Here is a 55,709-nt window from a genome sequence, read left to right as displayed (position 1 = left end):
CATGATTTAGCATTTCTTCCAGCCAGTTACCCTGCAAAATGCGAATTTTGCTGGAAAGCAATAGCAGAAAATCATCGCCAGACTGGCCAAAGGCGAAATTTAGTACTTCCCCGTAAGGCTTTCCATTGAAACGCAAAATGGAAATACCTTCAGCCTTCAAAGACTCAAGAGAGGTCAGCCATGTATCCAGAACAGGTGCAAGGTAGCCGTACGCCAAGAGTACGATATTGACCTTATAACCTGAACACGTTTCGAAAATCTTCTCTATCAAAGATACGATAGAATCTAAATCAGAATCCAGCTTTAATAAGATAGTAATTGAACGCTTCTCAGAGCAACCATAATCCACATAATAGGTGCCTGGGGACCGGTTTACGACACGAGCAGAGTAACCTCTACGAGCTAGATGAGAGGAAATTATATCTCTATATTCGTCATAACAAGCCAAGACCGGTGCAGCGCCCTTTGTCAAAAGCTCTTCAATATGAAGAACTGATGAGATGCCTTTGGCCTCAACGTAGCGCAAAATGAACTCAAAAGCCATGCCAGCCAGACTGACTGCAGAAACACCATCCAGTGCAGGAAGGTCATTCAGGGAAAAAACCAATTACTATTAAGACAAGGAGCTGACAATAGCATATCAAGATTAAAACCTGACTTTAACGCCAGGGCAACTGGAGCATCGCTTTCTGCATACAAGGTATCGCCATAAAACACGCTTACACCAGATTGACAGCATGCTTGAAGCAATCCTAAAACGATACCTTCCTCAAGAATCTTTTCTCCACACTCTAAAAAAGCGAACCAATCTGAATCCAGCTCTCTGAGAGAGCTTAACAGCACAGCAGACATCTCTGCCTGAGAAGAAACTATCCACTTAACACAAGGATAATCTGAAAGCAAAAACCTTTCATCAGATATCAGAAAAACCTCTACAGACAAAAACTGGCAGGCGAAAATACTGGAAATAGAATCTAAGAGCGCCGACCTTTGTTTTGCAAAATCATCAATCTTAATAAAGAAAGCAATCCGAGCTGAAGGGGCCGCCTCGATCATGGGTTTCATTATCGAAACCTGTTGAGGGGAAAGCTGTTGGTTTTTTAGCCAATCCTCCAAGCCCGAAATCTTGTTATGATCTTTCTCTACAAGATACGACATCACAAGAGATCTAGCTTCAGCCACATCGCAACTTTCTAAAAAGGGATAGCGACTGTATATCTCCGCATATAGCTGGGGATAGTTATCAAAAGCTTGCTCAGAGCGCCTCAAGGCGCCAGAATCCGTAGGTAAACGCATTCTAACTTCAACGGTAGCCTCCTGGACATGAAGAAAGGGTACCTTAGCCGAAAGCTTTAGCAGGAAATCCCAGTCTTCCAAACCAGAAAGCCCAGTATCAAACCCCCCCACCTCAACAATCAAATGCAAGGGACAAGCAAACGTATTTAGCGGTATATAGTTTTCGACATGAAGCCTTTCTAGTGAAAATTCTTCATGCTCATAACGTAGCTCTCGAGCGACCTCGAAACGCTCATCCCCATCTATATTCTCAGCGATATGGATAGCATCGGAGTATACAAAAAAACCAGGATTTCTCTGTATCGCCCCATATAGGACATCGAGATGATTCGGCAAAAATACATCATCATCATCCAGGAAAACAATGTATTTTCCAGAAGCATATTTCAAGGCACTATTACGCGCAAAAGCAGGCCCTGAATTTTTTTCAAGAACTACATATGCCAAAGGAAACTAAAACCTTCCAATAACTCGGAAACATCAGCCCCCGCATCGTTTACAACGATGACCTCCAGAGCCTGAAACTCTGTCTCCTGAATACTTTTCAAAGCACACGATAAAAATGCCGGACGATTATAGGTAGTTACTACCACACTAAAAAAAGGAGAAATCGCTGAACCAAACCCTTTTCGCAACAGCTCGGAACCATTTTTTTCTCGTTGCATTTTCTAGCCTAAGTAGTTGAAAAGACTCAGCTGTGATACTTTCACAAAACTTTGTTGTGTCGCCTGAAGAACTGTATTCTGCAGCGCATAGCGTGACAGGGCTTCAGCATAGTCCAGATCTTGAAGATCCGACTGCACCGACTTGTTGACCAGGCTGACGTCGGCGATGAAGTCGCTGGTGGAGTCGATGACGTTGAGGCGCGCACCGACCTTGCCGCGGATACCATCGACCTGGGTATAGGCCGTATCGAGGTTGCTCAGGGCTACTGCAGCACTGTCGCGCATCTTGTACACGCCCTCGGTGCTGCCATCGCCGCTCTCCAGGGCCTTGCGCAAGTCGGATACCACGTTGAGCAGGCTGCGCTTTTCGTTGGCGGTATCGCGGGTGATCTTGAACTCGTCACCGGCCGCCGGAGCGCCGTCCATCTGCACCTTCACCCCGCCATAGCTGATGAACTTGCTGGCTTCCTGGGTGCTGTTCAGGCTGTCCGCCTTGAGCTGGCCAACCGGCGGATTGGCCGGGTCGTAGGCCGCCCATTCGGCAGCGGTAGGCGCCTTGGAGAGGTCGTAGACGACGTATTTCTTGTCATCGAGGAAATGGATACCGACGCCATCGGTCGCGGCCGGCGGATTGCTGGCGGGAAAGGTCTCGTCGTAGGCCTTTTTGTCATCCACCAGTCCGAGCGAGATCCGCCCGGTCCCGGTATTGCCAGGCACCGGCGTGGTCGCGACGCGATTGGCGTTGAAGTTGTTTTCGAAGGCGTCCTTGCCGCTGTCGCTGATGGGCACGAAGGTGGAACTGGCGATCTGCACGCTGCGCTGGCCTTCGTCGCCATTGTAGCTGTAGGTGCCGTCAGCATTGCGTACATAGGGCTGGGTGTCGCCCATGGAGCCGGAGAACAGGTATTTGCCGCTGGCATCCTTGCTGTTCATCAGGTTCATCAGCTCGTCTTCGCGCTGACCGACTTCCTTGGCCAGGGATGCGCGATCGGTTGGATCCAGGGCACCGTTGCCGGCCTGGACGGCGATCTCGCGGATGCGCGTCAGCACTGTTTCCACCGAGGTGAGCATGGCTTCCCCGGTGTTGAGGCTGTTCTTGGCGGCGGTCATGCCGGTGTTGTACTGGCTGTTGAGCGCCTCCTCCTGGCTGATCTGCAACAGCTTGATCGACGCCACCGGATCGTCCGCGGGCGTGAGGATCTTCTTGCCGGTGCTGATCTCTTCCTGGGTACGGGTCACGTTGCCGTAGTTATTCTGCAGGCCACTGATACCGTTGTTGAACGCCTGAGCGGTAGAAATGCGCATGGCCGGTTTCCTTATCTGAAGGCGCCGAGCAGGGTGTCGAACAGCGACTGGGCGATCTTGATGACCTGCGCCGAGGCACCGTAGTACTGCTGGAACTGGACGAGTTTGGCGGCTTCCTCATCGAGGTTGACGGCCGACAGGGAGTCACGATTGTCCTGGGACTGCTTGAGCACGGTTTCGCTGGCGGCCGAATCCACCCGCACCTGGGCGGTCAGGGTACCGACCCGCTCCACCAGGCCGCCGTAGGCGTTGTTGTAGGTGGTGCCGGTGTTGCCATAGCCCCCCATGGTGGGTTTGGTCTGCAAAGCCACCAGGTTCAGGGCGTTACGGTTGTCCGAAACGGCGCCCTTGTTGGTGCCCAGGGTGAAGCTGTCGCCGGATTGCGGCACGCCGCTGAGGTTGAAGTCGTAGGTGTAGCTGTTGTTGGTGGTCGGGTCGGTGTACTGCAGACGGAGCGTATTGGTCTGGCCGCTGGTGAGCACGCCGGCCGTGGGTGACAAGTAGCTGAGCGTTGCGCCGCTCGGCAGAGTGCCATCCAACTGGTTGGTAGTGCTGTTGAAGCTCAGCTTCAGGCCATCGGCCCCGAACAGCCGCCCGAAGTCGGCGGTATTGACCGGCGAGACTGAAGTGGTCAGCGCCGGCTGGGTAATGGCACCGGTACCGCGGTTATTGGTGGTAGCCCCCGCCTTGGCCGTGCCGGCGAAGCCCAGCTGGTCGGCCTGGGCCAGATCCACCTTGAGCTGGGAAGCGCCGCGACGGGTGGGCTGCAGGCTGAACACATCGCCCGCCTGGGCCTTGGCGAGCTCGGCGGCACTGAATTGCACCTTGAAGCCCTGATCGTTGCCGTTGGCATCGGTCAGGGTCAGGGTGACCGGATCGCTACCGCTCTTGTTGACCGTGAGCGCCGCGTTGTCACTGGCACGGCGCGCCGTGAAGCCGGTGCCGTTGTAATCGAGGCGGTAGTCGCTCGGCGAGAGCTTGCTGGTATCGGTGATGCTTAGGGTCGCGTTGGCCGAGCCAGTGTTGGTGGACCGACCCATGACCCGCAGACCGATGCTCTGAGTGTCGTTGATATTGCCGAACAGCGCGGAGCCGGCATTGCCGGACAGGTCCAGGCCCTGCCCCAGTTGCCGGTTGACGGTGTCCGCCAGCGTCAGCGACAACTGTCCCAGGCTGTTGTAGGCATGGTCCAGCGCCGTGTCGCGATAGGACAGCAGACCGCCCATCTCGCCGCCGCTAAGCTGGCTGGTGACGTTCTGCTCGGTCGAGCCCGAGGTCAGGACGATCTGGAAGCGTGAGGGATCGTCGGTACCCGGCTTGGCCGTCATGCTGGATACGGTATTGCCCACCACCAGCGGCTGGCCGGTGCCGACGAACAGGTTCAGCGCGCCGTCGTCCTGTTCCACCACCTGCAGACCGACCATACCCGACAGTTGCTTGATCGCCTGCTCACGGGAGTCGATGAGATCGTTAGGCGCGCCGCCGGCAGCCTTGGAACGGGCGATGGCGTCGTTGAGACTGCCGACGCTCTTGGCCAGGGCATTGACCTGATTGGTCAGCGCCGACAGCTGATCGTTGATCTGGCCGTTCTGCTTGTCGACCTGGTCGTACAGGGTGTTGAACGACTTGGCCATGCCCTGGGCCTGGGCGAGCACGGCCTCCCGCGCCGGAATCGACGAAGGATCCTGGGCAGCGGTCTGCAGGGTGGCGAAGAACTTCTGCATGGCCGGGGTGATACCCGTCGTGCTGTCGGACAGCAGGCCGTCGAGCTGGGAGATCTGGCTCTTGAAGGTCTGCAGTTCGCTGTTCTGGCTGTTGGCCGAGCGTACCTGGCTGGTGAGGAAATCACTGGCGAGGCGACGCACATCCACCGTCTGGGAGCCGGAACCGACATAACCCGAGCCGTTGTACTGGGCGATGTTGGTCTGCTGGATGGTCTCCTGCCGCGAATAGCCAGGCGTGTTGACGTTGGCGATGTTGTGGCCGGTGGTGGTCAGGGCGTTTTGCGTGGACCTCAGGCCCGACAGACCAATGGAAAGTAGATCAGCCATGGCTCACCTCAACCGCGGGACGGACTGGTGCCCAGGGAGGCGACCGTCTGATAGGTGTTCATGTTGCGAGCGATCTGGATCACCTTGCGGGCGTATTGCGGATCGGTGGCGTAGCCGGCCTGCTGCAGGCCCTGCATGAAGCGCTCGGAATTGCCGTTGGTGGACAGCGCCTTGTCGTAGCGATCATTGCTCTGCAGGAAGTTCACGTAGTCGTGGAAGCTGTCGGCGAAGGAATCGTAGGTGCGGAACTTCGCGGTCTCGGTCACCGCCTTGCCGTTGACGAATTCCTGGGTCACTGCCGCGGCACTGCCGCCATCCCAACCATGGGATTTGATGCCGAACAGGTTGTTGCTGTTGCTGCCATCGGCCTGCTTGACCATGTGCTTGCCCCAGCCGGTTTCCAGCGCCGCCTGGGCGACCAGGTACTTGGGGTCCACGCCCAGGCGCTTCGCCGCGGCTTCGGCCATGGGCATCATGGTGTCGACGAATTCCTGACGGGTGCGGAAACGGGTCTTGCCGGTGGCAGCGGCGCCGTCCACGCTGGCGACGGTCTCGGTCGCAGCGGCCGGCTTGCTGCCGGGTTGCGTGGCCTGCTGGCGCCAGGCGCTCTGGGCGGCCGCGACGTCCTGGAAGCTCTGCTTGAGGGTGGCGCCCTGCTCGGCCGCGCCGGAAATGTTGGCCGCGGTACGCTCGGCCAGACGCCCGGGCAGGGCCAGCCGGCGAGAGTTGAGTGCGCTGGAATCGTCACGCCCGGAGACGGCGGCACCTACCGGTTTGAGGCTGTTACTACCAGCCTCGTTGAGCTTGGCATTGCGACCGGCAGCCAGTTGGCTTTCGGTAGGCGCCGCCTGGCCGACTTGGGCGAAGGGATTGGGGCGCGCCGACGGCTGGGCGGTCTTGCTCAGCTGACGCTCCAGGACATTGGCCAGGCCGATACCGCCGCCATCCCGGGACAGGGAGACGGCCAACTGCTGGTCGTACATGTCCTGGTACTGCTTGGTGGTCTCACTGGAAAAAGGGCTGTCCTTGTCCGCCAGCGCCTGGTTGGCGCTGCGCATGGACTTGAGCATCTGGTTCAGGAACAACGACTCGAATTCGCCCGCGACCTTCTTGACGTTTTCCGCGCTGTCGCGATCCTTACCCTTCATCTGGGCCAACCGATTCAGGTCGGTAAAGGCCCCCGAATCCTTGACGTTGCCGTAGTTGCCACCCAGACGAGATTCCATCGCCCGTTCTCCTTAAATTACGATCAGATCGGCCTGCAAGGCGCCGGCCTGTTTCAACGCTTCGAGAATGGCCACCAGGTCGCTGGGCGCCGCGCCCACCTGATTCACCGCTCTCACGATTTCGTCCAACGTGGTGCCCGGACCGAACTTGAACATCGGCTTGGCCTCCTGCTTGGCCTTGACGGTCGACTGGGGCGTCACCACCGTCTGCCCGCCCGACAAGGGATTGGGCTGGCTTACCTGAGGGTCCTCGCTGATGGTCACGGTCAGGCTGCCCTGGGTCACCGCCGCCGGCGAGACCTTGACGTTCTGGCCGATGACGATGGTCCCGGTGCGGGAGTTGACGATGACCTTGGCCACCGCCTGCCCCGGATCGACCTCCATGTTCTCCAGGATCGAGATGTAGTCGACGCGCTGGCTGGGATCCACCGGCGCCGTGACGCGAATCGATCCGGCATCAACAGCTGATGCAACACCCGCGCCAAGTGTCTCGTTGATCTTGTCGACGATGCGTTTGGCGGTGGTGAAGTCGCTGCGATTCAGGTCCAGCGTGATGCTGTTGCCCTGGTCGAAGCCACTCGGCACCGGTCGCTCGACAGTGGCCCCATTGGGAATGCGCCCGGACGACGGAACGTTGACGGTGATCTTCGAACCGTCACGGCCTTCGGCGTCAAAACCCCCGACCACCAGGTTGCCTTGGGCGATGGCGTAGATCTGACCATCGATACCCTTGAGCGGCGAGAGCAGCAGGCTGCCGCCTCTCAGGCTCTTGGAGTTGCCGATGGAGGACACCGTGATATCGATGGTCTGACCGGGCTTGGAAAAGGCCGGCAGATCGGCATGGATGGATACCGCCGCGACGTTCTTCAGCTGCGCCGTGGTGCCCGGCGGCACCTTGATGCCGAACTGCGCCAGCATGTTGTTGAAGGTCTGCACGGTGAAGGGCGTCTGGGTGGTCTGGTCACCGGTACCGGGCAGCCCCACTACCAGGCCGTAGCCGATCAGCTGGTTGGTCCGCACGCCCTGGATGCTGGCGATGTCCTTCAGGCGATCCGCCTGGGCCAGCGGCATGACCAGGGCCAGGGCGGCAGCGGCGATGAGGCTCTTGAACATGGCGCTCATCCTCAGAAGGGCATCAGGGGGCTGCCGAAGAGCTGGCTCAGCCAGCCCGGCTGACTGGCATCGGCGAAGGCGCCAGTGCCCGAATAGGTGATACGTGCATCGGCTACGCGGGTGGAGGACACGGTGTTGTCGGTGGCGATGTCGTCAGCGCGGACCATGCCCTGGATGCGCATGAGTTCGTTGCCGGTGTTGAGGGTCAACCACTTCTCGCCACGCACTACCAGGATGCCATTGGGCAGCACTTCGGCGATGGTCACGGTCAGCGAGCCGGACAGGCTGTTGCCCTGGGCCGCGGTGGACTTGCCGGTGTTGGAGCGGTTACCGGAGAAACCGGCGTCCAGACTCAAGTCGCCATCGGCCAGCGGATTGGGAATCGAGGGCTTGGCGCCGAACAGCGAGGTCAGCCCCAGAGTCGCCTTGGTGTTCTTGGCGATATCAGAACTGGCGTTCTTGCTGGCCTGGGTCCGCTCCTGCAGGGTGATGGTGATGATGTCGCCGATACGGAAAGCCTTGCGGTCGGTATAGAGATTCTGCTCGAACCCCGACTGGAAGATGGCGCCGTTGTTTTGCGCCGCCGGCACCGGGGTACGCGGCAGCACCGGGGCGTAGTAGGGATCGTCAGGCTTGGCGGCCGGGGCTACGCATCCTGCGAGTACGAGCGCTCCCAGGAGCGGGGCGACGGCGAATAGAGGTTTCATGGAGCGCGTCCTCACAGGGGATTAGAGCTGCTGGGTAACGAAGCCGAGCATCTGATCGGCGGTGGAAATGACCTTTGAGTTCATCTCGTAGGCGCGCTGGGTGGTGATCATGTTCACCAGCTCCTCGACCGTGCTCACGTTGGAGTTTTCCAGGGTGCTCTGCAGCACGGTGCCAAGGCCGTTCAAGCCCGGGGTACCGACCTGAGGCGCGCCGCTGGACGCGGTCTCGCTGAACAGGTTTTGGCCCACGGCCTGGAGGCCGCCCGGGTTGACGAACTGGGCGATCTGCAGGTTGCCGATGACCTGGGGCGCGGCCTGGCCGGCGGTGGTGACCGACACGGTGCCGTCTTCGCCGACGGTAAAGGTCTTGGTGTCGGCAGGCAGCACGATGGCAGGCTGCAGTGCGAAGCCATTGGCGGTGACCAGCTGGCCATCGGCATTGAGGTGAAAGGTGCCGTCACGGGTGTAGTTGATGGTCCCGTCGGGCATGGTCACCTGGAAGAAGCCATCGCCGTTGACAGCCATGTCCAGCGGCTGGTCGGTGGTCTGCAGCGAACCCTCGGTGAAGTTCTTCTGGGTGCCGACGATGCGCACACCGGTACCCAGCTGCAGGCCGGAGGGGAGCTGGTTGTCCTGGGTGGACTGGGCACCGGGCTGGCGGCGGATCTGGTACAGCAGGTCCTGGAATTCGGCGCGATCGCGCTTGAAGCCCGTGGTGGACACGTTGGCCAGGTTGTTGGAGATGGTAGTGAGGTTCATGTCCTGGGCGGACAGACCGGTCTTGGCGACCCACAGTGACGACATCATGCTGGTATTCCTCGAAGTGCCGGTTTTACGTCGGCGCTAGCCGTTATCAGGAGAATTGCAAAACCTTTGCCATCGCCGCGTCGTTGTCTTCCGCGCTGCGCATCATCTTTACCTGCAGCTCGAACTGGCGGGACAGCGACAGGATCGAGGTCATTTCCTCCGCCGCATTGACGTTGCTCGACTCGACGAAGCCGGAGACCAGGGAGACGTTGGCATCCATGGGCGGCGCTGCCTGGCCCTGCTTCATGTGCAGCAGGCCGTCGAGCCCCTTTTCCATCTGCTTGGTGTCGGGATTGACCAGCTTGATGCGGTCGACCTGGGCCAGGGCATTGGCCGCCTGGCCGGATCCGCGCACGGTGATGCTGCCGTCCTGACCGATTTCCACTTTGGAAGCAGGCGGCACGGCAATGGGACCGCCATTGCCGAGCACCGGCAAACCACTGCCGGTCCGCAGCATGCCAAGGGGGTCGATCTGCAGGCTGGAGGTGCGCACATAGGCCTCCTTGCCGGAGGGATCCTGGACTGCGACGAAGCCCGGCCCCTGGATGGCCACGTCCAGGTCACGGCCCGTCTCCTGCAGCGCGCCAGGGGTGAAGTCCGTCGCCGGCCGCTCACTCATGGAGTAGACGCGCGACGGCATGGTCTCGCCGAACACCTGCATCGAGCGCGCCTGTTCGAGATCCTTGCGGAATCCCGAAGTCGAGACGTTGGCCAGGTTGTTGGCGTGGGCGCGCTGGGCCATCTCGTTCTGGCTGGCGCCGGTCATGGCGACGTACAGCAGCTTGTCCATCTGATCCTCCGACGGCGGCAGATTGCCGCCAAGCTTGCGTTCGGAGGTTCTTTAGCAAGCGCCGTTCCAGAAACTGAAAACCTTTTAAAATCAGTAGCCTGAAAATAGAAAAGCCTCCCGAGGGAGGCTTTTCCTGACGCCGAAGCGGCAAGCCGTCAGAGAAACGACATCAACGCAGGTTGATGATGGTCTGGGTAATGGCGTTCTCGGTCTCGATGGTCTTGGCGTTGGCCTGGTAGTTGCGCTGCGCCACGATCATGTCGACCAGCTCGGTGGAGATGTCCACGTTGGACGCCTCCAGAGCACCGGACTGCAAGGCACCTAGGGTGCCGGAGCGCGGTGTGCCGACTACTGGCTGACCCGATTCCGACGACTCGGTCCAGGAGGTCTTGCCCATGGGGGTCAGGCCCTGGACGTTGGCGAAGTTGGCCAGCACGACCTGACCCTGCACCTTGGACTGACCATTGGTGTAACGCGCGAAGATCTGGCCGGTATCGTCGATTTCCAGACCGGACAGCTGGCCCGTGGTGTAGCCGTCCTGGTTGACGCTGGTCACGGCGAAGGCACTGCTGTATTGGGTCGAGCCGCGCATGTCCAAGGTTATGCCGGCCGGGTTGGCGACAGCGCCATTGGAGGCCCAGGTCGCCGGGGTACCGCCGTTGGAGATGGCCGGGACCCAGTTGTCCAGCTTGAGCACGCCCTCGAAGGTGTTGGTGGTGGCGTTATTGACCTGCTTGAGATCGGTCGAGGCCACCTTGCCGCCATCGAGCGCGCCGCTGCTGGTGAACGGCAAGGTCACGGTGTAGGGCGTAGCAACCTTGGTGGTCGCGTCTTCCTTGGTGGGATCGCCCGGATTGCGGCCGTCGATCAGCACGTTCATGGTCCAGGAGTTGTTCGCGCCCTTGACGAAATACTGCGACAGGACGTGGGCGTTGCCCTGGCTGTCGTAGATGTTCACCGAGGTCGAGGAGTTGTAGCTGGTCGGATCGGACGGATTGAACGGGGTGGTGGTCGGCGTCGTCTGGGTCGAGTTCAGGTTGACCGTCTGCTTGATCGAGCTGGATGCCTTAGGGGCCTGGCTAGCCGTCTCGATGCGCAGGTCGCTACGCACGCCCGGCTGCAGCAGACCCTGGTCGTTGGTGGTGTAGCCCTGCAGCTTGTAGCCGTTGTTGTCGACGATGAAGCCTTGCTTGTCGGTCCCGAAGTAACCGGCACGGGTGTACTGGATGGCGCCATTGTTGCTGGTGACGAAAAAACCGTTACCGTTAATGCCCATGTCCAGCGCGTTCTGCGTGGAATCGATGGTGCCCTGGTTGAACAGCTGGCCGACGTTGCCCAGCAGCACGCCGCTGCCCTGGGCATTCTTGCCGGTACCCAGGACCGAGGCGGCATAGAGGTCCTGGAACTCCGCCCGCGACTGCTTGAAGCCGACGGTGCTGGCGTTGGCGATGTTGTTGCCGGTGATGTTGAGGTCACTGGACGCGGCCTTGATGCCGCTCAAACCGATATTGAAAGACATGCTGGATTCCTCTCGTGTGCCGCGCCTTACTGGCCGACCGCCTGGACTTTGGAGATGCCGATGCTGCCGACGCCGGCAAGGTTGAGTGTCATTTCGCCGCCGTTCTGCCCGAGCGTCACACTGTCGACGTTGGCTGGCAGACTGGTCTTCATGGCCGTGGTGGTGTCGTTCACGTTCGCCTGGGCCTCGAAGCGGTAGGTGCCGGCAGCCAGCTTCTTGCCGCTGGCATCGGTGCCGTCCCAAGTGAAGTTCACCAGGCCACTGGACTGCTGCCCCAGGTTCAGACGATTCACCTGACTGCCCGCATCGTTGTAGACGTTGACCCAGACGTTCGGACTGGAAGCGGTCAGGTTGAGCGCCCCCTTGAAGTCCGCGCTGGTGTCCACCTTGACCTTGTCGGTATCGACGATCACCTTGCGCCCGACCAGGGTCGAGGCCTGCAACGCCTGGGAGGACTGGCTGCCGGAGAGGATCGAGCCGACGCTGGTATTGAGGTTGGTGATGCCCTCGACGGTGCTGAACTGCGCCAGCTGCGCGATGAATTCGCCGTTGCCCTGCGGCTCCAGCGGATTCTGGTTGTTCATCTGAGCAACCATCAGCTTGAGGAACTCGTCCTTGCCGAGCTTGCCACCCTTCTTGCCATCGCTGGCGGTGGTTTCGGCGGACGTGCCGGTCTTGTTGACGGAGTACTTGTCGAGTACCGATTGAGCGGTGGAGTTGGTCGTGCTGATGGCCATGGCGCCGGTTCCTTACTGACCGAGGGTCAGTACCTTCTGCATCATCTGTTTGGCGGTATTCATCATTTCCGCATTGGTCTGGAAGGCGCGACTGGCCGAAATCATGTCGGCCATCTCCTCCACCACGTTCACGTTGGGGTAATAGACGTAGCCTTCCTTGTCCGCCATGGGATGATTGGGCTCGTAGCGCTTCTGCACCTCGCTCGGATCCTCGACGATACCCTTGACCTCCACCCCGACCCCGGCCTGGCCCTGGTCGTCGAACAGCGAAGCACCGCCCTGGGCCGCGTTGAACTGGGCAGCGAACACCGGATGCCGCGCCTTGTAGGTCTGATCGACGCTGGAGGAGACGGAGTCGGCGTTGGCCATGTTGCTGGCCACGGTATTGAGGCGCACGTTCTGGGCGCTCATGCCGCTACCGGCGATGTTGAACAGCGAACTCAGGGACATGGCTATTCTCCGCGCAGGGCCGACATCAGCCCCTTGAACTTGCTATTGAGCAGGGTGAAGCTGGCCTGGAAATTCATCGCGTTCTCGGCGTAGTTGGCCTGCTCGACCTGCGCATCCACGGTGTTCTGGTCCACCGAGGGCTGCGTGGGGATGCGATACTTCAAGGCCGAGTCGCCCATGCCCATGTCGAAGCCTTCGGCAGCGATATGGCGGCTGTTGGTGGTTTCCAGCTGATAGTGGCCGGAAGCCCCTGGCGCGCTCTTGGCCGCCTGCTCTGCCATGACGGCGCTGAAATCCAGATCCCGCGCCTTGTAGCCCGGGGTATCGGCATTGGCGATGTTGTTGCCCAATACTTCGGCGCGCTGCGAACGGAAGTTGAGCGCCTGCTCGTGCAACCCGAGTGCTTTGTCGAAACTGATGCTCATGTCGAGAGACCTTTGACGTGGCTTGCAAGCGATTTAGCAAGGCCCGTGCCAGTATCCAACATCCATCTAAATCAAGGGCTTAGCGCGACGCGGCAGTCAGAACGACGGCAAGCGGCAAGGTTTTTCCGCCACCTTTGCCGGCCCCCGAGGCAGGTGCGGCAAAACTTTGGCGCAAAAGAAAGGGCAGACCTGGGTCTGCCCTTTGGGTGTCCATCGACCGGCCTATTTGGCCTTGTAGATGATGCCCGGATTGCACTGCACCATCTGATAGAGATCCGGCAAGCCGTTGAGGGCTTCGGACGCACCCAGGAACAGATAGCCGCCCGGCTTGAGAGTGGCATGGATGCGGGTGAGGATGTCCTTCTTCACGTCAGCGGAGAAGTAGATGAGCACGTTGCGGCAGAACACCATGTCGAACTTGCCGAGGCTGGCATAGCTGTCCAATAGATTCAGGGCGCGGAATTCGATCCGACTGCGAATCGCCGGCTTGACCGCCCAGCGATTTGGCTGGAGCACGTCGAAGTAGCGCTGCAGGCGTTCCTGGGACAGACCACGACCGATGGCCAGAGAATCGTATTCACCGGATTTCGCCGCCGTGAGAATGGCACCGGACAGATCGGTCGCCACGATCTGCATGCCGCCACGCCCCTGCCCTGCCGCGCTGCGCTCGAATTCGTCCATGGTCATGGACAGCGAATAAGGCTCCTGCCCCGACGAGCAGGCCGCCGACCAGACCCGCAGGCGCTGGCCGAAGGTGTTCTTGGTCAATTCCGGCAGGAGGCGGTTCTTGAGCACCTCGAAGGGATAGGTGTCGCGAAACCAGAGGGTTTCGTTGGTCGTCATCGCATCGATGACCTTTTCCCGCAAACCGCCGCGGGGCTGCATCTGGATGCGCTGCACCAACTCCGACAACGTCTTGATCCCCTCGGTCTCCATCAGCTTGTTGAGCCGACTGGAGACGAGGTACTGCTTGTTGTCACCGAGCAGGATCCCGCTGGATTTCTCGAGGAAATCACGAAAAAGCACAAAATCCGCGTTGACTGCTGACACTGCCGCTCCGCCTTCTGGATACCGGGATAGAGACGCCTTCACCTAGTGACTGTCGACCGCGTTGATGCGCTCGGCTACCCGGGAGGCAAGATCATCGGGACGGAACTTGGCCAGGAAGTCGTCCGCACCGACCTTCTTGACCATCGCCTGGTTGAAGACGCCGGACAAGGAGGTATGCAGCAGTATATGCACTTTCTGCATCCGCGGATCATGACGGATTTCCGCCGTCAGGGTGTAGCCGTCCATTTCCGGCATCTCGATGTCGGAAATGATCATCAGCAATTCCTCTTCCGGGCGCTTGCCTTCAGCCACCATGGCCTGCAGGTAGTTCAGCGCCTGACGACCGTCGTTGAGGGAAATGACCTCTACCCCGACGGTTTCCAGGCAGCGGCTCACCTGCTTGCGCGCCACCGAGGAGTCATCGACGATCAGGACGCGCTTGGTGACGGCCTTGGCCTGTACCATTTCGCTGATGACGCCGGCCGACACCGTTTCGACGGACGGCGCCACTTCGGACAGGATCTTCTCCACGTCGATGATCTCGACGAGTTGGTTGTCGACGCGGGTGACGGCGGTGAGGTAGTGATCACGCCCCGTGCCCTTGGGCGGCGGGTTGATGCCTTCCCAGTTCATGTTGACGATGCGCTCCACCGAACGCACCAGAAAGCCCTGCACCTTGGTGTTGTACTCGGTAATGATCACGAAGCAATTGTTGATGTCCGGCAACCCGCGGCGACCGGTGGCCATGGCCAGGTCGATGATGGGAAAGGTGCCGCCACGAATGCTGGCCACGCCCCGTACCACCGGACTCGATTTCGGCATCACGGTGAGCTTGGGGCACTGCAGCACCTCCTTCACCTTGAAGACGTTGATGCCGTAGAGCTGCGAGCCGTCCAGGCGGAACAGCAGCAGTTCCAGACGGTTCTGGCCCACCAGTTGGGTACGTTGGTTGACTGCGTCCAATACACCAGCCATTTGGCGACTCCTCTCGTTGCCACAGACCGGTTGAAAAACTCGGCACAGGGCTTGCTTAGATGTGACTCATGAAGATCGAAGCGACGTGTTTCCGACCTATGAAAACCTCTTGCCGCTGGGCTGCGAATCTTGTGTTGATCCTGACATGCCTGGGCGGAAAGGCCTATGCAGAAGGCGACTACACCTCATCTGACGAACTTATCGGCGCTGTCGAAAGTTTTCTTGAGGAGCGCGTGCAGGAATATTTGCTGGAGACCAATTCCAACGCTCGCCATGAAACCCAGATCAACTCGCTGGATTCCCGCTTGCGTCTGGCCGCCTGCGACAAACCTCTGACGCTGTCGCAGCAGGGCAACCCGACGCCGGTGGGTCGGATCAACGTCAAGGTACGCTGCGAAGGCGCCAGTCCCTGGACGGTATTCGTGCCCGCGCAGGTCAAGCTGTATCGCCCGGTGGTGGTCACGCTGCAGCCCCTGTTGCGTGGCGCGGTGCTGGACAGCCAGAACGTGGCGCTGGTGGAGCGCGATGTCGGCACCCTGACCCAGGGCTACCTGACCAGCCTGGAACAGGTGATAGGTACCCAGCTGAAGCGTCAGGTGGTCAGCGAGCAGGTCCTGGCGCCGTCCTTTATCGAGCAGGCCGAACTCATTCGCAAGGGCGAGCAGGTGGTCATCAATGCCCGCAGCGCCTCCTTCAGCATCCGCATGCAGGGCGAGGCCCTCAGCGCCGGTGCCAAGGACGAGGAGATCCGGGTCCGCAATCTCAGCTCCAACCGGGTGATCCATGGTCGGGTCGTCGATCAGGGCCAGGTGGAGGTAGCCCTTTAGCGCAGGAGCCAAAAGAGGTACCTTGAACGTCCGCTCCCTGAACCTCTGCGCGTCATCCTGTCGAAGGATGTGACACGGCGCACAGGTCTACGGCTAAAGTTTCGGCTCAGTACGCCGATAAGCCGGACATGCGAACGAGACGACACGAGGATCTCCACTCATGGCTCTAGATATCAATCGCCTGAATTCGTCCTCTACTGCAGGCATAGGCAACACCAAGGCCGCCTCTACCAAGGACGTATCCACGGCTCAGACCAGCGACGTCAAGGCCACCCAAGGCACCGCCTCTGGCGAGTCGGTGAGCTTGAGCGCTGAAGCCAAGCAACTGAGTTCCCTGACCGCAGGGCTCAAGGATCTGCCGGTGGTCGACAGCGACAAGGTCAGCCGCTTGAAACAGGCCATCGCCGATGGCTCCTACAAGGTCGACAGCCAGAAGGTGGCCGACAAGCTGATGGCGTTCGAGTCCTGACGCCCGGTTCGGCACGGCCTTCCTGACGATCGTAACTAAGGTTCGAACGGAAACCGCGCCATGACCAATGCTACCTTGCTCGACATCACTCGCCACGACATCGACCTGAGCGAGCAACTGCTGGCCCTGATCGAGCAGGAATTCCAGGCCTTGAGCGAGCGCCAGCTCGATCGGCTGGAAGCGCTGCTGGGCCCCAAGCAGATCCTGCTCAAGCAGCTCGACCAGCATGCCCAGCAGCGCACTGCCCTGCTCCAGGCCCACGGCCTGCGCGCGGATCTGCAGGGCTTGCAAGCCCTGGCTGCGCGGCTGCCCGATGGGGAAGAACTACTGGCGCTTTCCAGCCAGCTCGCGCAGCTCATGGAGCAATGCAAAGCCCACAACTTCCGCAATGGCCAGATCATCCAGGCCAATCGTTTCGTGGTGGGCAAGTTGCTGAATGTGCTGCAGGGTACCTCGGCGCCCACGCTGTACAACCGTCGCGGTAACCAGACCGGCGGTGGCTATCAGCGCCCGCTGAGCTCGGCGTGAGCAGTGGATTTTTCTCACAGCGCGTTTTTCGCTGTACAGCTGGCCGTTAGCCATTATCCTTGCTGACCGCTGTTTACAGGAGTTTCCAGGTGCAAGGCTCTTCCGCTAGCGACAATGCCCCTCAACCCCCCCAGGTCTATCGCTCCAAGGGCGAGATCCTGGCGTGTCTGCGGCCGGCGCAACAGCAGCACATCCCGCTGCGGATCACCTTCAATCGCCAAGGGCAGCAATTCCAGAGCTTCGTCGTCGAGATCGACGAAGCCAAGGGCCTGATCGCGCTGGACGAATTCATTCCCCGTGAGGCCGAACGCCTGCTTGAGCAGGGTCAGTCCTTTCGGGTAGACAGCTTTCACGAAGGCATCAAGGTCACCTGGCAGATCGACCGTCCGGTCGAGTTCAGCGAACTGGACGGCACGCGCTGTTACTGGATCGGCCTGCCCGCGGAGCTCACCTATCACCAGCGGCGCAATGCCTATCGGGTCAAGTTGCTATTAACCCAGCCCGCCACCGCAGAACTGAGTCAGGGCAGCAGCCAGATCCAGTTGCGCGGCCAGTTGATCGACCTGTCAGCCACGGGCTGCAAGCTGCGCTTTCCCGGTAATGTCACCCATCTGCTGCAGCCGGGTCAGCAGGTGCAGAGCTTTACCGCCGAACTGCCCATCGGGGCCATCAATACCCCGGTGACCATTCGCCACGTGGCCTGCACGGAGCGTATGGAATTCAGCGACGTCGGTGTCTGCTTCAACAGCCTGACGGGGGCTGCGCAGCGTCAGATCGAGCGTTTCATCTATCAGTTGCAGCGAGAAAATCGCCGCTTCGAGTGACCGACCGGACGCCCACGACTACTGGGCGCCCCCCTCCACCTCTCAAGTCGCCTTGGGCTCAGCTGGGTTCTGCGGGAACTCGATCTCCTCCTGCAGAGGTGCCCCCTCCTCGGCAGGTTCTTCCTCCACCACCGGCTCGCTGTGCATCTGCTCCTGCACCACCTGGCTGTCGACGCGGGGATCCAGGGCCGCCGCCAGCGGTGAACTGGTCGATCCTTCGGGCATCTGCACATGGCTCAGCGGCGCTTCGTCGACCAGGTGCTTGCCAGTGACCGCATCCGGACGGATGCGCCAGATCAGGATCGCGCCGCAGAGCACGACGAAGGCATAGAGCATGTTGGGCCCGACCAGATTCATCAGAGCCCCCACCACCAGCGGACCGATACAGGCACCGATGCCAAAGGTCACCAGCAGCATGGCACTCAGGGATACCCGCCGCTCCCCCTCGATATGGTCATTGGACAGCGCCACCGCCAGCGGATAGAGCACGAATTGCAGCAGGCTGGCGATAAGGCCGAGGGGGAGCAGCACCACTGGCGGCACATGGGGCAGCACGGCCAGCGGCAGCGCAGCCAGGGTCAGGGCGATGGCCACCACCCGGATCAGCCAGCTGCGATCATGGCGGTCCGAGAGCCAGCCAATCGGCCACTGGGCGATCAGGCCGGCAAAGATGCAACAGGCCATGAACAGACCGATGCGTTCGGTGGGCAGGCCCTGGGCGCTGGCATAGAGCGGCGCCAGACCATAGAAGGAGCCGATCACCAGTCCCGCCACCAGGGTGGTGGTCAGCGACTGCGGAATCCGCTGGATGAAGAACGTGGGTTCCAGCGGCGCAGGCTTAAGCGGCGCCGGGTGGATCTTGCCGGTGACCGCTACTGGCACCAGGCACAGGGCGTAGCAGATGGCGACCAGCATCAGCTTGTCGACGCCCAGATCGGGCGAGACCACCAGCACCACTTGGCCCAGCGCCAGGCCGAGATAGGAGGCGGTCATGTAGCCGGAAAAGACCTTGCCGCGCTCGCCAGGGCCGGCCTGCTCGTTGAGCCAGCTTTCCAGCACCATGTACTGGCACATCATGCCCATGCCGATGAGCACCCTGAGCGCCAGCCACATCGGTAGCCAGGGCAGCAAGCCGATGCCCAGCACCGCGGCGCCGACGACGCCGGCGCAGGTCACATAGGCACGGATATGGCCGACCTTGGCGATCAGCCGATGCCCGAGCTTGCCGCCTATCACCAGTCCCGCGTAATAGGCGGCGGTCAGGGCACCGACCCAGAGTCCCTGCACCTGATCGGCGGCCAGTCGCAGCCCCAGATAGGTACTCAGCAGACCGGTTCCGATCAACATCAACAGCGTCGCGAAATAGAGCCCGCGAAACGCCGACAGCACACGCACCATTGCCTACTCCATCGTCTCTTGCGCACCCGGCAAGCGCGACGGGATCAGCTTCGTCGTTGCGCCGCCAGCTGGGCGTCCTCGCCCAGGCGTGGGTTGTAGTGGCCTGCACAGGCCTTCATCAGTACCTGCAGCACCGACAGATTACCTCTGACGCTGCTGATCTTGGTGGGTACCTCGCCCTTCGGATAGCGCCGCACGGTGGGGAGTTCCACGCAGCGATAGCCCAATTTCGGTACCCGATAGGAAAGATAGGCCAACAACTCGTAGGTGGTGAACTCGTCGCGGAACGGCGCCACCCGCGGATCCAGCAGCATGGCCCGGCTGTAGGCGCGGAAACCCTGGGTGGTGTCGGTCCAGTGGAAACCCGAGGCCAGGCTCAGCATGGGCGCATGGATGAAGCGAATGGCGAAGTCGCGGGACTTGGGCGTGTTCTCCGCCACACCGCCGGCCAGAAAGCGCGAGGCCTGGACGAAATCGTAGCCCTGCTCGATGGCGTCGATGAAGCGCGGGATGGCGTCCGGATCGTCCTTGTCGTTGCCATCGATGGTCACGATGCCGGTATAACCCTCGTCGAGCACGAAGGCATAGGCGCAGCGCAACTGGGAGCTGAGCTTGCCCGGTGCGGTCTTGACCAGCAGCCCGCGGACGCCCAGTTCCTGCAGCCGCTGCGGCTCCAGCGAGCCATCGGTGCTGCCACCGTCGACGATGATGACATCGGCGATGTCGGCGATCTTGACCGCCGCCATGCGCCGCAGGAGGTTGAGGATCCGCTCGCCTTCGTTGATGACCGGAATCACCACGCAGTGCGGACGGCTGCGACCGTTCCAGAAGGTCGTCGAATAGCTGGGCACCTGCCAGAGGGCGCGCTCGGTGGCGGGAATTGCAGTAGTCATAGGTCCTCCAGGTTCAACCGACACGGGCCGTGATGAGGGCGACGCCGGCGATGATCAGGACGATGCCCGCCGCCGTGGTCCAGGGAAAGGCTTCGCGAAAGATCACCACCGACAGCAGGGCGACGCTGGCGATGGCGCCGGCCGTCAGCACCGGATGCGCCACGTTCAGCGGCAGCTTGGCGAGGGCGGCGGCGTACAGCAGAAAGGCCAGGCCATACATGAACAACCCCAGCCAGAACGGCCAGTTGGCCAGGGCGCCCATGGGATCGCTCAGACTGGGAAAGCGGCGCGGCGGCAACATGGCCAGCTTCACCAGCACGCTCGCCGAGGCGTTGGAAGCGATGCCCAGGATCAGGATCAGCCACTTCATGCCGCGGCCTCCGGCAGCTCACGATAGGCCTTGACCGCGACCTGGACGCCACGCTCCAGCGCGGCCAGGTTGGAGCCCTGCTTGGCCGGCAGCATCTCGATGCTGACCACCTGCTCCGGCAGTCGCCGGGTCAGGGCGAAGGCGATGCCGTCGTGGTTGGTGCCGCCCTCCCCCAGGGTCACCAGATCCGGCTCGCTGGCATGGACATGGCCGATCAGTTCGGCATGCTCTTCGAGCACCCGTGCGGCATCTTCCTCGTTGATGGTCAGGGCGCCGGTGTCGAGTTGCATGCGGATCGCCGGATGCTCCACGGCGCGCACCACAGCGGCGGTGGAATCGCTGTCGATCATGAAGTTGGCGCCATAGCGCGGCGGATTCGGCTCCAGGCAGATCTGCACGCCATGGGCCGTGGCCACATCGCCCAGACGGCGGAAGAAGTCGCGTGCCTGCACCAGGGCTTCTTCGTCGCTCAGTCCGGCGCGATCGCGATTGCGCGGCGAGCCGAATACCAGGCGCGTCGCCCCCAGGCCCTCGGCCACCCGGCAGACGCCTTCCAGCTGCGCCAGCAACGCGCGCTGGATGTCGTCGCTACCGAAGACGTTGAGTCCCGTGGTACCGAACAGCAGCGCCTGCATGCCGGTGATCTCGATACCCCGGGCCTGCCACTGCTGCCGCACTGCCTGGATCTCCTGGGCGGTGGCCGTCTTGGGATCGGCGAAATACTTGCCGGGGGCGATGTCGATGGCATCCACTCGATGCTGTTGCAGGATCTCGGCGACCATGGCGTCGTCGGCCACGTCCCAGGCGATATTGGAAATGGCGATGCGCATCACTGACCCTCCGCCTTGATGACCGGAGGTTCCGACTGGGCGTAAGCCCGTACCGCGAGCAGGGTGTCGCGTGCGCTGTACTGGTAGCCGTCACGGCCGCCGAAGACCTCGGCATGCACGCTGCGGAAATCGTAGCGCGCGGGCGTACCGTCCAGGGTGTTGCCGAATTCGCGTCCAAAGCCCTGACGGGCGATGTCCGCCACGCTGATGGGCGCGGCCGTCAGGTGCACCAGCTCCAGCCCGGCCGCCTGGGCGGTCTGGATGTCATAGCCCAGGTTGACCATCGGATAGAACTGGAAGACGCCGCGGCTTTCCACCGCGTGCAGGTTGTTGTCGTTGAGCAGGTCGTAGATCACGTTCTTGCGCAGCCCCGGCCCGACCAGGCCCGGCAGGCGAACGATCAGCGCCTTGGCGAAATGCTCACGGACGAACTGCTCCAGTCGATAGCGATTGGCGCCATAGGCGTGCAGCCCCTCTTCGTCCACCGCGGTGGTTTCATCCACGCCGAGTGGCTGCTTGAAGACATCCACGGTGCTGATCAGCACGAAGGAATCACACTGGATCCGCGAGAGATGATCGATCAGGCCATCGATCTTCTGGCGATCGGCCTCAGGATCGCGGTTGGCGATCCATTTCTGCGCGGGGGCACCGGCGCAGATGACCTGGCCATAGGGCTGGTCGCCGATCTGGTCGATATTGGTGGAGCGAAACAGCGCGCCGAAGGCCTTCTGCTTGAGCAGCGTCGACCCTACGAAGCCGCTGTACCCTATCAATGCGTCGGTCTTCATGTTGCTCACCCCTTGGTCTTGAATCTCAGGCAATAGTCCACTTGGCACTCCTCGACGGGATATCGCGCGTCCAGGTAGGCCTTGAGTCGTGGAAACTTGTCGTGCATGGAAATGTTGTTCAGGTTGAACGACCAGAAGGTCGTCGAATACACCACCGCTGGCGGATCGGCGTGCTGCAGATCGCTGAGCAGGTCGGCCTCGTAGGGTGGCGTGGCATAGACCGGATAGATGTACTTGGTGCAGGCCGGCAGATCGGTCATCCCGTTGATGACCCCGTTGTTGGCCAGGTCGAACACGCACTGGGCGCCACTTTCCTGCAGACGGCGCGAGGCCCATTGCACCCCGGGCGTGGCCAGCGCCGCGTCATCCGGCAAGGCGGTCAGCGCTGGCACCCAGGCGAGCCCCTGGGCCCACACCCGCTCCACCGGCGACTTGTACAGATTGAAGGCAGCGAGCAGCACCAGCAGCGCCGCCAATGCCGGCACCAGCAGCCGCCGGCTGAAGGCCAGCAGGGCACCCGCCAGCAACACCGCGAAGAACGGTGAGGGATTAAGCCCGACCAGCCCGAGCAGTACGGCAGCCACAATGGCGACTGCTGCCGCCCGTGGATGGGCCGAGAGATCCCAGCCGCCATTGCGCGCGAGGCGCTGCCGGCGGGCGGCATAGAGCAGGCTCAGCAAGGGCACCCAGAAACCCATCTGGATATGCTGGAAGTCCGCGCGATTGACCCCGATCTTGAAGAAGATCGCGAGCAGCACCGCCAGGGCGCCAATCAGCGGCAGGTCTTCGCTCCAACGCCACGGCCAGGGCAGGCAGCGGATCAGGGCGAAACCTGCCAGGGCCGTGGGCACTACCAGGAGCAAGCTCAGCGCCAGAGGACGGGCGCTCAGGCCATAGCCCCACTGGGAAGAGGTTTCCAGCAGGAAGGTCAGGTTCTTGACGTAGTCGGTCAGGGCGAAGAAATCGGTACCAAAGCCAAGCCAGGCAATGGTCGTCGCGAAACTCAGGATCGATAGCAGATGCCGCCGTTGCAGCAACAAGGCGAGTACTACCGCCGAGCCGATGGCCAGCACCCCGGCGATGCCGCGGTCATAGGACCAGAACAGATTGAAGCCCGCCGCCAGCCCCAGCAACACCTCGCACACCAGGCGTCGCGGCGTGGTCTCCACCTTGCGATGCAGGCAGAACAGGAACAGCGACAACAGCAGGAAGAGATCGCGATAGCCCACCACCTGGGTCGCCAGGGCACCCACGGCGACCAGTAGGATCAGGCGCGCGCGGCCCTTGGGCACGGGGCACAGCAATACCGCCGTGCCCCACAGCAGCAAGGCCGCGCCGGTGTTGCACAGGCCATAGAGGATCTGGGTCACCAGGAAGGTGTGCTGGGCGCCGAACCAGGTCTGCGCTAGCCATACTGGGATGAAATCCAGCCCGCCATGGATGGTGAAGGCATGGGCGCCCGGCTGACTGTGCAGCAGCGTCGGCAGCGTGGCGAAATATTCCCCCTGGTGGAAGGGGTCGAGAATGACGCCCTTGCCGAACAGAAAGAAGTTGATGATGGAAAAGGCCAGAACGCTGATGAAACCGGCGACGCCGGACACCCCCCTGGGTGTCGCTTCAGTGGAAGGGTTCGGCATCGAGGCGCTCCAAGGCATCGAAAATGTTGTCGATCTTGCCGCCCAGCATCGAATAGCAGCCGGGCAACTGGGGGTGTTGTTCGAAGAGGATGGGACGGCCGTCGTCCCCTTCGTTCTTCATCAGGATGGTCTTCACCTCGAACAGCGAATCCCGGTATTCCACCCGTGCCGCCGCCGACATGTAGCGGGCCACGTCCCGCACCATCCAGTCCGCCCGCGAGGCACGGTCGTAGTCGTCGAGCAGCGCATAGGGATCGGTGCCATTGGCGTCTTCCCAATTGAGGTGCGGGGTGTAGCGCACATGGGACAGGGTGTGCAGACCGCGCGCCGGGAAGGGCATCATGGAAAAGAACGGACCATCCATGACCGTCACGCCGAGATTGCGCAGCTCCGGAGGCATCTCCACCAGGGCCATCTCGGTGATCTCGTGACGCAGACGCGTGGTGGTACCGGGGAAATCACCGCCGTACTGGTTGAGACCGCTGTAGGTGCAGTTGAAGAGATAGCGGCAGTGCATCTCCTCCTGCCCGCCCGCTTCGTCCACCACCTCGACGCCCAGACCACCGGTTTCACCACGGATCGCCGTTACTCGACTCTTGAAGCGCAACTCCACGCCGACGGCATCGAGTTCACGACCGACTTCCGCGGCGAGCACCGCGGAGTTGAAGGCATATTCCTCGGTGAGATACACCGACTCGATCAATCGGTCGTCGAACAGTCGACTTAATTCCTCGGGTGCGGGCTGTAAGGAAGCCTCGATACCCTGGCAGAAACGCTCGAACTGTTTGGCCGTCACCTTGGAGTTGTTGCGGGCGATGGCATACAACTTGGTGAAGTCCCGCACCACCACATCGGGATAGTCGCGCAGGAAGCGCGGCAAGTTGACCCGACTGCGAAAGGCCGTGACGAAACTGCGGGGATAGTGATAGCCGTTATGAACCCGAGCCTGATTATGATAAGAGGCGCGCTTCAACAGCCCCTCTTCCCTTTCGATCAGCGTGACTTTCGCAAAGCCTCTCACCCGCATGAGATACAGGGCCGTCATGGCCCCATAGAATCCGCCACCTATGACGATCGCATCTCTCATGATCGTCAGGCCATGCCGGATTGAGTAGCCGGCCTTGCGGCATTACCGCCCTGCACCACTTCGACATTGAGCTTGTCGCGCCGCGTCATGACCGCACTGGTGAACTCCTGGGCGACATGATAGAGCGGCCCTTCGTTGACTCTGTGGGTCAACTGCAGGACATATTCGCCAAGCACCAGCAGGACCAGCGAAATGAGAAAGAACATGCCGGACTGCTGTAATGAAATCGTCACCCAGCCGGGTGCCACGTCATCCTTGAACACGCCGATGGCGATGACGTAGATGGAATAGAGCAGATTGGACAGGGCCCCCACGATGGACAGGAAACTGACCATGCGCATGGGCTTGCGGGTGGAGGACACCAGCAGTCGAGCACCCCGATCGAAACTGCCGGACAGCCGCTTGGGCTTGGTGCTGCGCGGCGGCATGCTGTATTCGAGATTGATGCGCGAGAACCCTGCGGTGGCGGGTAAATGCCGGTAGGTCAACGCTGGCGCAGGATGGCGCAGGATGTAGTTGATGACCTTCTTGCTGAGCATTCGGAATTGGGGCGCGTCCTTGGCCAGATCCACCCCGTTGAATCTCTTGTAGAGACTGTTGAAGCCATTGGAGCAAAGGCTGTAAGACAGAGTCTGCCGAACTTTCTGCTGATTGTTGGCAAAGACCACGTCTACCCCACCGGCTGCCTGTTGCAACATGTCGGGCAGGAAGGCGATGTCATCGGTTTCCGGATCTATGACGACTGCGAAGTCGCCCAGGGCATTTTCCAATCCCACCCAGGCGGCGGTATCCGAATCCACTTCCTTGGTCAGGGCATATACCTGCAGATTGGGCAGGCCATTGATACTGGTGAGTTGCTTTAATCGAGCTACGCTGTCATCAGAGGAGGCGTTGTCGACGATGATAAGTTCGTAGTCACTTACCAAGGGACCGATGACAGTTGCGGCGCGCTCAAGCACGTTTTGCAACTCGGTTGCCTGATTACGAACGACGAAGACGACTGAAAGTAGGACGGGATAAAAGGCCATGACGCGAACCTCCAGAGGCGCTCCAGATTCATGCAATGCAGACGGTTAGCCAACGGAGAGTACAGATAAATTCGACAGGTTTTCTTCTGCTGCTCTACGCTGTGATCACAACCACAAATCGCTGCTGGAAGAGCCTGGAAGTCGGACAAGGTCGCTGTTTTTGCCCTATCCTCCGAACTGCTGTAACGGTTCGGCAAGGGTGCTTGACGGCGTCGGGCCGCGAGGAGAGGTACTGGAAAGGAATCTGGTGTCCCAGAGTGGGGTCGAACCACCAACCTTCCCCTTAGGAGGGGGATGCTCTATCCAATTGAGCTACTGGGACAGGAAAGGGCACTCATGTTAACGAGCAGCGAACCGTTTGTCATGTTCCAGCTCGGCTGAACCAGGCGGGCATGCAAGGCTGGCAGAGGAAGGAAGTTCTTCGTTAGCTTTGCAATTTGCCCAGTACGTCGGTAAATTGACGTCAATAAAAACAGACGCCTAGGGACAGGTCGTTACAGAGTCCAAGGTGCCGTGAGTGCTAGCGGAACGAGACGAGGGCTTACGCCTTCACTGATTTTTGACTCCAGATGAAGTACCTCAATGACCCAGGCCATTAGATCCTACTCAAGCCGTACCGCTGACAAATTCGTCGTGCGTCTGCCCGAGGGCATGCGAGAGCGCATCGCGGATGTGGCCCGCAACCATCATCGCAGCATGAACTCCGAGATCATCGCGCGCCTCGAGCAGAGCTTGCAGCAAGAGGGCGCCCTAGGCGACGAACCCGGGCTTCGCCTGGACAGTCCGGAGATCACCGCCAGTGAGCGGGAACTGCTGCAGCGCTTTCGGCAACTCTCGGGTCGACAGCAGAATGCCCTGATCTCGCTGATCGCCCACGACATCGACGCCGCCTCCTGACGGCGTCCGGGCTGCCCCGCACCTGGGCAGCCCGTTGCGGTCCACCCTGCCCTACATCAGGAACAGGGTGGCGAGTCCCAAGAAGATGAAGAAGCCGCCGCTGTCGGTCACGGCGGTGATCAGTACGCTCGAGCCCATGGCCGGGTCGCGACCGAAGCGCTGCAGGGTCATGGGAATCAGGACCCCCATGAAGGCCGCCAGCAGCAGATTGAGGGTCATGGCGCCCATCATCACCAAGCCCAATGACCAGCTGCTGTAGAGATAGAAGGCCACCAGCCCTATCACCCCACCCCAGATGACCCCATTGCACAGGGCGACGCCCATTTCCTTGCGCAGCAGCCGCGTGGTGCTGGTGACGCTGATCTGCCCCAGCGCCATGGCGCGGACGATCATGGTGATGGCCTGGTTGCCCGAGTTGCCGCCGATACCGGCCACGATGGGCATGAGCGCGGCAAGGGCCACCAGCTTTTCGATCGATCCCTCGAAGAGCCCGATGACGCGCGAAGCGATAAAGGCGGTGATGAGGTTGGTGGCCAGCCAGGTCCAGCGATTGCCCACCGATTTCCACACCGAGGCGAAGACGTCTTCGTCTTCGCGCAGACCGGCCATGTTGAGGACTTCGCTTTCGCTTTCCTCGCGGATCAGATCGACCATCTCGTCGATGGTGAGACGACCGATCAGCTTGCCGTTCTTGTCCACTACCGGGGCCGAGACAAGGTCATAACGTTCGAAGGCCTGGGCCGCGTCATAGGCGTCGCCATCCGGATGGAAGGCCACCGCTTCCTTGGCCATGACCTCGACCACTAGCTTGTCCGGATCGTTGACCAGCAATCGCTTGATCGGCAGCACACCCTTGAGGATGCTGTCGTTATCGACGACGAACAGCTTGTCGGTGTGGTCGGGCAGCTCCTTGAGCCGGCGCAGGTAGCGCAGCACCACTTCCAGAGCGACGTCGTCGCGGATGGTGACCATCTCGAAGTCCATCAGGGCACCGACCTGATCCTCTTCGTAGGACAGCGCGGAGCGCACCCGCTCGCGCTGCTGGGCGTCCAGGGCGTCCATGAGCTCATGGACGACATCGCGCGGCAGGTCCGCGGCCAGATCGGCGAGTTCGTCGGCGTCGAGCTGGCCGGCCACCGCGAGGATTTCCTGATCGTCCATGTCGGCGATCAACGTCTCGCGGACGGCGTCCGAGACTTCCAGTAGGATCTCGCCATCACGCTCGGTCTTGACCAGCCCCCAGACGGTCAGACGATCTTCTTGCGGCAGGGCTTCGAGAATGAAGGCGACGTCGGCCGGGTGCAGTTCGTCCAGGCGGGCACGCAGCTCTTCGAGGCCTTCTTCGGGAATATCGGCGGGGGCTACGGGGGCGCGGTCCTGGTCTTCACGCGCCTCGACAGCGAGGTCGTAGCGCTCCAGCAACTCGACGACCTGGGCGAGCCGCTCTTGCAGCGTCTCGTGGGGCTTTCTGATGTCTGCTTCTTTCACTACGGTCATAGCGCACTCCGGCCCGCCGGCGGAGCGCACCGACGAACCCTATCTCAACAACGGGACGAAAAAGGCGATTGAGTGTTGACTGGGTAAGTCCATAAGGGGGGATGACCACTGCCCCGGCGGGGCTGACGGCGGGGATGATACACCGGACCGGTTGCCGGTGCGAAGGCAAAAGGGTTTCAAAACAGCTATTTGCAAGGGCTTTGACAGGGTATCGAGACGGCGATTTTGGTTCTCGTGCAGCGACCTTTACTTCGCTAAGCTGGAGGCCTACGTCAAGGAGGACGTCCCATGAAGAAGCTGCTCGTGCTCGGCCTGTTGCTGGGCTGCGACCCGGCCCACTCGGCCACGGTCTATCGCTGCGAAGATGCCAGCGGCCACCTCACCTTTTCCGCCAGCGGCTGCGCTTCGGACAGCGACAGCAGCCTGCAACGCGCGGACAACCCACGTCCGGGTGGCGCCAGGCCCACCCTGATGGCGAAACCCAAAGCCGCACCCCGCAAGGAGGTCTCGCGTGCGCCAACGGTGGTGGCCGCCAAGACGGATGGGTGCGGTGATCGGCTCAGCGCCAGCGAGAGGCGGCAGGCGATCATCCGCGGACAGGTCAGGGTCGGCATGAGCCGAGCGGACGTGGAGAACGCCCTAGGACAACCGCGGCGGATTTCCCAGCTGGATACCCTGACCCGCTATCACTACGACGGGCGCCAGCACAAGGAACGCTCACGCCTGGTGACCTTTGACGAGCACGGTTGCGTGCGCCGACGCTGACGCACGCAACCGATCGAGGACGCCGTCAGAGCACGGCGCGGGGATAGGAGCCAAGGACCTTGAGCGCCACGGCGCCGGTGGACAGGCGCTCCAGCACGTCGCGGATCAGCGGATCGGCCTGGTGGCCGAGGAAGTCGATGAAGAAGACGTAGGTCCACTTGCCGCTGCGCGATGGCCGCGTCTCGATCCGGCTGAGGTCGATATTGTTGGTATGGAACGGCAGCAACAGCTCGTGCAGGGCACCCGGCTTGTTCTGCATGGAGACGATGATGGAGGTCTTGTCGTCGCCACTGGGCGGCACGTCCTGATTGCCGATGATGAGGAAGCGCGTGGAGTTGTCCGGGCGATCCTCGATCTTCTGCTGCACCGGGGTCAGGCCATAGAGCGAAGCCGCCATGTCGCCGGCGATGGCCGCACTGTTCCACTCCCCCTTCACCCGCCGCGCCGCCTCGGCGTTGCTGGCCACCGCCACCCGCTCGACGCTCGGGTAGTAGGAGTCCAGCCACTTGCGGCACTGGGCCAGCGACTGGGCATGGGAATAGATGCGGGTGATGCTGTCGGCCTTGGTGTTCTCGCCGATCAACAGGTGGTGGTGGATGCGCAGCTCCACCTCGCCGCAGATCGACAGGTTGTGCTCGAGGAAGCTGTCCAGGGTGTGGTTGACCGCACCCTCGGTGGAGTTCTCCACCGGCACCACGCCGAAGTTTGAGGCGCCGGCGGCGACCTCGCGAAAGACCTCGTCGATGGCCGCCATGGGCCGCGTCACCACGGCCTTGCCGAAGTGCTTGAGCGCCGCGGCCTGGGAGAAGGTGCCTTCCGGGCCGAGGTAGGCCACGTGCAGCGGCTCTTCCAGGGCCAGGCAGCAGGACATGATCTCGCGGAACAGCCGCGCCATGTCTTCGTCGCGGACCGGACCGCCATTGCGCTCCATCACCCGCTTGAGTACCTGGGCTTCGCGCTCGGGTCGGTAGAACACGGGCTTTTCGCCCTCCGCCAGCGTCCCCATCTTGACCCGTGCCACGTCCTGGGCGCAGCGGGCACGTTCGCTGATCAGCTCCTGGATGCGTTCGTCCAGACTGTCGATTCGCAGGCGCAGAGCCTTGAGCTCGTGTTCCGACATGATCAGCCGTGCTCCTTCTCGAATTCGGCCAGATAGGTCACCAGCGCCTGGACGGCTTCCAGGGTGACGGCGTTGTAGATGGAGGCGCGCATACCGCCCACCGAACGGTGGCCCTGCAGATACAGCAGGCCACGTTCCTCGGCGCCTGCCAGGAAGGCCTTGTCCAGGCGCTCGTCGGCCAGGCGGAAGGGCACGTTCATCCAGGAACGGTCATTCTTGGCGATGGGGTTGCTGTAGAAGTCGCTGGCGTCGATGAAGCCGTACAGCAGCTCCTTCTTCTGGCGATTCAGGCGCTCCATGGCGGGCAGGCCGCCCTGCTCCTTGAGCCACTTGAACACCAGCCCCGACAGGTACCAGGAGAAGGTGGCCGGGGTGTTGTACATGGAACCGTTGTCGGCCTCGACCTTGTAGTCCAGCAGCGTCGGGCAGCCGGCGCGGGCGCGACCCAGCAGGTCTTCGCGGACGATCACCACCACCAGACCACTCGGCCCGATGTTCTTCTGGGCGCCGGCGTAGATCAGCCCGAAGCGTGAGACGTCCAGCGGCCGCGAGAGGATGTCGGAAGAGGCATCCGCCACCAGAGGCACGTCGCCCACGTCCGGAATCCAGTCGAATTCCAGGCCGCCAATAGTCTCGTTGGGGGTGTAGTGAACGTAGGCGGCGTCCTTGGACAGCTGCCATTCGCTCTGCGCCGGAATGGCGAAGTAGTCGTAGCCCTTGGCGCTGGCAGCGACGTTGACGGTGCCATAGTGCTGCGCCTGCTCGATGGCCTTGCGCGACCAGATGCCGGTGTCGATGTAGTCGGCGGTGCCGCCCTCGGGCAGCAGGTTCATCGCCAGCTGGGCGAACTGCAGGCTGGCGCCACCCTGCAGGAACAGCACCCTGTAGTTGCTGGGAATGGCCAGCAACTCGCGCAGATCGGCCTCGGCCTGGCTCGAAATGGCGGTGAAGTCTTCACCGCGGTGGCTCATCTCCATTACCGACAGGCCACGGCCCTGCCAATCCAGCAGATCGGCCTGGGCCTGGCGCAGCACAGCTTCGGGCAGGGCCGCCGGGCCGGCGCAGAAGTTGTAGGCACGCTTGCTCATCGCTCGTCATCCTCGTTCGGAAGGTCGTCGCTCGGCACGTCGCTGGCACCGGGCAGCACATCGTCCTGGTCCGGCTCGTGGCTGTCGACCGGCAATTCCTTGTCGAGCAGTTCGTCGTCCAGTTCGGCTTCGTGGTCCAGCAGCTCTTCGTCCACCGAAGGCTCCTGCACCCGCTCCAGGCCCACCAGTTTCTCGCCCTTGCCGAGCTTGATCAGGGTCACGCCCTGGGTGTTACGGCCGGTACGGGAGATGCCCTCGACCGGGGTACGCACCAGGGTGCCCTGGTCGGAGATCAGCATGATCTCTTCGCCGTCCAGTACCTGGATGGCACCGATCAGGGGACCGTTGCGTTCGTTGATGACCATGGCGATCACGCCCTGACCACCGCGACCACGCTGCGGGTATTCGGCCATGGCGGTGCGCTTGCCGAAGCCATTGAGGCTGGCGGTCAGGATCTCGGCGCCCGGCTCGGGGATCAGCATGGAAATCAACCGCTGGTTCTCGGCCAAACGCATGCCGCGCACGCCGCGGGCGGTACGGCCCATGGTGCGCACATGGCGCTCCTTGAAGCGGATGACCTTGCCACCGTCGGAGAACAGCATGACTTCGCGGGCACCGTCGGTGATGGCGGCGGCGATCAGGCTGTCGCCCTCCTCCAGCTTCAGCGCGATCAGGCCGTTGCTGCGCGGACGGCTGAACTGCACCAGCGGGGTCTTCTTCACGGTGCCGTTGCGGGTGGCCATGAAGATGTAGGCACCGGTGGGCTCGTCCTGCTCGGCGTCGAGGAGCTCGCCCTCTTCGCCTTCGACCTCGACCTCGTCTTCCACCAGCACGGCGTCTTCGATGTCCAGGTTATCGTCCTGCTCGCCCAGGTCCTCTTCACCGATGGGCGCCTGCTGGCGCACGGCTTCCAGATCGACCGGCAGCATGGCAGTGATACGCTCGCCTTCGGCCAGCGGCAGCAGGTTGACCAGCGGCCGGCCACGGGCGGCGCGGGAGGCCTCGGGGATCTCGTAGGTACGCTTCCAGTAGACCTTGCCCAGGCTGGAGAACAGCAGCAGGGTGGTGTGGCTGTTGGCGACCAGCAGGTGTTCGATGTAGTCCTCTTCCTTGACCGCCGAGGCCGAACGGCCGCGACCGCCCCGGCGCTGGGCCTGGTAGGCGTGCAGCGGCTGGGACTTGGCATAGCCGCCGTGGGAGATGGTGACGACGCGGTCTTCCTCGGTGATGAGGTCGGCGATGGTCAGGTCCACCTGGGAGGCGATGATCTCGGTGCGACGCTTGTCGCCGAACTCGGCCTTGACCTTTTCCAGCTCCTCGCGGATGACTTCCATCAGCCGCTCGGGGTTAGTCAGGATGCGGATCAGCTCGCCGATCTGCAGCAGGATTTCCTGGTACTCGGCGATGAGCTTCTCGTGCTCCAGACCGGTCAGGCGGTGCAGACGCAGATCCAGGATGGCCTGGGCCTGTTCCGGCGAAAGGTGGTACTTGCCCTCGTGCAGACCATACTGCTCGGGCAGTTCGTCCGGACGGCAGGAATCGGCGCCGGCGCGCTCGACCATCTCGCGTACCGCGCTGGATTCCCAGGGCGTGGCGATCAGGCGTTCCTTGGCTTCGGCCGGGGTCGGCGAGCTCTTGATCAGCTCGATGACCGGATCGATGTTGGACAGGGCGACCGCCTGGCCTTCGAGGATGTGGCCACGCTCGCGCGCCTTGCGCAGTTCGTAGACGGTCCGCCGGGTGACGACTTCGCGACGGTGGCGAATGAAGGCTTCCAGCAGTTCCTTGAGGTTCAGGGTGCGCGGCTGGCCGTCGAGCAGGGCCACCACGTTGATGCCGAACACCGTCTGCAGCTGAGTCTGGGCGTAGAGGTTGTTGAGCACCACCTCGGGGGTTTCGCCGCGCCGCAGTTCGATGACCACGCGCATGCCGTCCTTGTCGGACTCGTCGCGCAGCTCGGTGATGCCTTCGATCTTCTTCTCTTTCACCAGCTCGGCGATCTTCTCGATCAGCCGTGCCTTGTTGAGCTGGTAGGGCAGCTCGGTGATGACGATCTGCTGGCGATTGGCGCTCTTGTCGATGTCCTCGACCTCGGCGCGGGCCCGCACATAGATGCGCCCACGACCGGTGCGATAGGCCTCGATGATGCCGGCACGACCGTTGATGATGCCCGCGGTCGGGAAGTCCGGACCGGGGATGTACTGCATCAGGTCGTCGACGGTCAGCTCGCTGTTCTCGATCAGGGCCAGGCAGCCATCGATCACTTCGCCGAGGTTGTGCGGCGGAATGTTGGTGGCCATGCCGACCGCGATGCCGCTGGAACCGTTGACCAGCAGGTTGGGGATGCGCGTGGGCATCACCGCCGGGATCTGCTCGGTGCCGTCGTAGTTGGGCACCCAGTCGACGGTTTCCTTGTCCAGGTCGGCCAAGAGTTCGTGGGCGAGCTTGGACATCCGCACTTCGGTGTAACGCATGGCCGCGGCGTTGTCGCCGTCCACCGAACCGAAGTTGCCCTGGCCGTCCACCAGCATGTAGCGCAGCGAGAAGGGCTGGGCCATCCGCACGATGGTGTCGTAGACGGCGGTGTCGCCGTGGGGGTGGTACTTACCGATGACGTCACCCACCACACGAGCGGATTTCTTGTACGGCTTGTTCCAGTCGTTGCCCAGCTCGCTCATGGCGTAGAGCACGCGCCGGTGCACCGGCTTGAGGCCGTCACGCACATCCGGCAAGGCCCGGCCGACGATGACGCTCATCGCGTAGTCGAGATACGACTGCCGCAACTCGTCTTCGATATTGACCGGGAGGATTTCTTTGGCCAGTTCACCCATGAGAAGCCTGGTTCCTTCTGATCTGAAAAGCGCTAGGGCTCGTCCGCACGTCGGCCGAGCCTGATATAGGAGAGGCGAAAGCCCGTCTGGCGGCGGCTGTCACCGGCGGCGCAAAGGGCGCCCCGACCGGTTTTCAGCACTGCATCACCGCCTGCCGAGGGCTTTCGAACAAAGCCTGTGCAAAGAGCGAAATTCTAACACATTCAGGGAGGTATCCGCCCCTGGCGATCACCTCAATGCAGGCGTCGGCGATTCATCAACTCGGCCATCTTCTTGGCGTCCGGACGCTCCACCACGCCGCGCTCGGTGACGATGGCGTCGATGAGATCGGCCGGGGTGACGTCGAACACCGGATTGAAGGCGTCCACATCCGCGGCGATGCGCTGGCCACCGGCTTCGAGCAATTCGTGACCGGCGCGCTCCTCGATGGGGATGTCGTCACCGGACGCCAGATTCATGTCGATGGTCGAACTGGGCGCCACCACCATGAAGCGCACCCCGTGGTGCATGGCGATGACCGCCAGGTTGTAGGTGCCGATCTTGTTGGCCACGTCGCCATTGGCGGTGATGCGATCGGCGCCGACGATCACCCAGGCGACGTTGCGCGTTTTCATCAGGTGCGCCGCCGCGGCATCGGCGTTGAGGCTGACCGGAATGCCTTCCCCGGCCAGCTCCCAGGCGGTGAGCCGCGAGCCCTGCAGCCAGGGACGGGTTTCGTCGGCGTGGACGCATTCCACCAGGCCGTCCAGGTGCGCCGCGCGCAACACGCCCAGGGCGGTGCCGAAGCCGCCGGTGGCCAGGGCGCCGGTATTGCAGTGGGTGAGGAAGGTCTGCTTGCTGGCGTCGTGCTTGCGGATCAGTTCGACGCCCAGCTGGGCCATGGTCAGGTTGGCTTCGCGATCGCTCAGGTGGATGGCCACCGCCTCGGCTTCCAGCGCCGCCAGGGCGCCTTCCCCGGCCGCGCGCGTCAGGCGCTCGCGCATCCGGTTGAGCGCCCAGAACAGGTTGACCGCGGTGGGCCGCGACGCCGCCAGCAGCTCGAAGTCGGCGCTGACGGTCTCCTCCCAGTCCTCACCCGCCGCGGCGCGCTGCCGGGCGCCGAGCACCACGCCGTAGGCGGCGCTGATGCCGATGGCGGGCGCGCCACGCACCAGCATGTCGCGGATGGCCTGGGCCACCTCGGCGGCGCTGTGACAGGCGACCCAGTGTTCGCGCAGCGGCAACAGGCGCTGGTCGAGCAGGTGCAGGGCACCGTCCCGCCAGTCGATCGCCTTGATCTTTTCCGCCGCCAGCAGACGCTCTCGCATGATCTCTCCTCGACCTGAATCTGTAGCCCGCCAGTATACCGGCATCGGCGCGCGGATTTAGCGGTAGCGCCACAAGGACCGCTATACTGCCGGCTCGCCCCTCTTGGAATCGTCGCAGATGCCGACCCCCGCGCCCCTGGACCTCTTGTTGCTCCCCAGCTGGATCGTGCCGGTGGAGCCGGCCGGGGTGGTCCTGCGCGATTACGCCCTGGGCGTGCGCAACGGCTGCATCGCCCTGCTCGCCCCGCGCGCCGAGGCTCTGCGCCAGCCGGCGAAGGAGACCCTGGAGCTGCCGGGCAAGGTACTGATCCCTGGCCTGATCAATGCCCACGGCCACGCCGCCATGACGCTGTTTCGCGGCATGGCCGACGACCTGCCGCTGCAGACCTGGCTGCAGGATCACATCTGGCCCGCCGAAGGCCGCTGGGTCGACGAGGACTTCGTCCGCGATGGCACCACCCTGGCCATCGCCGAGCAGATCCGGGGCGGCATTACCTGTTTCTCGGACATGTACTTCTATCCCCAGGTGGCCTGCGAGGCGATCCATCGCACCGGGGTACGCGCCCAGGTCTGCCTGCCGATCCTCGATTTCCCGATTCCCGGCGCCCGTACCGCGGACGACATGATCCGCCGCGGCCTGGAGCTGTTCGACGACATGAAGTTGCACGAGCGCATCAGCGTGGCCTTCGGTCCCCATGCGCCCTATACCGTCGCCGACGCCAAGCTCGAAGAGATTCTGGTGCTGGCCGAGCAGCTGCAGGCACCGATCCAGATGCACGTGCACGAGACCGCCTTCGAGGTGGAACAGGCGCTGGAGCAGACCGGCGAGCGGCCGCTCAGCCGGCTGCGGCGCCTGGGCCTGCTCGGTCCGCGTTTCCAGGCCGTGCACATGACCCAGGTGGACGACGAGGATCTGGAAAACCTGGTCGAAACCAACAGCCACGTCATCCACAGCCCCGAGTCCAACCTCAAGCTGGCCAGCGGCTTCTGCCCGGTGGAGCGCCTCTGGCAGGCCGGCGTCAACGTGGCCATCGGCACCGATGGTGCGGCCAGCAACAACGATCTCGACCTGCTCGGCGAAACCCGCACCGCCGCTCTGCTGGCCAAGGCCGTCGCCGGCTCGGCCACTGCCCTGGATGCCCATCGCGCGCTGCGCATGGCGACCCTGAACGGTGCCCGCGCCCTGGGCCTGGAGCGCTGCCTGGGTTCGCTGGAAGTCGGCAAGGCCGCCGACCTGACCGCCGTCGACCTCGGGGGTCTCGCCCAGCAGCCGCTCTACGACCCCGTTTCGCAACTCATCTATGCCACCGGCCGGGACCGCGTCAGCGACGTCTGGGTCGGCGGCGTGCCGCTGCTGCGCCAGAGCGAACTCGTGCGCCTGGACGAGGCCGAACTCATAGCCAATGCGCAGCAGTGGGCCACCCGTATCCAGCAGGGCGCCTGACGCGCCCCGCTCCCTTGCCTCTGGAGAACCCCATGTCCAACGTCGATAACGCCGAGATCGCCAAGTTCGAGGCCCTCGCCTACCGCTGGTGGGATCGCGAGAGCGAATTCAAGCCGCTGCACGACATCAATCCGCTGCGCGTCAACTGGATCGATCAGCACGCCGGCCTGGCCGCCAAGAAGGTGCTGGACGTCGGCTGCGGTGGCGGCATCCTCAGTGAGGCCATGGCCCAACGTGGTGCCCAGGTGACCGGAATCGACATGGCCGAGGCCCCCCTGGCCGTCGCCCGCTTGCACCAGCTGGAGTCCGGCGTGCCGGTGGAATACATCCAGGAGACCACCGAGGACCACGCGCGCAAGCACGCCGGCACCTATGACATCGTGACCTGCCTGGAAATGCTCGAACACGTGCCGGATCCCTCCTCGGTGATCAAGGCCTGCCACGACCTGGTCAAGCCGGGCGGTCAGGTGTTTTTCTCCACCATCAACCGCAATCCCAAGGCCTATCTGTTCGCCATCGTCGGCGCGGAATACGTGCTGCGCCTGCTGCCACGCGGCACCCACGATTTCCGCAAGTTCATCCGCCCCTCGGAATTGGGCGCCTGGGCCCGTGCCGCCGGCCTCAACCTGCGCGACGTCATCGGCCTCACCTACAACCCGCTGACCAAGAGATACAAGCTGGAAGGCGACGTGACGGTGAACTACATGGTGCGCACCCAGCGCGAGGACTAGGCCATGCGTCTGCAAGCGGTCCTCTTCGACATGGATGGCACCCTGCTGGACACGGCGCCGGACTTCATCGCCATCATCCAGGGCATGCGCCAGGACAGGGGCCTCGCGCCTGCCGATGAAGCCCGCCTGCGCGGCGTCATCTCCGGTGGCGCCAAGGCCATGATTCTGGCCGGCTTCGAGGTCGACCCGCTGGGCACCGAACTCGAGCCCCTGCGCCTGGAGTTTCTCGAACGCTACCAGACGCACTGCGCGGTCCATACCCGGCTGTTCGAGGGCATGGACGAGATCCTGCGCGATCTCGACGCCGCCCGGCTGCGCTGGGGCGTGGTGACCAACAAGCCGGTGCGCTTCGCCGAGCCGATCATGCAGCGCCTGGGCCTGGCCGAACGCTCGGCCTGCCTGGTCTGCCCGGATCACGTCACGCACAGCAAGCCGGACCCGGAGATGGTGGTGCTGGCCTGTCGGCAACTGGATGTCGATCCCCAGACCGCCCTGTTCATCGGTGACGACCTGCGCGACATCGAGTCGGGCCGCGCCGCCGGCAGCAAGACGGTGGCGGCACGCTACGGCTACATCCATCCGGACGACCACCCCGAGCACTGGGGTGCCGACGCCATCATCGACCACCCGCTGGAATTGCGCGCCCTGCTCGATCGCGCGCTGTGCGGCTGCTAGAGGTTCAGATGTTCGACTACCAGGCTCCCGCCGAGCTATTGAAAGACCGCGTCATCCTCGTCACCGGCGCCAACCGCGGCATCGGCGCCGCCCTGTCCAAGGGCTGTGCGGCCCTGGGTGCCAAGGTCATCCTCCAGGGTCGCGATGCCGCGGCGCTGGATGCGGCGTGCCAGGATATCCAGGCCAGCGGTGGCCAGGTCGAGGCCTTGGTACTGGATCTGGAACAGGCTGACGCGGCGGCCTATGCCGTCGTGGCGGAGCGCCTGCAGCGAAGTCATGGCCGCCTGGACGGCCTGGTGCACAACGCCGGCCTGCTGGGACCGCGGATGCCGTTGGAAGAAACCTCCGCCACGGCCCTGGCGCAGGTGCTGCAGGTGAACGTCCAGGCAGGCTTCGCCCTGACCCAGGCGTTGTTGCCGCTGCTCAGGGCCGCCGATGCGGCCTCGGTGATCTTCACCTCCAGCAGCGTCGGTCGCAAGGGACGGGCCAGCTGGGGCGCCTATTCGGTGTCCAAGTTCGCCACCGAAGGCCTGATGCAGGTGTGGGCCGAGGAGCTTGGAGAAGCCGGCATCCGGGTCAACAGCGTCAACCCGGGCGGCACCCGCACCGCCATGCGCGCGGCGGCCTATCCCGAGGAAGATCCTGCCCGGGTGCCCGCGCCGGAGGCCATCCTGCCGGTCTATCTCTACTTGCTCGGCCCCGACAGTCGAGGCACCACCGGGCAGGCGCTCAACGCCCAGTAGCGGGTTCGGTCAGACGTGGAAGCGCTGCACCAGTCGCGAGAGCTCGTCGCCCAGCTCGGCCAGCTCCCGACTGGCTGACGCCGTCGCCGCCATCGCCTGGCTGGACTGATCGGCGCCGTCGCGAATCCGGGTGACATTGACCGCCACCTCTTCGGCCACGCCCCGCTGCTGCAAGGCCGCCGCGGCGATCTGCTGATTCTTCTGCTGGATGCTGGCCACCGCCGTGGCGATACCGGCGAAGGCCCGCCGGGTATCGCCGGCACTGCCCAGGGTACCGGCCAGCAGGGTCTCGCTCTGCTGCATCCGCGCGACCGCCTCGCCACTGCCCTTCTGCAACACCACGATGAGCTGCTCGATCTCGACACTCGACTGCTGGGTACGGCGCGCCAGGGCGCGGACTTCGTCGGCGACCACAGCAAACCCTCGCCCCTGCTCACCGGCGCGGGCCGCTTCGATGGCCGCGTTGAGCGCCAGCAGGTTGGTCTGCTCGGCCACTGCCTTGATCACGTCCAGCACACTGCTGATCGCCTGGCTGTCGTGGGACACGCCTTCGAGGCGCTCGGCAGCTGCCCGGACGTCCACCCCTAGGGTCTCGATACCGGCCAGACTGCGGCCGATCACCGCCTGGCCGTCGTTGACCTGGCGCTCGGCTTGGTCGCCGGCACCGGCGGCGGCCTCGGCGTCCGCGGCGACGCCCTGGGCGGTGGCGGCCAATTCAGCCATGGCCGCCGCCACCTGATCGGTTTCCTCGCGCTGGCGGGTCACGCCCAGTTGCGCATCCCGGGCCTGCTCGGCCAGGGCCGCGGCAGACTGGCCTAGTCGGCCGATGCCATTCTGCAGTTGCAGAACCATGCCGCGCAGCGCCGCCACCATGCTGGCGCTGGAACGTTGCAGCTGGCCGATCTCGTCACCGCGATCCACGGTCAACTCGACATCCAGCTGGCCCTGGGCGATGCGTTCGGCGGCAGCGATCACCTTGCGCAGCGGGCGGACAATGGCCAGGGTGATGATCAGCGCGGCCAGGGCACCGACGATCAGCGCCAGCAGCGCGACGCCGCCGATGGTCAGCAGGCGCTTGGTCATCATCGCCTGCAACTCGGCTTCCTGTTGCCCATAAAGGGCATCGACCCGCTCCACGGCGGCCTCGGCCAGGCTGGTCATCCGCGCACCGGCGGTCTGCTCCTGGGCCAGGGCGGCGGCATAGTCGCCCAGGCGGCGGATGAATTCCTTGATATTGGTGGAGACGTCCTGGATGACCGAGGAATAGGCCGGATCGCTCAGCTGCGGCTCCACCTTGGCCAGTAGCTCGAGGGCGGCACTGGCCGAGGGCAAGGGCTGGTCGTCCACCGTGTTCTTGCCTGCCCGTGCCTGAGCTTCGTCGAGGCTCTTGAGCATCAGGCGATAGAGTTCGCCGACCTGCTGCGACAGGGTCAGGAGTTCGGCGCCCTGCTTGCCAGCGGAATCCTTGAGCGCATAGGCGCCGTCATCCAGCAGACCGGACTGGAGGATATCCAGGCTGTTGGCCGCGCCCTCCACCAGGAAGGCCGCCCCTTCCATGGCCAGACGGCGCGAGGTATTGAGGCGCTCGAAGTCGGCGAAGGCGGCACCATAGGCCTTGGTGGCCTCGCGGGCGGCATCGATATCGGCAGCGTTGGCATTGCCCACCTCCGCCTGCAACTGCCCCAACCGCTCGAGTACCACAGGCAGGGCCTGCCGCAGGTGCTCGGCCTGGGCGGCCTCGCCACTCAGGCGAAAGCCCTGCTCCAGGGCGCGCACCTGCATCACCTGCCGGTTGATCGCCGCCATGTCGCGCAGGGAACCGAAACGATGCTCGACATCCTTGAGCGCAAGGCCGCCCTGGAGGGCCACCACCAGTGTCAGCAGCAGCACCAGAGCAAAGCCCACCGCCAGCTTGGTCGCGGTTCGCCAATTGGCCAGGCGATAGCGGGCAATCCCTTTCATACGGCACCCCAACGGAATGAGTTCTACCGACGCTGTCGTCCGCAGAAGCCGATTCTTGAGGGGCTGGGGGGCTAACGAGCCGCTATCCGTCGCACTCGGTTATGCCGACGTCGCTTTGGATGGCGGCCGTTTGCCAGTCGCACGAACGATCAACGACCGGCGCGAGACTCGCGAATATAGAAGCGCGCCTTTTCCGCATTCTTCACGCAACCGGTGTAGGCCTCGACCTGCTGCTGGGTCTTGGCGGTGGACAGCAGCGCCAGCGCCTTGGAATAGCTCACGGTGCCGGAAAAGCCTTCGGCCTTGGCCAGGTCGAGTTCCTGCCAGGCGGAGCGGGTCTGGCTGGCGCAGCTGTCGCGATTGACCACCTTGCCCGAGCATCCCGCGAGCACCACGGTAGCCAACGTAGCGACCAGGACGGGAACCAGTTTCGCTTTCATCTCTTTTTCTCCTTGCGACCTGTGACCGGCCGGAACGGCCGGATAACCGCAGCGTAGACCGCTAACCGTGGCCGCTGTTCAGCCTCGATTGCGCAGAAACTCGACCACCGCAGCCTGGTCGCCGCTGAAGATCACCCGCGACGCCTTGCTCTCGCGCTGATAGGCATACATGGGATCGTAGTATTCGGCCAGCAGGCCCTCGATCCAGCCACGATGCGCGGCAACGTCGCCTGAGCGCTCCTGCTCGGCCAGGGCGTCTTCGAGAATGGTCGATAGGCGCTGGAAGCGTTCGCCACCCAGGCGCTTGGCGATGCCGGAGAGACTTTTGCGCAGCTGCTCGGCGAACAGCGCGAAGCCCTGCTCCGGCCCGTGCAGGGCAAGGAATTCCGCCGCCAGGTCGATGACGTAGTCGCGCAGGATGCGCTCAATGCGATTTTCCCGGCTGTCTTCCAGCCAAACCAGCGGGTACTGCTGCATGCCCTGGTGCAATTCCAACGGCAAGGAGCAGCGACCGACCAGCCGTGACTCGTCTTCCAGCACGAACTGCCCCTGCCCCGCCTGGCGGCGGCGCAACAGATCGACGGCCAGGCGATTCTCGAAATCGATCTGGCCCGGCTGCGGCGTGGCGCGCTTGCCGAAACTGGAACCGCGGTGGTTGGCATGCCCTTCGAGGTCGACGGCGTTGTCGAGTTGGGCCACCACCTCGGTCTTGCCGGTACCGGTCATGCCGCCCACCACCACGAAGCGGCACTCGGCCAGGGCCTGCTGCAGCGTGTCGATAAGGAAGGTGCGCATGGCCTTGTAGCCACCCACCACCCGCGGATAGGCGATGCCGGCCTCGCTGCGCAGCCATTCCTGGCTGATCTGCGAGCGCAAGCCGCCGCGGAAGCAATAGAGATAGCCCTCCGGATGGGCCCGGGCAAAATCGGCCCAGGCCTGGATGCGCGCCTCCTTGACCGCACCGGACACCAGTTGATGACCCAGTTGCAACGCCGCCTGCTGGCCCTGCTGCTTATAGCGGGTGCCCACGCGCTGGCGCTCCAGGTCGTTCATCAATGGCAGGTTGGTCGCCTGGGGAAAGGCACCCTTGCCGAACTCCACCGGGGCGCGGACATCGATCAGGGGTACATCGCTCAGGAACAGCGCTCGCAGGTCGCGGGCATCCTCACGCTGGTTCATCAAGCCACCTCGACCGCATGGGCGCGCCGAGCCACCAGTTGCCCTATGGGTTGCAGGGCCAGACCCAGCTCCGCGGCCACGCCAAGGAATTCCGCCTCGCCCTCGGGGGCCACGGCCACCAACAGGCCGCCACTGGTCTGGGGATCGCACAGCAGCTGGCGGCGGGCCTCGTCCAGCGGGGCGATGCGGCTGCCGTAGCTGTCGAAGTTGCGCTCGGTGCCGCCGGGCACGCAGCCCTGCTGCAGATAGAAATCCACCCCGTCGAGACGGGGAATGGCGGCGAAGTCGAGTTCGGCGGTCAGGCCACTGCCGTCGGCCATCTCCACCAGGTGGCCGAGCAGCCCGAAGCCAGTGACGTCGGTCATCGCCGTCACCCCGGCCAGGCGGCCGAAACGGCTGCCGGGACGATTGAGCTGGCACATGGTGTCACGCGCCAGATGGCGATCCTCCGGCCGCAACAGGGCGCGCTTCTCGGCGGTGGTGAGGATGCCGATGCCCAGCGGCTTGGTCAGATAGAGACGACTGCCCAAGGTCGCGGTGTCGTTACGCTTGAGGTGGCGCTTCTCCACGATCCCGGTCACGGCCAGGCCGAAGATCGGCTCGGGCGCGTCGATGGAATGGCCGCCGGCCAGGGGAATGCCGGCCTCGTCGCAGACCCGCCGACCGCCGGCGATGACCTCGCGCGCCACTTCCGGCGGCAGCACATTGACCGGCCAACCGAGGATGGCAATGGCCAGCAAGGGGTCACCACCCATGGCATAGATGTCGCTGATGGCATTGGTGGCGGCGATGCGACCGAAATCGAAGGGGTCATCGACGATGGGCATGAAGAAGTCGGTGGTGGAGACCACCCCACGCTCGTCATCCAGACCATAGACCGCCGCATCGTCGCGCGACGCATTGCCCACCCACAGCCGCGGATCCAGATGCTGGGCCCCGCTGCCGGCCAGGATGGTCTCCAGGGTCTTGGGGGCGATCTTGCAACCACAACCGGCACCGTGGCTGTATTGGGTGAGGCGAATGGGATCGGTCATCGTTACTCCGGTTCAGCGGTGGCGCTGGTTCGACAGCCAGCGCGAAGGGGCGTAATAGTAGCAAATGCCTGTCAGCCGGCGGGGAGCGACCGCGCCTAACAGATCGCCAGCCAAAGCAAAAGGACTGTTTTCTGGCGGTAATCCACAGTTGCTGTGGATAACCTCGTGGAAAACCTCCGGCCGACCCCGGACAAGCGAGCGGCGGTGCGGCGATGGACGAACTGGCGATTTTTTAGCCGGTCCGCCAACTATTTTTTCCCGCTGAAGGGTAGCGAACGGAAGCGCCGTGCGTTATGGCCAGGGTGCGCTAGCATTGCCGGTTTCCCCGGTCATAGCAGTGCTCATGTCTTCTTCAGCGACGTCCCACCTCACGCCCTGGCAACGCGGTCTGCTGCTCGCCAGCCTCATGCTCATCGCCCTCAACCTGCGCCCGGCCCTCTCCAGCCTGGCACCCCTGCTGCGGCAGATCGAAGCCAGCACGGGCCTTTCCAGCAGCGCCATCGGCCTGCTCACCACCCTGCCGGTACTCTGCCTGGGGCTATTCGCGCCCTTGGCCCCGCGCCTGGCGCGCCGCTGGGGCAGCGAACGTACCCTGGGCGCCATCCTGGCGCTGCTCGCCGGCGGCATCGTCCTGCGCAGTCTGCTGCCACCCCTGGGGCTGTTTCTTGGCAGCCTGATCGCCGGCGCCTGCATCGGCATCCTCGGCGTGCTGCTGCCAGCCCTGGTCAAGCGCGACTTTCCCGCCCAGGCCGGCCAGTTGATGGGGCTCTACACCATGATGCTGTGCATTGGCGCCGCCGTGGCCGCAGGCGCCACCGCACCCCTCGCCACGGCCTTCGACGGCCGCTGGCAACCTGCTCTCGCCACCTGGGCCCTGGTCGCCGTGGTGGCCCTGCTGGTCTGGCTGCCGCAATTGCGCCAGCCGCCCACCATCGCACCGCGCCGGGGTGCCGGCGGTTCGCTGTGGCGCAACCGACTGGCCTGGCAGATCACCCTGTACATGGGCTTGCAGTCGTCGCTGGCCTATATCGTCTTTGGCTGGCTGCCGACCCTGCTGATGGATCGCGGCCTGGGCATGGTGCAGGCGGGTCTGATGCTGTCGGGTTCGGTGATGACCCAGCTGGTCAGCGCCCTCACCGCCCCCTGGCTGGCGACCCGCGGCCGAGACCAGCGCCTGGCCATCGTGGTGGCCATGAGCCTGACCCTCGCCGGCTTGCTGGGCTGCCTCTATGCGCCGCTGGGTAGTCTCTGGCTGTGGGCCGTCGTGCTCGGCCTGGGCCAGGGCGGCACCTTCAGCCTGGCGCTCGCCCTGCTGGTGCTGCGCTCGCGGGATGCGGAAACCGCCGGGCGGCTGTCGGGCATGGCCCAGGGCGCGGGCTACAGCCTGGCTTCGCTCGGCCCGCTGCTGGTGGGCATCCTCCATGACGCCACCCACGACTGGGCACCCATGGGCGTGCTCTTCACCCTGATCGCCGTGCTGGCCACGCTCTTTGGTCTGGGCGCGGGGCGGACCCGCTACGTCAACGACGTCTAGCGGCGATAGAGCCCGGCAGCGCGGCTGGCCTCGGTCTGCAGTCGCGGCGCGCGGATTCCCGCCTCGCGCAGGACGCTCTGCCAGGCCATGGCCTGGTCGCCGCCCAGGGTCACGGCGACATCGCCATTGAGCGCCAGGGCCGCCGCCAGGCGGGCGATCCAGGGTTGCTCCGGCGTCCGCTCCAGGGCGGGCAGCAGCAGCTGACCGTCGCGCTGCAATTCCTTGAGCAGGGTGGCAGCGCTCGGCAACAACTCGGGCAGGGGTTGGCCGGCCTGCAGCCGCTCGGCATGCAGGTAGCCGCGGCGGTTGCCCCGGGTGATGCCATAGAGCGTCAGCACCGTCTGTGGCTCCGCCAGCTGCAATACCAGCAGACCCTGCTGGTCGTCGGGCCCGAACAGCATGGCCTCGCCCAGCAGGCTGTTGGCGATGACGCTGCTGGCGCCGCAGTCACGCCCCTCGCACCAATAGAGCAGCGTCGCGCCCTGCTGCTGCAGGCGCTGGCGTTCGCTGTCCAGCCGTGCCAGTGGCGGATGCCCAGGGGCCAGCTCGAAGGTCTGGGTCTGGAGCTGACCCTCCACCTGCAGCGAATCCTCCAGACGCAGGCGACCGCCGATGCGACTGGCCGGTCCCAGCGGATAGAGGCGTTCGGCGCTGGCCGGTCCGCTTTCGCGCACCAATTGGGCATGGTCCATGGGTGCGATCTCCGGCAGCACCTCCGCCTGCGTCGTCCCAACGGACAGCAGCAGGCCGATCAGCAGGAGGCGTGGCAGGGAGCGGGAGCGCGGGCAGAACAGACGGCTAGGCATGCCGCATTATTCGTCGTGCCCGGTGCCGGCGGCAAAGAAGGCATTGAAACAATCTGCGACGGCCTGGGCGCCCGCCGCATCGTCCAGATGCAGATGGTGCCCGCCCGGCAATTCGTGAACGCTGAAGTTGGGTTGCTCCCGCGCCAGGCGCATGGCCTCGGCGTGGGGCGCCACCAGGCCACCCGTGGCCACCACCAGGGCTGTGGGGCAGCGCACCGCGCGCAGACAGGCTTCGGCCTGCTCCGGGGTGAACCTCATTCGACTGGGCAGCCTCAGGTGGGGATCAGAACGCCAGGTGTAGCCACCGGGTACCGCCATCAAGCCACGCTCGGCGAGCAGCTCGGCGGCTTCCCGACTGACCGTCAGCGACCCCTTCAGCCGCGCCGCTACGGCGTCTTCCACCGTGGCGTAGACCGGCTTGCGCCGGTTGGGCAGCTCCAGCTCCGCCAGCAGCGCCTTGCCGAGTTTCTCGGCGATCTCCTCTGCCGGCGTTGTATAGGGCAGCAGGCCATCGATCAGCGCCAGGCGTTCGATCTGCTCCGGCAGGGCCGCGGCGGCGATGACGCCGACGATGGCGCCCATCGAATGGCCAAGCAGACCGAAGCGATCCCAGCCCAGTTGCTGCGCAGCCGCGAGCACATCCAGCCCATAGTCCTGAATCGCATACCCAACGCCTGCGGGACGATGGGCCGACAGACCATGACCCGGCAGGTCCAGAGCGACGATGCGCAGGCCGTGCAGCCGTGGCGCGAGCTGGGCGAAGGTCATGGCATTGTCCAGCCAGCCATGCAGCGCTAGCACCGGATAGCCATCTTCCGGACCGAAGACCCGGGCGCTCAAGTCGATATGGGGCAATTCCAGCCGCAATTCCTGCACCTGGGCGGTCATGTCTTGTGCTTCGCGAATGCCAGTGCGCGCTTCATGCCGGTGAGGCATCCCGCTGCAAGGGCACCACGGCTACCGTCAGCCGCGAGACACAGGTCAGGCGCCCCTCTTCATCGCTCAGGCGGATGTCCCAGACATGGCTGCTGCGCCCCAGGTGCAGGGGACGCGCCACCGCCGTCACCCGCCCGGAGCGGACGCCGCGCAGGTGGTTGGCATTGATTTCCTGACCCACGCAATAGAAGCGCGAGCGATCCACGCAGAGCATGCTGGCGATCGAGCCCACGGTTTCCGCCAGGGCCACCGAAGCGCCGCCATGCAACAGCCCCATGGGCTGGTGGGTGCGGCGGTCGACCACCATGCTGGCGGTCAGGCTGCTGTCGTCCCAGGCTTCGATCCGCATGTCCAGGTGTTCGGCCAGGGTGTTCTCGAGCGCACGCCCGAGGTCCTCAGGATCCGGAAGGGTCTGCCAGATGCTCATGTACTTTCCTTGCAAGGGCGTCAGCCGTGGAAGCGACTGACCAGATCGAAACCGCCGGCCAAGGGCAGCGGCGCCTCCAGGCACAGCAGGGACGCGGTACCCATGGCCACCGGTGCCTGCCGATGACCGTGCAGCAACCAGCCGGCCAGTTCACCGACGAAGGGATTGTGGGTCACCAGCAGCAGCTCCTCCACCTCCAGTCGCGCCAGCTCCGCCAGGGCGCGTTCCGGCTCGCCGTCGGGCGTGGCCCAGGAAACGCTGCGCAACTCGCCCGGCCAGCCCAGCTGCTGTTGCACCAGGGCCGCCGTCTGCTGCGCGCGCACATAGGGACTGGCGAGGATGAGCTGCAACTCGGCACCCTTGAGCTGCAGGGCGCTACGCAGCACCTCGGCGCGACCGGTCGCGGTCAGCTCGCGCAGCTCGTCACTGGGCGCCCGCGCCTCGGCTTCGCCATGCCGCAGCAGCCAGAGCTTCATGGCGCGGTGGCGGAACGGTCGTCGGGTTGCTCGGTGGCCGGCCAGTCGGCGAAGGGCCAGGGCTTCACTTCGCTGGCGAAGGTTCCGAAGCGGACGATCTGCGCCAGATAGCTGCCCAGGGCCGCGCCAAAGGCGGTCAGACCGGGATTGGCTTCGCCCTTGATCAGGCGCACCACCAGCTGCACCAGCACCACCACCGCCAGCACGTACTGCGCACCCAGCCAGACGAACAGGAACAGCAGCATCCAGATCAGGCGCAGGCCTAGCAGCTCGCGGGAATGTTCGGGTTGGGACATGGAAATTCCTCTTTTCAGACAGTGTAGCGGCTCAATTGAAGGGGGCATCCGCCACATCGACATCGGTCTTGGGCTCGCCGCCCATCAGGGCCTCGATCACCTGCCCCAGGCTGCGGCCCTCGAACAGGATCGCATAGAGGCCGTTGACCAGGGGCATGTAGACGCCCAACTCGTCCGCTTTTTCCTTGAGCACGCGCAGGGTATTGACGCCTTCCGCGGTCTCGCCGATCTGGGCCACCGCCTCGTTCAGGGTCAATCCTCGCCCCAGGGCATGGCCGACTCGGTAGTTGCGGCTCTTCTCCGACGAGCAGGTCACGATCAGGTCCCCTACCCCGGCCAGGCCCAGGTAGGTGATGGGATTGGCGCCGCGCTGCACGGCGAAGCGGGTCATCTCGGCCAGGGCCCGGGTGATCAGCATGCTGCGGGTGTTCTCGCCCATCGCCAGGGCCGCGGCCATGCCGGCGATGATGGCGTAGACGTTCTTCAGGGCGCCGGCCAGCTCCACGCCGAGACGGTCGGCACTGGCATAGACGCGGAAGGTGCGGCCGTGCAGCGCCGCCTGGACCCGCCGGCACACGGCTTCGTCCTCGCTCGCCACCACGGTGGCGGTGAGTTGGTGCTCGGCGATCTCGCGGGCGAGGTTGGGCCCGGAGATGATGCCGATGCGCGCCCGCGGCACGATTTCCGCGAGGATCTCGCTCATCAGCATGAAGGAATGCGCTTCGATGCCCTTGGTGGTGCTGACGAGGAAACGCCCTTCCAGCTGCTGGGCGATGGGTGCCAGGGCCTGGCGCAGCGCGCTCGACGGCAGGGCCACCAGGATCAGCTCGCAGCCCTGGATGGCGCCCTGCAGGTCACTGGTGGCCTCGACCGCGGCGTGCACCTTGATACCCTTCAGATAGCGCGGATTCTCGCGCTCGCGGCGGATGGTCTCGGCCTGTTGCGGATCGCGCATCCACAGGCGCACCGGCAGCCCGTTCTCGGCGACCAGATTGGCCAGGGCGGTACCGAAGCTGCCGCCGCCCAGGACGGCGATGGGGGATTGGACTGTCATCGAAACTCTCGGCTTCACCGCGATCGCGCGGCCTCGTCGCTCAGTATACGGTAGCCGCGCGCCGGCCTCAGGGCCGGTTCACGGTCTGCCGCGTATCGGCCGAACGGTATTGAAAACGCCCGAGGAATACTTATCTAGGGTGGGCAAACACCCCTTTCCCGGTACTGCCCGCCGCGTCGCCCCAGGGCGCGCGCGACCCCGAGCGGGCGCCCAGGATGGAGAATTGACTGCGAAAAGTGCACAATGGTCCGTTAACGAGCGGGGCGCTGGCCTGTGACTTTCCCGATGCCCCGGCAGTCTACTGCTACACGAAGCCATACCCAGAGCGACCTTCGGAGTCGCCAGAGCCTGGACCTAGGCCAGCTACAGGAGCTTGCATGACCAAACAACACGCCTTTACCTACGAAGACTTGCTGCGCTGCAGCCGTGGCGAGCTCTTCGGTCCGGGCAATGCCCAATTGCCCGCACCGAACATGCTGATGATCGATCGGATCACGCATATCAGTGAGGTAGGCGGGAAATACGGCAAGGGCGAACTGGTGGCGGAACTCGATATCCGTCCCGACCTCTGGTTCTTCGGTTGCCATTTCGAAGGTGATCCGGTGATGCCGGGCTGCCTGGGCCTGGATGCCATGTGGCAGCTGGTCGGTTTCTACCTTGGCTGGCAGGGCAATCCGGGTCGCGGTCGCGCCCTGGGCTCTGGCGAAGTGAAGTTCTTCGGTCAGGTACTGCCGACCGCCAAGAAGGTCACCTACAATATCCATATCAAACGCACCATCAACAGGTCGCTGATTCTGGCCATCGCCGATGGCACCGTTAGCGTGGACGGCCGCGAGATCTACTCCGCCGAAGGTCTGCGCGTCGGCCTGTTCACTTCCACCGATAGCTTCTAAGGGCTTTTCGCATGCGTCGCGTCGTCATTACCGGTCTGGGTATCGTTTCGTGCCTGGGCAATGATAAAGACACCGTTTCCGCCAACCTGCGCGCAGGCCGTGCCGGCATCCGTCACAATCCGGAATATGCCGAAATGGGTCTGCGCAGCCAGGTTTCCGGTTCCATCGACCTGAACCTCGAAGAACTGATCGACCGCAAGGTCAAGCGCTTCGTCGGCGATGCCGCCGCCTACGCCTATCTGGCGATGGAGCAGGCGATCAAGGACTCCGGTCTGGCCGAAGACCAGGTCTCCAACCCTCGCACCGGCCTGATCGCCGGCTCGGGTGGCGCTTCCACCTTCAACCAGATGGAAGCCCTGGACATCCTGCGCGAGAAGGGCGTCAAGCGCGTCGGTCCCTACCGCGTGACCCGGACCATGAGCAGCACGGTCTCCGCCTGCCTGGCCACCCCCTTCAAGATCAAGGGCCTGAACTACTCCGTAGCCTCGGCCTGCGCCACCAGCGCTCACTGCATCGGCCTGGCCATGGAGCAGATCCAGCTCGGCAAGCAGGACGTGGTCTTCGCCGGCGGCGGCGAGGAAGAGCACTGGACCCAGAGCATGCTGTTCGATGCCATGGGCGCGCTTTCCAGCGACTACAACGAGACGCCGGAAAAGGCCTCCCGTGCCTACGACAGCAAGCGTGACGGTTTCGTCATCGCTGGCGGCGGCGGCATGGTGGTGGTCGAGGAACTCGAACACGCCCTGGCCCGTGGCGCCAAGATCTATGCCGAGATCGTCGGCTACGGCGCGACCTCCGACGGCTACGACATGGTCGCCCCGAGCGGCGAAGGCGCCATCCGCTGCATGCAGCAGGCGCTGTCCACCGTCGACGGCGAGATCGACTACCTGAACACCCACGGCACCTCCACCCCGGTGGGCGACGTGGCCGAGATCAAGGGCGTACGCGCCGTGTTCGGTGACAAGGCGCCGGCCATCAGCTCCACCAAGAGCCTGTCCGGCCACTCCCTGGGCGCCGCCGGTGTCCATGAGGCCATCTACTGCATGCTGATGATGGAAGGCAACTTCATCGCCGGCTCGGCCAACATCGACGAACTGGATCCGGAAGTCGCTGACCTGCCGATCCTGCGCGAGACCAAGGAAGACGCCAAGCTTGACCTCGTCATGAGCAACAGCTTCGGCTTCGGCGGCACCAACGCCACCCTGGTACTCAAGCGCTGGCAGGGCTGATAGCCCTCACTTGTGTGACCCAAACGGCGCCTCTGGCGCCGTTTTTCATTTCTGCGCCGTGCCCCGCTGAACCGGTCACCGGCCCCGCGGTCGAAGGCGCCGGCACTTCGCCTGCGAACCTCCAGGAAGAATGGATTCAGCAGCGCGAATAGCTTAATCTCGCGCCGCTTCGCTGTGTCTGCGCAGCCGCCCTAGACAGCGCTGTCCGAGAATCGCGGGCAGAAACAAGAAACTGTTGTACCCATGGAGCCCCAATGCACAATCAAAACCAGAGCTACCGCGGACCCTTGATCGTCCTCACCATGCTGTTCTTCATGTGGGGCCTGATCACCTCGCTGAACGACATCCTCATCCCCCACCTCAAGGCGGTCTTCACCCTCAGCTACCTGCAGGCCTCGCTGATCCAGTTCTGCTTCTTCACCGCCTACTTCATCGTCTCCTTCCCAGCGGGTCGCCTGGTGGAAAGTCTGGGCTACAAGAAGGGCATCATCGTCGGCCTGCTCACTGCCGGCGTTGGTTGCGTGCTCTTCTACCCGGCGGCCGGAGCCCACTCCTACGGCTTCTTCCTGACCGCCCTGTTCGTACTGGCGGCCGGCATCACCGTGTTGCAGGTAGCGGCGAATCCCTATGTCACCATCCTCGGCAAGCCGGAAACCGCGGCCTCGCGCCTCAACCTGACCCAGGCCTTCAACTCCCTGGGCACCACCGTCGGCCCACTGGTGGGCGCGGTGACCATCCTGGCGCTGGTCGGTGAAGACTCCGCCGCCCATTCGGTGCAGCTGCCCTACCTGATCCTGGCCGGCATGCTGGTCGCCCTGGCGGTGATCATTGGCCTCTTCCGCCTGCCGCAGATCAAGGACACCGAACAGGACAACGCCACCGACGAGAACGCCCTGGCCGCCAACAGCGTCTGGGCCTATCGCCACCTGCTGCTCGGCGTGGTCGGCATCTTCATGTACGTGGGTGCCGAAGTGTCCATCGGCAGCTACCTGGTGAGCCTGATGGAAAGCCCGGACGTGGCCGGCCTGAACGCCGCTACCGCCGCCAAGTACCTGTCGCTGTACTGGGGTGGCGCCATGGTCGGTCGCTTCATCGGCGGCGTGATCATGACCAAGGTGCGGCCGAACCTGGTGCTGAGCTTCAACGCCATCGCCATCGGCGTGCTGCTGGCCGTGGCCGTGCTGCAAGGCGGCAAGGTCGCCATGTGGGCCCTGCTGGCCATCGGCTTCTTCAACTCCATCATGTTCCCGACCATCTTCTCCCTGGCGCTCAAGGGCCTGGGCAAGTTCACCTCCAAGGGTTCGGGTCTGCTGTGCATGGGTATCGTCGGCGGCGCCCTGGTGCCGGCCATCCAGGGCTACTTCGCCGATACCATCGGCCTGCTGCCCTCCTTCCTTATCCCCCTGGTCTGCTACCTCTACATCCTGTTCTACGGCGTGATGGGCTATCGCCCGACCCTGCGTCGCTGATGCACCCCCAAAGCGCTGGCGACCTGCCAGCGCTTCACCCCTCCTCCTGCTATTACCCGTCCCCTTTCCCCTCTGCTTCGGCAACCTGCCTGCGACCACGCAGCCTGGCGTGTCATACGCACCCACCCGACACCGCCTGGTCACCTTCCCTGCGCCTGCTCGTCCTCCGGCAAGACGACGCTCGCAAGGCCCACGTACAGCGCCCCCCTGCTTTCCACTGCATCCTGGCTGCCACCCAAGAGCGTGATGGAGCCGCAGCCCAGGCACCCTGGCCGGCGGTTGAGGCAACCCCAGCCAATTGATCGCTCGGCGTTTCCGCCAGGGCACAGCGCCTGCGTCCCTCCCTCAGCAAATCCAAGGCAAAAGAAAACGCCCGCATCTTTCGATACGGGCGTTTCGCGAGTGCCGGAGGGACCGCTCCAGGAGCGGTCCTCGCGCTAGGCTCAGGCAGTCTGGCGAGCTTCCTCGACTTCGACGGCGTTCGGGCCGCGAGCGAGTTCGGTCTTCAGGGTCTGCTCGTCCAGCTGGCCGCACCACTTGGCGACCACGATGGAGGCCACGCCGTTGCCGACCAGGTTGGTCAGGGCGCGGGCTTCGGACATGAAGCGGTCGATACCCAGGATCAGCGCCAGGCCGGCGACCGGTACGTGACCGACGGCGGACAGGGTGGCGGCCAGCACGATGAAGCCGCTACCGGTGACGCCCGCAGCGCCCTTGGAGGAGATCAGCAGCACCAGCAGCAGGGTGATCTGGTGGGTGATGTCCATCTGGGTGTTGGTGGCCTGGGCGATGAATACCGCGGCCATGGTCAGGTAGATGGAGGTGCCGTCGAGGTTGAAGGAGTAGCCGGTGGGGATCACCAGGCCAACCACCGACTTCTCGGCGCCCAGCTTCTGCATCTTGGTCAGCATGCGCGGCAGGGCGGACTCGGAGGACGAGGTACCCAGCACGATCAGCAGTTCTTCACGGATGTACTTGATGAACTTGAGGATGCTGAAGCCGTGCATGCGTGCGACGGCGCCCAGTACCACCAGCACGAACAGCAGGCAGGTGATATAGAAGCAGGCCATCAGGTAGCCCAGCTGCACCAGGGTGCCGACGCCGTATTTGCCGATGGTGAACGCCATGGCACCGAAGGCGCCGATGGGGGCGAGCTTCATGATGACGTTGATGATGTTGAAGAAGACGTGGGAGATGCGGTCGATGAAGTTGAACACCAGTTGACCGGTCTCGCCCAGGCGATGCAGGGCGTAGCCGAACAGCACGGCGAAGAACAGGACCTGCAGGATCTCACCGGTGGCGAAGGCGTTGACGACCGTCGACGGGATGATGTTCATCAGGAAGTCGATGGTGCTCTGCTTCTCGCCAGCTGCCGCGTAGGCAGCGATGCCCTTGGTGTCCAGGGTGCTGACGTCGACGTTCATGCCGGCGCCCGGCTGGACGACGTTGACCACGATCAGGCCGATCAGCAGTGCGATGGTGGAGAAGATCTCGAAGTACAGCAGCGCCATGCCGCCGGTCTTGCCCACGGCCTTCATGTTCTGCATGCCGGCGATGCCGGTCACCACGGTGCAGAAGATGATGGGCGCGATGACCATCTTGATCAGCTTGATGAAACCGTCGCCCAGCGGCTTCATGGCCGCGCCGGTCTGGGGATAGAAGTGGCCGAGCAGGATACCCAGGACGATCGCCACGATTACCTGGAAGTACAGGCTCTTGTAGATCGGCTGCTTGACGGGTCGCTTGGGCGCGGGAGCTGTAGTAGTTGTTGTGTCGACGGTTGCTGTCATGGCTCTTTCCCTTGTGGCCACTGCCTGACGTCCTGTCTGAGTGGGCACCTGACTGATGTTGGCTCTCTCATCCTGAGAGCTTTTTGTTGTGGATCTGGCGGCCGCGCGACGGTGACGCCAGTATCTGGCTAAACCTAAGCAATCGTCGTTCCACTTTTGGCTGCGCAATCAAAAGGCCAGCTTTCATGCACCTTTCAGCCAAAAGTCTAGTAGCCCGCGGCGGGCGGAACCTCGCCACCCGACGAAAAGGGGCGGAAATCCCCCACCGTCCGAGGCGGTTTTCCGCCAGCCGGAGCCGGTAGTCGGCTATCCTTTGCGCGCCCTTCCCTCGGAGCCTGTCGTGATCCGTAGCTACCCTCCACGAGTAGTCGGCTGAGATGCCTGCCTTGCCCCCCGCCGACCTGCCCGGCTGCTGCACAGCGCCCGAGCCGCTACCGCCCCTGGCGGCGGAACTCGCCTCCCTGAGCCTCCTGCACTGCCGCTTCGATCCAACCCAGCTGAGCTTCGAGCGTGACGCCCTGCGCCTGGGCGCCCTACCCCCGGACAACATCCGCCGCGCCGTGGCCAAGCGCCAGGCCGAGTACCTGGCCGGTCGTCTCTGCGCTCGCGAGGCGCTGCGCCAGCTGAGCGGTACTGCTGCGGTGCCCGGTCATCGCACCACGGACCGCGGACCCGCCTGGCCGAGCGGCTGGGTCGGCGCCATCACCCATAGCCACGGCTGGGCCGCGGCAGTGGTGGGCAGCGCCGGGGATTACCTGGGTCTGGGTCTGGACGTGGAAACCCTGCTCGAACCGGCCAAGGCGCTGCGCCTGGCCGACCAGATCCTCACCCCGGCCGAACGGGAAAGCGTGCAGGCGTTGGACGAAGATCGGCAGGCCCTTGCCATCACCCTGGCGTTTTCCGCCAAGGAGAGTCTGTTCAAGGCGCTGCACCCCCAGGTCGGGCAGATGTTCTTCTTCCAGGATGCCGAGATCCTTGGCACCGATCCCGGCGGTGCCTTCGACATCCGCCTGCTGATCGATCTCTCGCCGCGCTGGTCCGCCGGGACATCCCTGCGCGGTCACTTCCGCCTGGACGAGCAACAGCGGTTGCTGACGCTGGTCGCGCCTCGGCGCTGAGGGAAGCCTATATAGAGGAAGGGTTCTCTGGTCGATGAGAGCCGCGGAGGTTGGCAGGGGCAGAACGTCGCAGCGGCCATCGAACGTTTTCTTATGGTGGAGAAAGTGCTCATAGCGAACCGGTATATCCCTTGACGCTTTTGTCATGCCGGTTCCGCCACGTTGTACGTTAT

General features: G+C 63.6%; 55 protein-coding genes, 1 tRNA gene and 1 pseudogene (1 of these 57 only partly in view). 15 read left to right on the top strand and 42 right to left on the bottom strand.

Annotated elements, in window-relative coordinates:
* The 16 genes from C722_RS26315 to C722_RS0118860 all read right to left on the bottom strand — a co-directional run.
* Positions 1-607: the start of a hypothetical protein gene (locus C722_RS26315; protein WP_157225856.1), read on the bottom strand. The gene continues 1,502 nt to the left of window position 1, outside the view; only the first 607 of its 2,109 coding nucleotides appear in the window; it begins with the start codon at positions 605-607; its stop codon lies beyond the left edge, outside the window.
* Entirely contained in the window at positions 592-1,743 is a 1,152-nt protein-coding gene (locus C722_RS25910) for a glycosyltransferase (protein WP_081594606.1), read from the bottom strand. Before C722_RS25910 ends, C722_RS26315 begins: the two co-directional genes overlap by 16 nt.
* Complete coding sequence (locus C722_RS26310; RefSeq protein WP_157225855.1) at positions 1,731-1,961, bottom strand: glycosyltransferase; 231 nt, start codon at positions 1,959-1,961, stop codon at positions 1,731-1,733. Before C722_RS26310 ends, C722_RS25910 begins: the two co-directional genes overlap by 13 nt.
* A gap of 3 nt (positions 1,962-1,964) precedes the next feature.
* Positions 1,965-3,266 carry a flagellar hook-associated protein FlgL gene (gene flgL, locus C722_RS0118920; protein ID WP_017642018.1) on the bottom strand — a complete coding sequence of 434 codons (1,302 nt, stop codon included), beginning with the start codon at positions 3,264-3,266 and terminating at the stop codon, positions 1,965-1,967.
* Positions 3,267-3,277: 11 nt separating this feature from the next.
* A complete protein-coding gene (gene flgK / locus C722_RS0118915; RefSeq protein WP_017642017.1) occupies positions 3,278-5,317 on the bottom strand; it encodes a flagellar hook-associated protein FlgK in 2,040 nt (679 codons plus the stop codon).
* Between the two features lie 8 nt (positions 5,318-5,325).
* Positions 5,326-6,543: a flagellar assembly peptidoglycan hydrolase FlgJ gene (gene flgJ, locus C722_RS0118910; protein ID WP_017642016.1), complete on the bottom strand. Its 1,218-nt coding sequence runs from the start codon at positions 6,541-6,543 to the stop codon at positions 5,326-5,328.
* A gap of 12 nt (positions 6,544-6,555) precedes the next feature.
* Positions 6,556-7,656, bottom strand: a complete 1,101-nt coding sequence (locus tag C722_RS0118905; RefSeq protein ID WP_017642015.1) for a flagellar basal body P-ring protein FlgI — start codon at positions 7,654-7,656, stop codon at positions 6,556-6,558.
* A gap of 11 nt (positions 7,657-7,667) precedes the next feature.
* Positions 7,668-8,363 (bottom strand): flagellar basal body L-ring protein FlgH, encoded by a 696-nt coding sequence (gene flgH / locus C722_RS0118900; protein WP_017642014.1) that lies wholly within the window; start codon positions 8,361-8,363, stop codon positions 7,668-7,670.
* A gap of 21 nt (positions 8,364-8,384) precedes the next feature.
* On the bottom strand, positions 8,385-9,170 hold the full coding sequence (gene flgG / locus C722_RS0118895) for a flagellar basal-body rod protein FlgG (protein WP_017642013.1): 786 nt from the start codon (positions 9,168-9,170) through the stop codon (positions 8,385-8,387).
* Between the two features lie 46 nt (positions 9,171-9,216).
* Positions 9,217-9,960, bottom strand: a complete 744-nt coding sequence (locus tag C722_RS0118890) for a flagellar basal body rod protein FlgF (RefSeq protein WP_017642012.1) — start codon at positions 9,958-9,960, stop codon at positions 9,217-9,219.
* 169 nt (positions 9,961-10,129) lie between these two features.
* Positions 10,130-11,479 (bottom strand): flagellar hook protein FlgE, encoded by a 1,350-nt coding sequence (gene flgE / locus C722_RS0118885; protein WP_017642011.1) that lies wholly within the window; start codon positions 11,477-11,479, stop codon positions 10,130-10,132.
* A gap of 26 nt (positions 11,480-11,505) precedes the next feature.
* Positions 11,506-12,216 carry a flagellar hook assembly protein FlgD gene (locus C722_RS0118880; RefSeq protein WP_017642010.1) on the bottom strand — a complete coding sequence of 237 codons (711 nt, stop codon included), beginning with the start codon at positions 12,214-12,216 and terminating at the stop codon, positions 11,506-11,508.
* A 12-nt stretch (positions 12,217-12,228) separates the two neighbouring features.
* Positions 12,229-12,666 (bottom strand): flagellar basal body rod protein FlgC, encoded by a 438-nt coding sequence (flgC, locus tag C722_RS0118875; protein ID WP_017642009.1) that lies wholly within the window; start codon positions 12,664-12,666, stop codon positions 12,229-12,231.
* A gap of 2 nt (positions 12,667-12,668) precedes the next feature.
* Positions 12,669-13,091 (bottom strand): flagellar basal body rod protein FlgB, encoded by a 423-nt coding sequence (gene flgB / locus C722_RS0118870; RefSeq protein ID WP_017642008.1) that lies wholly within the window; start codon positions 13,089-13,091, stop codon positions 12,669-12,671.
* Between the two features lie 222 nt (positions 13,092-13,313).
* Positions 13,314-14,141, bottom strand: coding sequence for a protein-glutamate O-methyltransferase CheR (cheR, locus tag C722_RS0118865; RefSeq protein ID WP_026083954.1), 828 nt, complete (start codon positions 14,139-14,141; stop codon positions 13,314-13,316).
* A gap of 42 nt (positions 14,142-14,183) precedes the next feature.
* Positions 14,184-15,116 carry a chemotaxis protein CheV gene (locus tag C722_RS0118860; protein WP_017642006.1) on the bottom strand — a complete coding sequence of 311 codons (933 nt, stop codon included), beginning with the start codon at positions 15,114-15,116 and terminating at the stop codon, positions 14,184-14,186.
* A 98-nt stretch (positions 15,117-15,214) separates the two neighbouring features.
* Here C722_RS0118860 and flgA point away from each other — a divergent pair, with 98 nt between their 5' ends.
* From flgA to C722_RS0118840, 4 genes are all read left to right on the top strand, one after another.
* Positions 15,215-15,943, top strand: coding sequence for a flagellar basal body P-ring formation chaperone FlgA (gene flgA / locus C722_RS0118855; protein ID WP_081594605.1), 729 nt, complete (start codon positions 15,215-15,217; stop codon positions 15,941-15,943).
* Positions 15,944-16,103: 160 nt separating this feature from the next.
* The gene (gene flgM, locus C722_RS0118850) at positions 16,104-16,412 is read left to right on the top strand and encodes a flagellar biosynthesis anti-sigma factor FlgM (RefSeq protein ID WP_017642004.1); all 309 of its coding nucleotides are present in this window, start codon (positions 16,104-16,106) and stop codon (positions 16,410-16,412) included.
* Positions 16,413-16,472: 60 nt separating this feature from the next.
* Positions 16,473-16,940, top strand: a complete 468-nt coding sequence (locus C722_RS0118845) for a flagella synthesis protein FlgN (RefSeq protein ID WP_017642003.1) — start codon at positions 16,473-16,475, stop codon at positions 16,938-16,940.
* Positions 16,941-17,029: 89 nt separating this feature from the next.
* Positions 17,030-17,764 carry a flagellar brake protein gene (locus tag C722_RS0118840; RefSeq protein ID WP_017642002.1) on the top strand — a complete coding sequence of 245 codons (735 nt, stop codon included), beginning with the start codon at positions 17,030-17,032 and terminating at the stop codon, positions 17,762-17,764.
* Between the two features lie 42 nt (positions 17,765-17,806).
* On the opposite strand, the gene C722_RS0118835 is transcribed toward C722_RS0118840, so the two are convergent.
* From C722_RS0118835 to C722_RS0118795, 9 genes are all read right to left on the bottom strand, one after another.
* Entirely contained in the window at positions 17,807-19,162 is a 1,356-nt protein-coding gene (locus C722_RS0118835) for an MFS transporter (RefSeq protein WP_017642001.1), read from the bottom strand.
* Positions 19,163-19,206: 44 nt separating this feature from the next.
* Entirely contained in the window at positions 19,207-20,055 is an 849-nt protein-coding gene (locus C722_RS0118830; RefSeq protein ID WP_017642000.1) for a glycosyltransferase family 2 protein, read from the bottom strand.
* 13 nt (positions 20,056-20,068) lie between these two features.
* A complete protein-coding gene (locus tag C722_RS0118825; protein WP_007160456.1) occupies positions 20,069-20,425 on the bottom strand; it encodes an SMR family transporter in 357 nt (118 codons plus the stop codon).
* A complete protein-coding gene (locus C722_RS0118820) occupies positions 20,422-21,255 on the bottom strand; it encodes a sugar phosphate isomerase/epimerase (protein WP_017641999.1) in 834 nt (277 codons plus the stop codon). The genes C722_RS0118825 and C722_RS0118820 overlap by 4 nt, the downstream gene beginning before the upstream one ends.
* A complete protein-coding gene (locus tag C722_RS0118815; protein WP_037064400.1) occupies positions 21,255-22,043 on the bottom strand; it encodes an NAD(P)-dependent oxidoreductase in 789 nt (262 codons plus the stop codon). The genes C722_RS0118820 and C722_RS0118815 overlap by 1 nt, the downstream gene beginning before the upstream one ends.
* 5 nt (positions 22,044-22,048) lie before the next feature.
* Positions 22,049-23,680 carry a hypothetical protein gene (locus C722_RS0118810; protein ID WP_256204552.1) on the bottom strand — a complete coding sequence of 544 codons (1,632 nt, stop codon included), beginning with the start codon at positions 23,678-23,680 and terminating at the stop codon, positions 22,049-22,051.
* Positions 23,661-24,725, bottom strand: coding sequence for an FAD-dependent oxidoreductase (locus tag C722_RS0118805; RefSeq protein ID WP_017641996.1), 1,065 nt, complete (start codon positions 24,723-24,725; stop codon positions 23,661-23,663). The genes C722_RS0118810 and C722_RS0118805 overlap by 20 nt, the downstream gene beginning before the upstream one ends.
* A 47-nt stretch (positions 24,726-24,772) precedes the next feature.
* Entirely contained in the window at positions 24,773-25,795 is a 1,023-nt protein-coding gene (locus C722_RS0118800) for a glycosyltransferase (RefSeq protein ID WP_026083951.1), read from the bottom strand.
* A 245-nt stretch (positions 25,796-26,040) separates the two neighbouring features.
* Positions 26,041-26,117 (bottom strand) — tRNA-Arg (locus C722_RS0118795).
* 260 nt (positions 26,118-26,377) lie between these two features.
* On the opposite strand from C722_RS0118795, the gene C722_RS0118790 reads away from it, so the two are divergent.
* On the top strand, positions 26,378-26,692 hold the full coding sequence (locus C722_RS0118790) for an Arc family DNA-binding protein (RefSeq protein ID WP_007160462.1): 315 nt from the start codon (positions 26,378-26,380) through the stop codon (positions 26,690-26,692).
* A 51-nt stretch (positions 26,693-26,743) separates the two neighbouring features.
* Here C722_RS0118790 and mgtE read toward each other — a convergent pair whose 3' ends face one another.
* Positions 26,744-28,189, bottom strand: a complete 1,446-nt coding sequence (gene mgtE / locus C722_RS0118785) for a magnesium transporter (RefSeq protein ID WP_017641994.1) — start codon at positions 28,187-28,189, stop codon at positions 26,744-26,746.
* Between the two features lie 288 nt (positions 28,190-28,477).
* Between mgtE and C722_RS0118780 the strand changes: the two genes are divergently transcribed.
* Entirely contained in the window at positions 28,478-28,954 is a 477-nt protein-coding gene (locus C722_RS0118780; RefSeq protein ID WP_017641993.1) for a DUF4124 domain-containing protein, read from the top strand.
* Between the two features lie 25 nt (positions 28,955-28,979).
* On the opposite strand, the gene pheA is transcribed toward C722_RS0118780, so the two are convergent.
* The 4 genes from pheA to mtnA form a co-directional block, all read right to left on the bottom strand.
* Positions 28,980-30,074 (bottom strand): prephenate dehydratase, encoded by a 1,095-nt coding sequence (pheA, locus tag C722_RS0118775; protein WP_017641992.1) that lies wholly within the window; start codon positions 30,072-30,074, stop codon positions 28,980-28,982.
* A 2-nt stretch (positions 30,075-30,076) separates the two neighbouring features.
* Positions 30,077-31,162: a 3-phosphoserine/phosphohydroxythreonine transaminase gene (gene serC, locus C722_RS0118770; RefSeq protein WP_017641991.1), complete on the bottom strand. Its 1,086-nt coding sequence runs from the start codon at positions 31,160-31,162 to the stop codon at positions 30,077-30,079.
* On the bottom strand, positions 31,159-33,993 hold the full coding sequence (gene gyrA / locus C722_RS0118765; protein WP_017641990.1) for a DNA gyrase subunit A: 2,835 nt from the start codon (positions 33,991-33,993) through the stop codon (positions 31,159-31,161). Before gyrA ends, serC begins: the two co-directional genes overlap by 4 nt.
* 233 nt (positions 33,994-34,226) lie before the next feature.
* Positions 34,227-35,300, bottom strand: coding sequence for an S-methyl-5-thioribose-1-phosphate isomerase (mtnA, locus tag C722_RS0118760; protein WP_017641989.1), 1,074 nt, complete (start codon positions 35,298-35,300; stop codon positions 34,227-34,229).
* Between the two features lie 118 nt (positions 35,301-35,418).
* Here mtnA and C722_RS0118755 point away from each other — a divergent pair, with 118 nt between their 5' ends.
* Genes C722_RS0118755 through C722_RS0118740 form a run of 4 tightly spaced genes read left to right on the top strand, consistent with a single transcriptional unit; the run spans position 35,419 to position 38,893 of the window.
* Complete coding sequence (locus tag C722_RS0118755) at positions 35,419-36,744, top strand: TRZ/ATZ family hydrolase (protein ID WP_017641988.1); 1,326 nt, start codon at positions 35,419-35,421, stop codon at positions 36,742-36,744.
* A 32-nt stretch (positions 36,745-36,776) separates the two neighbouring features.
* Positions 36,777-37,475 carry a bifunctional 2-polyprenyl-6-hydroxyphenol methylase/3-demethylubiquinol 3-O-methyltransferase UbiG gene (ubiG, locus tag C722_RS0118750; RefSeq protein WP_017641987.1) on the top strand — a complete coding sequence of 233 codons (699 nt, stop codon included), beginning with the start codon at positions 36,777-36,779 and terminating at the stop codon, positions 37,473-37,475.
* A gap of 3 nt (positions 37,476-37,478) precedes the next feature.
* Positions 37,479-38,150 (top strand): N-acetylmuramic acid 6-phosphate phosphatase MupP, encoded by a 672-nt coding sequence (gene mupP / locus C722_RS0118745; RefSeq protein ID WP_017641986.1) that lies wholly within the window; start codon positions 37,479-37,481, stop codon positions 38,148-38,150.
* A gap of 8 nt (positions 38,151-38,158) precedes the next feature.
* A complete protein-coding gene (locus tag C722_RS0118740; protein WP_017641985.1) occupies positions 38,159-38,893 on the top strand; it encodes a YciK family oxidoreductase in 735 nt (244 codons plus the stop codon).
* A gap of 9 nt (positions 38,894-38,902) precedes the next feature.
* Here the strand turns inward: C722_RS0118740 and C722_RS27170 are convergent, their stop codons facing one another.
* The 5 genes and pseudogenes from C722_RS27170 to selD all read right to left on the bottom strand — a co-directional run bounded on the left by C722_RS27170 (position 38,903) and on the right by selD (position 43,508).
* Complete coding sequence (locus C722_RS27170; protein ID WP_371099826.1) at positions 38,903-39,745, bottom strand: methyl-accepting chemotaxis protein; 843 nt, start codon at positions 39,743-39,745, stop codon at positions 38,903-38,905.
* A 42-nt stretch (positions 39,746-39,787) separates the two neighbouring features.
* Positions 39,788-39,976, bottom strand: a pseudogene (locus C722_RS27165) (HAMP domain-containing protein); the annotation flags it as partial.
* A 1,028-nt stretch (positions 39,977-41,004) separates the two neighbouring features.
* Positions 41,005-41,295, bottom strand: a complete 291-nt coding sequence (locus C722_RS0118730; protein WP_017641983.1) for a hypothetical protein — start codon at positions 41,293-41,295, stop codon at positions 41,005-41,007.
* Between the two features lie 78 nt (positions 41,296-41,373).
* Complete coding sequence (gene mnmH, locus C722_RS0118725) at positions 41,374-42,474, bottom strand: tRNA 2-selenouridine(34) synthase MnmH (protein ID WP_017641982.1); 1,101 nt, start codon at positions 42,472-42,474, stop codon at positions 41,374-41,376.
* Positions 42,474-43,508: a selenide, water dikinase SelD gene (gene selD / locus C722_RS0118720; protein ID WP_017641981.1), complete on the bottom strand. Its 1,035-nt coding sequence runs from the start codon at positions 43,506-43,508 to the stop codon at positions 42,474-42,476. The genes mnmH and selD overlap by 1 nt, the downstream gene beginning before the upstream one ends.
* 343 nt (positions 43,509-43,851) lie before the next feature.
* Between selD and C722_RS0118715 the strand changes: the two genes are divergently transcribed.
* Positions 43,852-45,042: an MFS transporter gene (locus tag C722_RS0118715; RefSeq protein WP_256204551.1), complete on the top strand. Its 1,191-nt coding sequence runs from the start codon at positions 43,852-43,854 to the stop codon at positions 45,040-45,042.
* Here C722_RS0118715 and C722_RS0118710 read toward each other — a convergent pair.
* The 6 genes from C722_RS0118710 to C722_RS0118685 are packed head-to-tail and all read right to left on the bottom strand — an operon-like array spanning position 45,039 to position 49,037.
* Positions 45,039-45,848 carry a DUF4892 domain-containing protein gene (locus C722_RS0118710; protein ID WP_017641979.1) on the bottom strand — a complete coding sequence of 270 codons (810 nt, stop codon included), beginning with the start codon at positions 45,846-45,848 and terminating at the stop codon, positions 45,039-45,041. The two genes, C722_RS0118715 and C722_RS0118710, sit on opposite strands and share 4 nt — an antisense overlap.
* A gap of 6 nt (positions 45,849-45,854) precedes the next feature.
* The gene (locus C722_RS0118705; protein WP_017641978.1) at positions 45,855-46,736 is read right to left on the bottom strand and encodes an alpha/beta fold hydrolase; all 882 of its coding nucleotides are present in this window, start codon (positions 46,734-46,736) and stop codon (positions 45,855-45,857) included.
* A gap of 31 nt (positions 46,737-46,767) precedes the next feature.
* Positions 46,768-47,211, bottom strand: coding sequence for a hotdog fold thioesterase (locus tag C722_RS0118700; RefSeq protein ID WP_017641977.1), 444 nt, complete (start codon positions 47,209-47,211; stop codon positions 46,768-46,770).
* 20 nt (positions 47,212-47,231) lie between these two features.
* Positions 47,232-47,687: a phosphohistidine phosphatase SixA gene (sixA, locus tag C722_RS0118695; protein ID WP_017641976.1), complete on the bottom strand. Its 456-nt coding sequence runs from the start codon at positions 47,685-47,687 to the stop codon at positions 47,232-47,234.
* A complete protein-coding gene (locus C722_RS0118690) occupies positions 47,684-47,983 on the bottom strand; it encodes a DUF4389 domain-containing protein (RefSeq protein WP_007160482.1) in 300 nt (99 codons plus the stop codon). Before C722_RS0118690 ends, sixA begins: the two co-directional genes overlap by 4 nt.
* 31 nt (positions 47,984-48,014) lie before the next feature.
* On the bottom strand, positions 48,015-49,037 hold the full coding sequence (locus C722_RS0118685; RefSeq protein ID WP_017641975.1) for an NAD(P)H-dependent glycerol-3-phosphate dehydrogenase: 1,023 nt from the start codon (positions 49,035-49,037) through the stop codon (positions 48,015-48,017).
* A gap of 377 nt (positions 49,038-49,414) precedes the next feature.
* Between C722_RS0118685 and fabA the strand changes: the two genes are divergently transcribed.
* From fabA to C722_RS0118670, 3 genes are all read left to right on the top strand, one after another.
* Positions 49,415-49,930, top strand: a complete 516-nt coding sequence (fabA, locus tag C722_RS0118680; RefSeq protein WP_007160484.1) for a 3-hydroxyacyl-[acyl-carrier-protein] dehydratase FabA — start codon at positions 49,415-49,417, stop codon at positions 49,928-49,930.
* A gap of 11 nt (positions 49,931-49,941) precedes the next feature.
* The gene (fabB, locus tag C722_RS0118675) at positions 49,942-51,159 is read left to right on the top strand and encodes a beta-ketoacyl-ACP synthase I (RefSeq protein WP_017641974.1); all 1,218 of its coding nucleotides are present in this window, start codon (positions 49,942-49,944) and stop codon (positions 51,157-51,159) included.
* 254 nt (positions 51,160-51,413) lie between these two features.
* The gene (locus C722_RS0118670; protein WP_017641973.1) at positions 51,414-52,628 is read left to right on the top strand and encodes a sugar MFS transporter; all 1,215 of its coding nucleotides are present in this window, start codon (positions 51,414-51,416) and stop codon (positions 52,626-52,628) included.
* 443 nt (positions 52,629-53,071) lie between these two features.
* Here the strand turns inward: C722_RS0118670 and C722_RS0118665 are convergent, their stop codons facing one another.
* A complete protein-coding gene (locus C722_RS0118665) occupies positions 53,072-54,418 on the bottom strand; it encodes a dicarboxylate/amino acid:cation symporter (RefSeq protein ID WP_051226179.1) in 1,347 nt (448 codons plus the stop codon).
* A gap of 377 nt (positions 54,419-54,795) precedes the next feature.
* On the opposite strand from C722_RS0118665, the gene C722_RS0118660 reads away from it, so the two are divergent.
* The gene (locus C722_RS0118660) at positions 54,796-55,536 is read left to right on the top strand and encodes a 4'-phosphopantetheinyl transferase (protein ID WP_017641971.1); all 741 of its coding nucleotides are present in this window, start codon (positions 54,796-54,798) and stop codon (positions 55,534-55,536) included.
* Positions 55,537-55,709: the final 173 nt, after the last annotated feature.

This window comes from Pseudomonas sp. 313, assembly GCF_000316965.1.
GTDB classification, from domain to species: domain Bacteria; phylum Pseudomonadota; class Gammaproteobacteria; order Pseudomonadales; family Pseudomonadaceae; genus Chryseomonas; species Chryseomonas benzopyrenica.
This window is presented reverse-complemented; position numbering and strand designations above follow the sequence as displayed.

Coding starts and splice junctions, on each gene's coding strand:
- C722_RS0118845 (WP_017642003.1), top strand. CDS start 16,473: ATGACCAATGCTACCTTGCTCGACATCACTCGCCACGACATCGACCTG.
- C722_RS0118835 (WP_017642001.1), bottom strand. CDS start 19,162: ATGGTGCGTGTGCTGTCGGCGTTTCGCGGGCTCTATTTCGCGACGCTG.
- mtnA (WP_017641989.1), bottom strand. CDS start 35,300: ATGCGAGAGCGTCTGCTGGCGGCGGAAAAGATCAAGGCGATCGACTGG.
- C722_RS0118820 (WP_017641999.1), bottom strand. CDS start 21,255: ATGCGCATCGCCATTTCCAATATCGCCTGGGACGTGGCCGACGACGCC.
- C722_RS27170 (WP_371099826.1), bottom strand. CDS start 39,745: ATGGTTCTGCAACTGCAGAATGGCATCGGCCGACTAGGCCAGTCTGCC.
- C722_RS0118665 (WP_051226179.1), bottom strand. CDS start 54,418: ATGACAGCAACCGTCGACACAACAACTACTACAGCTCCCGCGCCCAAG.
- sixA (WP_017641976.1), bottom strand. CDS start 47,687: ATGAAGCTCTGGCTGCTGCGGCATGGCGAAGCCGAGGCGCGGGCGCCC.
- fabB (WP_017641974.1), top strand. CDS start 49,942: ATGCGTCGCGTCGTCATTACCGGTCTGGGTATCGTTTCGTGCCTGGGC.
- C722_RS0118690 (WP_007160482.1), bottom strand. CDS start 47,983: ATGTCCCAACCCGAACATTCCCGCGAGCTGCTAGGCCTGCGCCTGATC.
- mupP (WP_017641986.1), top strand. CDS start 37,479: ATGCGTCTGCAAGCGGTCCTCTTCGACATGGATGGCACCCTGCTGGAC.
- flgC (WP_017642009.1), bottom strand. CDS start 12,666: ATGTCCCTGAGTTCGCTGTTCAACATCGCCGGTAGCGGCATGAGCGCC.
- C722_RS0118670 (WP_017641973.1), top strand. CDS start 51,414: ATGCACAATCAAAACCAGAGCTACCGCGGACCCTTGATCGTCCTCACC.
- C722_RS0118815 (WP_037064400.1), bottom strand. CDS start 22,043: ATGAAGACCGACGCATTGATAGGGTACAGCGGCTTCGTAGGGTCGACG.
- ubiG (WP_017641987.1), top strand. CDS start 36,777: ATGTCCAACGTCGATAACGCCGAGATCGCCAAGTTCGAGGCCCTCGCC.
- C722_RS0118800 (WP_026083951.1), bottom strand. CDS start 25,795: ATGGCCTTTTATCCCGTCCTACTTTCAGTCGTCTTCGTCGTTCGTAAT.
- C722_RS0118705 (WP_017641978.1), bottom strand. CDS start 46,736: ATGACCGCCCAGGTGCAGGAATTGCGGCTGGAATTGCCCCATATCGAC.
- C722_RS26310 (WP_157225855.1), bottom strand. CDS start 1,961: ATGCAACGAGAAAAAAATGGTTCCGAGCTGTTGCGAAAAGGGTTTGGT.
- flgJ (WP_017642016.1), bottom strand. CDS start 6,543: ATGGAATCTCGTCTGGGTGGCAACTACGGCAACGTCAAGGATTCGGGG.
- pheA (WP_017641992.1), bottom strand. CDS start 30,074: ATGTCGGAACACGAGCTCAAGGCTCTGCGCCTGCGAATCGACAGTCTG.
- flgM (WP_017642004.1), top strand. CDS start 16,104: ATGGCTCTAGATATCAATCGCCTGAATTCGTCCTCTACTGCAGGCATA.
- C722_RS0118730 (WP_017641983.1), bottom strand. CDS start 41,295: ATGAAAGCGAAACTGGTTCCCGTCCTGGTCGCTACGTTGGCTACCGTG.
- C722_RS0118780 (WP_017641993.1), top strand. CDS start 28,478: ATGAAGAAGCTGCTCGTGCTCGGCCTGTTGCTGGGCTGCGACCCGGCC.
- C722_RS0118890 (WP_017642012.1), bottom strand. CDS start 9,960: ATGGACAAGCTGCTGTACGTCGCCATGACCGGCGCCAGCCAGAACGAG.
- C722_RS0118860 (WP_017642006.1), bottom strand. CDS start 15,116: ATGGCTGGTGTATTGGACGCAGTCAACCAACGTACCCAACTGGTGGGC.
- serC (WP_017641991.1), bottom strand. CDS start 31,162: ATGAGCAAGCGTGCCTACAACTTCTGCGCCGGCCCGGCGGCCCTGCCC.
- C722_RS0118905 (WP_017642015.1), bottom strand. CDS start 7,656: ATGTTCAAGAGCCTCATCGCCGCTGCCGCCCTGGCCCTGGTCATGCCG.
- flgH (WP_017642014.1), bottom strand. CDS start 8,363: ATGAAACCTCTATTCGCCGTCGCCCCGCTCCTGGGAGCGCTCGTACTC.
- C722_RS0118755 (WP_017641988.1), top strand. CDS start 35,419: ATGCCGACCCCCGCGCCCCTGGACCTCTTGTTGCTCCCCAGCTGGATC.
- C722_RS0118710 (WP_017641979.1), bottom strand. CDS start 45,848: ATGCCTAGCCGTCTGTTCTGCCCGCGCTCCCGCTCCCTGCCACGCCTC.
- C722_RS0118880 (WP_017642010.1), bottom strand. CDS start 12,216: ATGGCCATCAGCACGACCAACTCCACCGCTCAATCGGTACTCGACAAG.
- flgL (WP_017642018.1), bottom strand. CDS start 3,266: ATGCGCATTTCTACCGCTCAGGCGTTCAACAACGGTATCAGTGGCCTG.
- flgG (WP_017642013.1), bottom strand. CDS start 9,170: ATGATGTCGTCACTGTGGGTCGCCAAGACCGGTCTGTCCGCCCAGGAC.
- C722_RS0118715 (WP_256204551.1), top strand. CDS start 43,852: ATGTCTTCTTCAGCGACGTCCCACCTCACGCCCTGGCAACGCGGTCTG.
- C722_RS0118660 (WP_017641971.1), top strand. CDS start 54,796: ATGCCTGCCTTGCCCCCCGCCGACCTGCCCGGCTGCTGCACAGCGCCC.
- C722_RS0118805 (WP_017641996.1), bottom strand. CDS start 24,725: ATGACGGCCCTGTATCTCATGCGGGTGAGAGGCTTTGCGAAAGTCACG.
- C722_RS0118685 (WP_017641975.1), bottom strand. CDS start 49,037: ATGACAGTCCAATCCCCCATCGCCGTCCTGGGCGGCGGCAGCTTCGGT.
- C722_RS0118790 (WP_007160462.1), top strand. CDS start 26,378: ATGACCCAGGCCATTAGATCCTACTCAAGCCGTACCGCTGACAAATTC.
- C722_RS0118830 (WP_017642000.1), bottom strand. CDS start 20,055: ATGACTACTGCAATTCCCGCCACCGAGCGCGCCCTCTGGCAGGTGCCC.
- gyrA (WP_017641990.1), bottom strand. CDS start 33,993: ATGGGTGAACTGGCCAAAGAAATCCTCCCGGTCAATATCGAAGACGAG.
- C722_RS0118700 (WP_017641977.1), bottom strand. CDS start 47,211: ATGAGCATCTGGCAGACCCTTCCGGATCCTGAGGACCTCGGGCGTGCG.
- C722_RS0118810 (WP_256204552.1), bottom strand. CDS start 23,680: ATGCCGAACCCTTCCACTGAAGCGACACCCAGGGGGGTGTCCGGCGTC.
- C722_RS0118740 (WP_017641985.1), top strand. CDS start 38,159: ATGTTCGACTACCAGGCTCCCGCCGAGCTATTGAAAGACCGCGTCATC.
- C722_RS0118825 (WP_007160456.1), bottom strand. CDS start 20,425: ATGAAGTGGCTGATCCTGATCCTGGGCATCGCTTCCAACGCCTCGGCG.
- flgB (WP_017642008.1), bottom strand. CDS start 13,091: ATGAGCATCAGTTTCGACAAAGCACTCGGGTTGCACGAGCAGGCGCTC.
- mnmH (WP_017641982.1), bottom strand. CDS start 42,474: ATGAACCAGCGTGAGGATGCCCGCGACCTGCGAGCGCTGTTCCTGAGC.
- fabA (WP_007160484.1), top strand. CDS start 49,415: ATGACCAAACAACACGCCTTTACCTACGAAGACTTGCTGCGCTGCAGC.
- selD (WP_017641981.1), bottom strand. CDS start 43,508: ATGACCGATCCCATTCGCCTCACCCAATACAGCCACGGTGCCGGTTGT.
- mgtE (WP_017641994.1), bottom strand. CDS start 28,189: ATGACCGTAGTGAAAGAAGCAGACATCAGAAAGCCCCACGAGACGCTG.
- flgA (WP_081594605.1), top strand. CDS start 15,215: ATGAAAACCTCTTGCCGCTGGGCTGCGAATCTTGTGTTGATCCTGACA.
- flgK (WP_017642017.1), bottom strand. CDS start 5,317: ATGGCTGATCTACTTTCCATTGGTCTGTCGGGCCTGAGGTCCACGCAA.
- flgE (WP_017642011.1), bottom strand. CDS start 11,479: ATGTCTTTCAATATCGGTTTGAGCGGCATCAAGGCCGCGTCCAGTGAC.